This is a genomic window from Salmonella sp. 32120201201600049SM, from assembly GCF_017572835.1.
Classification (GTDB): domain Bacteria; phylum Pseudomonadota; class Gammaproteobacteria; order Enterobacterales; family Enterobacteriaceae; genus Salmonella; species Salmonella enterica.
On record NZ_JAGESA010000003.1, the window covers coordinates 1 to 57,671 of the forward strand.

52 protein-coding genes and 2 rRNA genes (1 of these 54 running past the window's edge) are annotated in these 57,671 nt (G+C 53.0%); 34 read left to right on the plus strand and 20 right to left on the minus strand.

Annotated elements, in window-relative coordinates:
* From J4650_RS08480 to J4650_RS08495, 4 genes are all read left to right on the plus strand, one after another.
* Positions 1 to 234: ribosomal RNA gene (locus J4650_RS08480) — 23S ribosomal RNA — on the plus strand; the annotation flags it as partial.
* Positions 235 to 430: 196 nt separating this feature from the next.
* Positions 431 to 546 (plus strand): 5S ribosomal RNA (rrf, locus tag J4650_RS08485).
* A 208-nt stretch (positions 547 to 754) separates the two neighbouring features.
* A complete protein-coding gene (locus J4650_RS08490) occupies positions 755 to 1,210 on the plus strand; it encodes a DUF4385 domain-containing protein (RefSeq protein WP_000985653.1) in 456 nt (151 codons plus the stop codon).
* Positions 1,211 to 1,313: 103 nt separating this feature from the next.
* Positions 1,314 to 2,615 carry an MFS transporter gene (locus J4650_RS08495; protein ID WP_000807818.1) on the plus strand — a complete coding sequence of 434 codons (1,302 nt, stop codon included), beginning with the start codon at positions 1,314 to 1,316 and terminating at the stop codon, positions 2,613 to 2,615.
* On the opposite strand, the gene J4650_RS08500 is transcribed toward J4650_RS08495, so the two are convergent.
* From J4650_RS08500 to trxC, 5 genes are all read right to left on the minus strand, one after another.
* Complete coding sequence (locus tag J4650_RS08500; protein ID WP_001264473.1) at positions 2,612 to 2,935, minus strand: YfiM family lipoprotein; 324 nt, start codon at positions 2,933 to 2,935, stop codon at positions 2,612 to 2,614. The two genes, J4650_RS08495 and J4650_RS08500, sit on opposite strands and share 4 nt — an antisense overlap.
* A gap of 44 nt (positions 2,936 to 2,979) precedes the next feature.
* Positions 2,980 to 4,335, minus strand: a complete 1,356-nt coding sequence (gene pssA / locus J4650_RS08505) for a CDP-diacylglycerol--serine O-phosphatidyltransferase (protein WP_000949286.1) — start codon at positions 4,333 to 4,335, stop codon at positions 2,980 to 2,982.
* A 114-nt stretch (positions 4,336 to 4,449) separates the two neighbouring features.
* The gene (pat, locus tag J4650_RS08510) at positions 4,450 to 7,110 is read right to left on the minus strand and encodes a protein lysine acetyltransferase (protein WP_000082637.1); all 2,661 of its coding nucleotides are present in this window, start codon (positions 7,108 to 7,110) and stop codon (positions 4,450 to 4,452) included.
* 53 nt (positions 7,111 to 7,163) lie between these two features.
* Positions 7,164 to 7,844, minus strand: a complete 681-nt coding sequence (tapT, locus tag J4650_RS08515; RefSeq protein ID WP_000183642.1) for a tRNA-uridine aminocarboxypropyltransferase — start codon at positions 7,842 to 7,844, stop codon at positions 7,164 to 7,166.
* Positions 7,845 to 7,916: 72 nt separating this feature from the next.
* Positions 7,917 to 8,336: a thioredoxin TrxC gene (gene trxC, locus J4650_RS08520; RefSeq protein ID WP_001098732.1), complete on the minus strand. Its 420-nt coding sequence runs from the start codon at positions 8,334 to 8,336 to the stop codon at positions 7,917 to 7,919.
* A 203-nt stretch (positions 8,337 to 8,539) separates the two neighbouring features.
* Between trxC and J4650_RS08525 the strand changes: the two genes are divergently transcribed.
* Positions 8,540 to 9,577, plus strand: a complete 1,038-nt coding sequence (locus J4650_RS08525) for a tRNA/rRNA methyltransferase (RefSeq protein WP_023237211.1) — start codon at positions 8,540 to 8,542, stop codon at positions 9,575 to 9,577.
* Positions 9,578 to 9,692: 115 nt separating this feature from the next.
* Here the strand turns inward: J4650_RS08525 and ung are convergent, their stop codons facing one another.
* Positions 9,693 to 10,382 carry a uracil-DNA glycosylase gene (ung, locus tag J4650_RS08530; RefSeq protein WP_000179978.1) on the minus strand — a complete coding sequence of 230 codons (690 nt, stop codon included), beginning with the start codon at positions 10,380 to 10,382 and terminating at the stop codon, positions 9,693 to 9,695.
* A 318-nt stretch (positions 10,383 to 10,700) separates the two neighbouring features.
* Here ung and grcA point away from each other — a divergent pair, with 318 nt between their 5' ends.
* A complete protein-coding gene (grcA, locus tag J4650_RS08535) occupies positions 10,701 to 11,084 on the plus strand; it encodes an autonomous glycyl radical cofactor GrcA (protein WP_000627811.1) in 384 nt (127 codons plus the stop codon).
* Between the two features lie 61 nt (positions 11,085 to 11,145).
* Here the strand turns inward: grcA and eamB are convergent, their stop codons facing one another.
* On the minus strand, positions 11,146 to 11,733 hold the full coding sequence (eamB, locus tag J4650_RS08540) for a cysteine/O-acetylserine transporter (protein WP_000188414.1): 588 nt from the start codon (positions 11,731 to 11,733) through the stop codon (positions 11,146 to 11,148).
* 102 nt (positions 11,734 to 11,835) lie between these two features.
* Between eamB and J4650_RS08545 the strand changes: the two genes are divergently transcribed.
* Positions 11,836 to 12,735: a LysR family transcriptional regulator gene (locus tag J4650_RS08545; protein ID WP_001728952.1), complete on the plus strand. Its 900-nt coding sequence runs from the start codon at positions 11,836 to 11,838 to the stop codon at positions 12,733 to 12,735.
* A 17-nt stretch (positions 12,736 to 12,752) separates the two neighbouring features.
* On the opposite strand, the gene srmB is transcribed toward J4650_RS08545, so the two are convergent.
* A complete protein-coding gene (gene srmB / locus J4650_RS08550) occupies positions 12,753 to 14,087 on the minus strand; it encodes an ATP-dependent RNA helicase SrmB (RefSeq protein ID WP_000219174.1) in 1,335 nt (444 codons plus the stop codon).
* 130 nt (positions 14,088 to 14,217) lie between these two features.
* Here srmB and trmN point away from each other — a divergent pair, with 130 nt between their 5' ends.
* The gene (trmN, locus tag J4650_RS08555) at positions 14,218 to 14,955 is read left to right on the plus strand and encodes a tRNA(1)(Val) (adenine(37)-N(6))-methyltransferase TrmN (RefSeq protein WP_023993582.1); all 738 of its coding nucleotides are present in this window, start codon (positions 14,218 to 14,220) and stop codon (positions 14,953 to 14,955) included.
* On the opposite strand, the gene nadB is transcribed toward trmN, so the two are convergent.
* Complete coding sequence (nadB, locus tag J4650_RS08560) at positions 14,940 to 16,562, minus strand: L-aspartate oxidase (RefSeq protein ID WP_023993583.1); 1,623 nt, start codon at positions 16,560 to 16,562, stop codon at positions 14,940 to 14,942. The two genes, trmN and nadB, sit on opposite strands and share 16 nt — an antisense overlap.
* Positions 16,563 to 16,825: 263 nt before the next feature.
* Here nadB and rseD point away from each other — a divergent pair, with 263 nt between their 5' ends.
* The 12 genes from rseD to acpS all read left to right on the plus strand — a co-directional run bounded on the left by rseD (position 16,826) and on the right by acpS (position 26,437).
* The gene (gene rseD / locus J4650_RS08565; RefSeq protein WP_014344135.1) at positions 16,826 to 16,990 is read left to right on the plus strand and encodes a rpoE leader peptide RseD; all 165 of its coding nucleotides are present in this window, start codon (positions 16,826 to 16,828) and stop codon (positions 16,988 to 16,990) included.
* Positions 16,987 to 17,562 (plus strand): RNA polymerase sigma factor RpoE, encoded by a 576-nt coding sequence (gene rpoE, locus J4650_RS08570; protein WP_000003307.1) that lies wholly within the window; start codon positions 16,987 to 16,989, stop codon positions 17,560 to 17,562. Before rseD ends, rpoE begins: the two co-directional genes overlap by 4 nt.
* A 31-nt stretch (positions 17,563 to 17,593) precedes the next feature.
* Entirely contained in the window at positions 17,594 to 18,244 is a 651-nt protein-coding gene (gene rseA, locus J4650_RS08575; protein ID WP_001168374.1) for an anti-sigma-E factor RseA, read from the plus strand.
* Positions 18,244 to 19,200, plus strand: a complete 957-nt coding sequence (gene rseB / locus J4650_RS08580; RefSeq protein ID WP_000812017.1) for a sigma-E factor regulatory protein RseB — start codon at positions 18,244 to 18,246, stop codon at positions 19,198 to 19,200. Before rseA ends, rseB begins: the two co-directional genes overlap by 1 nt.
* Positions 19,197 to 19,676, plus strand: a complete 480-nt coding sequence (gene rseC, locus J4650_RS08585) for a SoxR-reducing system protein RseC (protein WP_000589049.1) — start codon at positions 19,197 to 19,199, stop codon at positions 19,674 to 19,676. Before rseB ends, rseC begins: the two co-directional genes overlap by 4 nt.
* 251 nt (positions 19,677 to 19,927) lie before the next feature.
* Positions 19,928 to 21,727: a translation elongation factor 4 gene (gene lepA, locus J4650_RS08590; protein ID WP_023993584.1), complete on the plus strand. Its 1,800-nt coding sequence runs from the start codon at positions 19,928 to 19,930 to the stop codon at positions 21,725 to 21,727.
* Between the two features lie 16 nt (positions 21,728 to 21,743).
* Complete coding sequence (lepB, locus tag J4650_RS08595; protein WP_000002559.1) at positions 21,744 to 22,718, plus strand: signal peptidase I; 975 nt, start codon at positions 21,744 to 21,746, stop codon at positions 22,716 to 22,718.
* Positions 22,719 to 22,991: 273 nt separating this feature from the next.
* Positions 22,992 to 23,672: a ribonuclease III gene (gene rnc / locus J4650_RS08600; RefSeq protein WP_001068341.1), complete on the plus strand. Its 681-nt coding sequence runs from the start codon at positions 22,992 to 22,994 to the stop codon at positions 23,670 to 23,672.
* On the plus strand, positions 23,669 to 24,574 hold the full coding sequence (gene era / locus J4650_RS08605) for a GTPase Era (protein WP_000102230.1): 906 nt from the start codon (positions 23,669 to 23,671) through the stop codon (positions 24,572 to 24,574). The genes rnc and era overlap by 4 nt, the downstream gene beginning before the upstream one ends.
* Positions 24,575 to 24,585: 11 nt before the next feature.
* The gene (recO, locus tag J4650_RS08610) at positions 24,586 to 25,314 is read left to right on the plus strand and encodes a DNA repair protein RecO (protein ID WP_000399380.1); all 729 of its coding nucleotides are present in this window, start codon (positions 24,586 to 24,588) and stop codon (positions 25,312 to 25,314) included.
* 11 nt (positions 25,315 to 25,325) lie between these two features.
* Positions 25,326 to 26,057, plus strand: a complete 732-nt coding sequence (gene pdxJ, locus J4650_RS08615; RefSeq protein WP_000818964.1) for a pyridoxine 5'-phosphate synthase — start codon at positions 25,326 to 25,328, stop codon at positions 26,055 to 26,057.
* The gene (acpS, locus tag J4650_RS08620) at positions 26,057 to 26,437 is read left to right on the plus strand and encodes a holo-ACP synthase (protein WP_000986042.1); all 381 of its coding nucleotides are present in this window, start codon (positions 26,057 to 26,059) and stop codon (positions 26,435 to 26,437) included. Before pdxJ ends, acpS begins: the two co-directional genes overlap by 1 nt.
* A 111-nt stretch (positions 26,438 to 26,548) precedes the next feature.
* Here acpS and J4650_RS08625 read toward each other — a convergent pair whose 3' ends face one another.
* Together J4650_RS08625 and J4650_RS08630 are read right to left on the minus strand one after the other, a co-directional pair.
* A complete protein-coding gene (locus J4650_RS08625; protein ID WP_001196291.1) occupies positions 26,549 to 26,809 on the minus strand; it encodes a YfhL family 4Fe-4S dicluster ferredoxin in 261 nt (86 codons plus the stop codon).
* A 37-nt stretch (positions 26,810 to 26,846) separates the two neighbouring features.
* Positions 26,847 to 27,773 (minus strand): LysR family transcriptional regulator, encoded by a 927-nt coding sequence (locus tag J4650_RS08630; protein WP_001022463.1) that lies wholly within the window; start codon positions 27,771 to 27,773, stop codon positions 26,847 to 26,849.
* 115 nt (positions 27,774 to 27,888) lie between these two features.
* Here J4650_RS08630 and J4650_RS08635 point away from each other — a divergent pair, with 115 nt between their 5' ends.
* Both J4650_RS08635 and J4650_RS08640 read left to right on the plus strand, forming a co-directional pair.
* Positions 27,889 to 29,085: an OFA family MFS transporter gene (locus J4650_RS08635; RefSeq protein WP_001276364.1), complete on the plus strand. Its 1,197-nt coding sequence runs from the start codon at positions 27,889 to 27,891 to the stop codon at positions 29,083 to 29,085.
* Positions 29,086 to 29,106: 21 nt separating this feature from the next.
* Positions 29,107 to 30,024, plus strand: coding sequence for an oxidoreductase (locus tag J4650_RS08640; RefSeq protein ID WP_000684035.1), 918 nt, complete (start codon positions 29,107 to 29,109; stop codon positions 30,022 to 30,024).
* 38 nt (positions 30,025 to 30,062) lie between these two features.
* Here the strand turns inward: J4650_RS08640 and J4650_RS08645 are convergent, their stop codons facing one another.
* Positions 30,063 to 30,911 (minus strand): MurR/RpiR family transcriptional regulator, encoded by an 849-nt coding sequence (locus J4650_RS08645; RefSeq protein ID WP_000995703.1) that lies wholly within the window; start codon positions 30,909 to 30,911, stop codon positions 30,063 to 30,065.
* Between the two features lie 115 nt (positions 30,912 to 31,026).
* On the opposite strand from J4650_RS08645, the gene murQ reads away from it, so the two are divergent.
* The 4 genes from murQ to tadA are packed head-to-tail and all read left to right on the plus strand — an operon-like array spanning position 31,027 to position 34,507.
* Positions 31,027 to 31,920 carry an N-acetylmuramic acid 6-phosphate etherase gene (gene murQ, locus J4650_RS08650; RefSeq protein WP_001048535.1) on the plus strand — a complete coding sequence of 298 codons (894 nt, stop codon included), beginning with the start codon at positions 31,027 to 31,029 and terminating at the stop codon, positions 31,918 to 31,920.
* A 10-nt stretch (positions 31,921 to 31,930) separates the two neighbouring features.
* Positions 31,931 to 33,292, plus strand: a complete 1,362-nt coding sequence (locus tag J4650_RS08655) for a PTS transporter subunit EIIC (RefSeq protein ID WP_000361660.1) — start codon at positions 31,931 to 31,933, stop codon at positions 33,290 to 33,292.
* A 3-nt stretch (positions 33,293 to 33,295) separates the two neighbouring features.
* Positions 33,296 to 33,931 carry a phosphatidylglycerophosphatase C gene (gene yfhb / locus J4650_RS08660; RefSeq protein ID WP_000253558.1) on the plus strand — a complete coding sequence of 212 codons (636 nt, stop codon included), beginning with the start codon at positions 33,296 to 33,298 and terminating at the stop codon, positions 33,929 to 33,931.
* 24 nt (positions 33,932 to 33,955) lie between these two features.
* Positions 33,956 to 34,507 (plus strand): tRNA adenosine(34) deaminase TadA, encoded by a 552-nt coding sequence (gene tadA / locus J4650_RS08665; RefSeq protein WP_001134566.1) that lies wholly within the window; start codon positions 33,956 to 33,958, stop codon positions 34,505 to 34,507.
* 50 nt (positions 34,508 to 34,557) lie between these two features.
* On the opposite strand, the gene mltF is transcribed toward tadA, so the two are convergent.
* Positions 34,558 to 36,102 carry a membrane-bound lytic murein transglycosylase MltF gene (mltF, locus tag J4650_RS08670; RefSeq protein WP_000734241.1) on the minus strand — a complete coding sequence of 515 codons (1,545 nt, stop codon included), beginning with the start codon at positions 36,100 to 36,102 and terminating at the stop codon, positions 34,558 to 34,560.
* Positions 36,103 to 36,333: a hypothetical protein gene (locus tag J4650_RS08675; RefSeq protein WP_001667158.1), complete on the minus strand. Its 231-nt coding sequence runs from the start codon at positions 36,331 to 36,333 to the stop codon at positions 36,103 to 36,105.
* 24 nt (positions 36,334 to 36,357) lie between these two features.
* On the opposite strand from J4650_RS08675, the gene purL reads away from it, so the two are divergent.
* The 5 genes from purL (at position 36,358) to glnB (ending at position 44,695) form a co-directional block, all read left to right on the plus strand.
* Entirely contained in the window at positions 36,358 to 40,245 is a 3,888-nt protein-coding gene (gene purL / locus J4650_RS08680) for a phosphoribosylformylglycinamidine synthase (RefSeq protein ID WP_000970048.1), read from the plus strand.
* A gap of 504 nt (positions 40,246 to 40,749) precedes the next feature.
* On the plus strand, positions 40,750 to 42,180 hold the full coding sequence (gene qseE / locus J4650_RS08685; protein ID WP_001670672.1) for a two component system sensor histidine kinase QseE/GlrK: 1,431 nt from the start codon (positions 40,750 to 40,752) through the stop codon (positions 42,178 to 42,180).
* Position 42,181: 1 nt separating this feature from the next.
* A complete protein-coding gene (gene qseG, locus J4650_RS08690) occupies positions 42,182 to 42,946 on the plus strand; it encodes a two-component system QseEF-associated lipoprotein QseG (RefSeq protein WP_001054239.1) in 765 nt (254 codons plus the stop codon).
* Positions 42,946 to 44,280, plus strand: coding sequence for a two-component system response regulator GlrR (gene glrR, locus J4650_RS08695; RefSeq protein WP_024131115.1), 1,335 nt, complete (start codon positions 42,946 to 42,948; stop codon positions 44,278 to 44,280). Before qseG ends, glrR begins: the two co-directional genes overlap by 1 nt.
* 76 nt (positions 44,281 to 44,356) lie before the next feature.
* Positions 44,357 to 44,695 (plus strand): nitrogen regulatory protein P-II, encoded by a 339-nt coding sequence (glnB, locus tag J4650_RS08700; RefSeq protein WP_000717694.1) that lies wholly within the window; start codon positions 44,357 to 44,359, stop codon positions 44,693 to 44,695.
* Positions 44,696 to 44,743: 48 nt separating this feature from the next.
* Here glnB and dtpD read toward each other — a convergent pair whose 3' ends face one another.
* The 5 genes from dtpD to hmpA all read right to left on the minus strand — a co-directional run bounded on the left by dtpD (position 44,744) and on the right by hmpA (position 53,095).
* Positions 44,744 to 46,204 carry a dipeptide permease DtpD gene (gene dtpD / locus J4650_RS08705; RefSeq protein WP_000856793.1) on the minus strand — a complete coding sequence of 487 codons (1,461 nt, stop codon included), beginning with the start codon at positions 46,202 to 46,204 and terminating at the stop codon, positions 44,744 to 44,746.
* 55 nt (positions 46,205 to 46,259) lie between these two features.
* Positions 46,260 to 48,404 carry a lysine decarboxylase CadA gene (gene cadA, locus J4650_RS08710; protein ID WP_001100652.1) on the minus strand — a complete coding sequence of 715 codons (2,145 nt, stop codon included), beginning with the start codon at positions 48,402 to 48,404 and terminating at the stop codon, positions 46,260 to 46,262.
* An 82-nt stretch (positions 48,405 to 48,486) separates the two neighbouring features.
* Positions 48,487 to 49,818 (minus strand): cadaverine/lysine antiporter, encoded by a 1,332-nt coding sequence (gene cadB / locus J4650_RS08715; RefSeq protein ID WP_000100008.1) that lies wholly within the window; start codon positions 49,816 to 49,818, stop codon positions 48,487 to 48,489.
* Between the two features lie 360 nt (positions 49,819 to 50,178).
* Positions 50,179 to 51,723: a lysine decarboxylation/transport transcriptional activator CadC gene (gene cadC, locus J4650_RS08720; protein ID WP_001187144.1), complete on the minus strand. Its 1,545-nt coding sequence runs from the start codon at positions 51,721 to 51,723 to the stop codon at positions 50,179 to 50,181.
* 181 nt (positions 51,724 to 51,904) lie between these two features.
* A complete protein-coding gene (hmpA, locus tag J4650_RS08725; protein WP_000883091.1) occupies positions 51,905 to 53,095 on the minus strand; it encodes an NO-inducible flavohemoprotein in 1,191 nt (396 codons plus the stop codon).
* Positions 53,096 to 53,419: 324 nt separating this feature from the next.
* Here hmpA and glyA point away from each other — a divergent pair, with 324 nt between their 5' ends.
* On the plus strand, positions 53,420 to 54,673 hold the full coding sequence (glyA, locus tag J4650_RS08730) for a serine hydroxymethyltransferase (protein WP_000919178.1): 1,254 nt from the start codon (positions 53,420 to 53,422) through the stop codon (positions 54,671 to 54,673).
* A 195-nt stretch (positions 54,674 to 54,868) separates the two neighbouring features.
* On the plus strand, positions 54,869 to 56,008 hold the full coding sequence (locus J4650_RS08735) for a 3-phenylpropionate MFS transporter (RefSeq protein ID WP_001173729.1): 1,140 nt from the start codon (positions 54,869 to 54,871) through the stop codon (positions 56,006 to 56,008).
* Here J4650_RS08735 and csiE read toward each other — a convergent pair.
* The gene (gene csiE, locus J4650_RS08740) at positions 56,003 to 57,280 is read right to left on the minus strand and encodes a stationary phase inducible protein CsiE (protein WP_000982963.1); all 1,278 of its coding nucleotides are present in this window, start codon (positions 57,278 to 57,280) and stop codon (positions 56,003 to 56,005) included. The genes J4650_RS08735 and csiE overlap by 6 nt on opposite strands.
* Positions 57,281 to 57,405: 125 nt before the next feature.
* On the opposite strand from csiE, the gene J4650_RS08745 reads away from it, so the two are divergent.
* Positions 57,406 to 57,671: the 5' end (the start) of a DUF1007 family protein gene (locus tag J4650_RS08745; protein WP_023993586.1), read on the plus strand. 373 nt of this gene lie beyond the right edge of the window; only the first 266 of its 639 coding nucleotides appear in the window; it begins with the start codon at positions 57,406 to 57,408; its stop codon lies beyond the right edge, outside the window.

The following is a 57,671-nucleotide window of genomic DNA, read 5'->3' on the forward strand; positions in this document are numbered from 1 at the left end:
GTGGACGCATCACTGGTGTTCGGGTTGTCATGCCAATGGCACTGCCCGGTAGCTAAATGCGGAAGAGATAAGTGCTGAAAGCATCTAAGCACGAAACTTGCCCCGAGATGAGTTCTCCCTGAGACTTTAAGTCTCCTGAAGGAACGTTGAAGACGACGACGTTGATAGGCCGGGTGTGTAAGCGCAGCGATGCGTTGAGCTAACCGGTACTAATGAACCGTGAGGCTTAACCTTACAACGCCGAAGATGTTTTGGCGGTTGAGAGACGATTTTCAGCACTGATTCCGGATTTTCGGGAACGAAAGATTTTACGCTGAGGCAAGGCGGCAAATGAAGGAAAGGAAGGAGCATACAGAAGTATGTGACTGACTTTGCGAATGCAGCCAACGCAGCATCGGTGTAAAAGATTCGTTTCCGGTAACAGAATTTGCCTGGCGGCAGTAGCGCGGTGGTCCCACCTGACCCCATGCCGAACTCAGAAGTGAAACGCCGTAGCGCCGATGGTAGTGTGGGGTCTCCCCATGCGAGAGTAGGGAACTGCCAGGCATCAAATTAAGCAAAAGGCTCAGTCGAAAGACTGGGCCTTTTGTTTTTGTCTGTTTCTGCCGGATGGCGGCTCCGCCTTATCCGGCCTACAGGAATTATCCCGCCTACGAAGCTGGTGTTCTTGTAGAACCGACAAGAGCACAACCCACCCAATCGTTAACGATGAACTATCCTTTACACGTGCTTATATAAGCAGTGAGGATTTTCATTGGCTATCAAACCTTTTAACTACCAGCAGGACTTTTCCAGCATCGATTTCCGCCAGCAGCCTGAATTGTATCAGGTTGGACGAGGCGAGCAGGGGGTGCTACTGGTTGAACCCTACAAAAGCGAAATTCTTCCTTTCTGGCGCTATAAAGATGAAGCATCGGCGATGAAATCCGCAGAGCAAATCTACCAGTTGTTCGAAGCTTACCGGCAGCAGGATGATTTCGTTGGTATGGACATGGCGCGTAAATTTATTCAGATGGGATACACCCGCGCCAGGCGATACGCTAACTATAAAGGCGGTAAAAAGTATGCCGAAGACGGCAGCCTGAATACACGGGGTAATGATCCTATTAAGGCCGCGGCGGCAACGGTTTTCAAAGGTTGGTGGGATAAAATTCGTCAGGACGAAGACTATCTGAAACGGAAACGCCAGCATCAGGCACGGTGGGGATAAAAATTAGCAAACAAATAATTAACACTTTATTTACTTTTTGGTCTCGCGTAATCTGAATCTCCAAAATAAAAGGCCGATTAAGCCTGGCAACAAGGAGAACAGTATGGCAGAAATTATTCAGCGTATAGATAAAAACAACGCTGAGGCTCCGGAGATGCGGCGACGCATATGGGCTATCGTGGGGGCCTCTTCCGGAAACTTAGTGGAATGGTTTGATTTCTACGTCTACTCTTTCTGCTCGCTCTATTTTGCACATATCTTCTTTCCTTCTGGTAATACCACTACTCAGCTTTTGCAAACGGCAGGCGTCTTTGCCGCCGGTTTTTTAATGCGGCCTATCGGTGGTTGGCTGTTTGGACGCATTGCCGATCGACGCGGGCGCAAAGCCTCAATGTTGATTTCGGTGTGCATGATGTGCATGGGGTCGCTGGTGATTGCCTGCTTACCTGGTTACGATACCATCGGCACCTGGGCGCCGGCGCTGCTCCTTATTGCAAGGTTATTTCAGGGGCTCTCGGTAGGGGGAGAGTATGGGACCAGCGCGACATATATGAGTGAAGTTGCGCTTGAAGGTCGTAAGGGATTTTTCGCCTCGTTTCAGTACGTTACGCTTATCGGTGGCCAACTACTGGCATTGCTGGTCGTTGTGATTTTGCAGCAGGTTCTGGAAGATGCTGAACTTCGTGCCTGGGGATGGCGTATTCCCTTTGCGCTGGGCGCCGTGCTGGCGGTTGTGGCGTTATGGCTACGTCGCCAGCTGGATGAAACCTCGAAGCATGAGACTCGCGCGTTAAAAGAAGCCGGTTCGTTGAAAGGTTTGTGGCGTAATCGCAAAGCCTTTTTGATGGTGCTTGGTTTCACCGCGGCAGGCTCGCTGTGCTTTTATACCTTCACCACCTATATGCAGAAATATCTGGTAAATACAGCAGGTATGCATGCCAATGTCGCCAGCGGCATTATGACGGTCGCGCTGTGTGTTTTCATGTTGGTGCAGCCGTTATTCGGCGCGTTATCCGATAAGATTGGCAGGCGCACTTCTATGCTATGTTTTGGCGCGCTTGCGACGCTTTTCACCGTTCCAATTCTCTCCGCGTTGCAGAATGTGACGTCGCCTTATGCCGCATTTGCTTTAGTGATGTGCGCGCTATTGATTGTGAGTTTCTATACCTCGATTAGCGGGATCCTGAAAGCGGAGATGTTTCCGGCGCAGGTTCGCGCCCTGGGCGTCGGTTTATCTTACGCGGTAGCAAATGCGTTATTTGGCGGCTCTGCGGAATATGTCGCGCTGTCGCTAAAATCTGTCGGTATGGAGAGTTCATTCTTCTGGTATGTTACCGCGATGGCCGTTCTGGCTTTCCTGGTTTCGCTGATGTTGCACCGTAAAGGAAAGGGCTTACGCCTTTAGTATCGCGCCATTTGCCAGATAGCGTAACCGGTTGTCGCGCCAGCGACATCCCAGACAAAATCTTTCCAGCTCCAGCCGCTGCCTTCCGGGCGGCTGTCCCAGAGTTCTTTTGAGGCTCCGAGACTCAAAGAAAACATCAGCCCTATCGCTGCGCTGCGGTCAGGGCTTACTCCCTGGTGACGCGCATACTCATTACCGGCTGCCGATAGCATCGCTGATGCCATAAAATGTTGGGCTTTATCCTGACCGCTCCAGTGGTCGTTAGCCAGATGGCTGCACCCGGAGAGAAACAACACCGTAAAAGGAATCAACACGCGCACCAGTTCACTCCTAAGAGAAAACCCCGTACAGGACGGGGCTTCGATTACAGGATACGGCTAATTAATCTGTCGATGCGGATCCGGCGCAGACGGCGAATCAATTTACGCACTTTTATCGGATAGTCGGCAATGCTCTGCAGGTCACGATAATGTTTTACGATGGTTGTGTGCGTTCGGATAAGTTCCAGCTCTTTTTCCCGCTGAGGGGCAAGCTCCTGCTTAGGATCGTGGATCAAAATGGCGTTTTCCAGATCCAGACGCCAGGCGCGGGGATTCAGGTTGTTGCCGGTGAGTAGCATCCATTTATCATCTACCCACATCCCTTTCAGATGATAGGTATTGTCGTCATCTTTCCACAGACGCACCACAAGCTGATCGGTATTGACGTAATACTGTAAACGGCTCAGGAAGCGGCGCAGGTTAATCTCATAGAGATAGGGCAGCGCGCCAATGATCTTGAACGGTTCATCTTCCGGAATGTAAAAATCATTCGCGGTTTTATCGCCAACAATGATTTCGACTTTCTTTCCGTCGCGCAGTAGCTGAATAATATTCCGCACCAGTACCGCTGGTAGATTGAAGTAAGGGGTACAAATGGTGAGCTTATGCTCCGCACAGGGCATGAGATGGAAAATGGTTTTGTTCAGCAGACTGGATTTTCCAAGCCCGACCAGCGGCGTAACGGAGAGCTGCTCGTCATTAGCGTCACCCTGAAAATGATATGACGCATCACGCAGCTCCTGACGGTATAAGCGGATATCGTTTTTAATCTCCGGGCTTTTCGGCCGCTGGGTATTATCCAGACGATTCACACCACGGCCATTCATCAGATTTTGCGTCACCCAGTCAAACATGATGTCTGCCATTTGCCGATTGCGAATCAGCTGGTAGCGATCGTAGCGATATTTGTCATGCTGATGGAGATAGACATCGTTCAGGCTGGCGCCGCTGTACAGGACGCTATCATCAATGATAAAGCCTTTAAAATGCAGTACGCCAAGCGCTTCCCGCGTATTAATCGGTACGCCGTAAACCGGGACATCAATGCCGGGGTTTTCCTGCGCCAGTCGGCAATACCAGTCTGCATTGGTATTCGAGGCCGCTGCGCCAATGCGCCCGCGTTGCGCGCGATGCCAGTCGACCAGCACCCTCACGTCCAGTTCAGGACGCTGCCGTTTAGCCGCATAGAGCGCGTCGAGTATACCTTTACCCCCATCGTCCTGTTCCAGATACAGGGCAACGATACAAATACGCTGCGTCGCGCTGGCGATTTTCTCCAGCAGTGTCTCCCGAAAAGTAGCAGGAGTATAAAAGAAATCTACATCATCAACTGACTGAGAAATCTTAGGGAGTTGGGCAAGGTGTTGTTGATGTTTATTACGCTTAAATTTTGACAACATCACAGTGCATTTCTTCTCTGTTCATTGAAGGGTCCTCTGTGCTATGCAGACGACATAAGCGAGCAATAATAACATCAGTACCCGTTAAAGTGGTCAACATTTCCAGTACATTACTCACGATTCATCACATTTGGCCAGATTCAGCGTCAATCCCACGATGCCCTCGTCGAGCTGAATATCGACCTGAAATCCCAGTTTTCTGGCCAGCGCGACCATGCCGCGATTGTTCGGCATCGTAATACCGTTCAGCCGCTTCAATCCGTGATCGCGAGTATAGGCAATCAATTTCTCCATTAAACGGCGTCCTAAACCCAACCCTTTGAGATCTGAACGCACCAATACGGCAAATTCGGCATCTACGTTGTCAGGATCGGAGATCGCGCGCGTTACGCCGAGGATCTCTTCAGCATTGTCCATCCGCCTCACGGCCACAAAGGCCATTTCTCGATCGTAGTCGATCTGCGTCATATTGGCTAAATCTTCATGGGTGAATTCGTTGATCTCGCTGAAATAACGGTAGTAAAGATCCTCTTTGGTGACCTGTGCGATGAATTGTCGCAGTTGGGGCTCATCTTCCGGCAGGATAGGACGGAACAGGCAGCGATCGCCATTTTTCATCTCCACCCACTCTTCAAGCTGGTGGGGATAGGGGCGTACCGCAAGTCGACTTTCGTTATCGCCATCAAACGGGGCAATATCCAGCGTCACATCCAGCGCGGTAAACTCACTGGCGGAAGCCAGCAGCGGATGGATATCCAGACGCTGAATTTCCGGGCAGTCGACAATCAGGTTTGAAACCTGGACCAGCAATTGGCTTAAACCGACAATATCCAGCGGACGCAGCGCGCTACGGGCGCGAATTTTCCGCTGTTTAATGCCCTGAATCACCAGATAGCGCGCCAGATTCATGTTGAGCGGCGGCAGCGCGACGACCGCCTGCTCTTCCGGACGCCACTCTACGCCGCCTTCACCCAACATAATCAAAGGACCAAACACCGGATCGTGCTCGACCACCACACGAAGCTCCTGCGCGCCGGCGCGGTTAGCCATGCTTTGTACCAGCAAACCGTGAATCCGCGCCTGCGGCCAGGCCATCTTTACACGATCGAAAATGGCGTTCGCGGCCTGTTGTACCTCGCTTGCGGTCCGCAGGTAAAGCATGACCCCCTGAACTTCAGATTTATGCGGAATGTCGGGCGAGCGCAGCTTGAGAGCTACCGGATAGCCTATCTGTTCGGCGATATGCACCGCTTCAGCGCTGTCGCTGGCAATCCAGGTTGGGAGCGTGTGCAGCCCATAGGCGTGTAAAATCGGCTGTACTTCATGGGTATCCAGTGAGGTGGCACCTTCCGCAATCGCCCGCTGTAACAGATTATGCGCCTCAGCGGTATTGGACGTCAGGTTACTCGGCAACGCTGGCGTTTCTCGCAGTTGCTTCTGGTTACGCCGGTATTCCACCATATGCATAAACGCGGTAATCGTGCCTTCCGGCGTGCGGTAGGTTGGTAACCCGGCTTCGCTGAATAGCCGTCTTGCTTCCTGAGACGAGAACTCGCCGCACCAGTTTGTCAGCAGCGTAACAAACTTGCCTCTGGGGTGGCGCTTAATCGTCTCGATCAGAGCATGGGCGCTTTCCGTACCCGGCGCGGCAGCGCTGGGAGAGTGGATAACCATAAGCGCGTCAAAATCCTGACTGGCGAGCAGGATATCCAGCGTTTTGATGTAATGTTCGCTGCTGGCGTCATCACACAGATCCAGCGGATTGGCAATATCTATGTGCGCGGGAAGCGCCTGCCGTAGTTGCAGGCAGGTCTCTTCGCTCAACGTCGCCAGCTTGCCGTTACGCGACCACAACTCATCTAACGCCAGCGCGGCAGGCGCGGCGCCATTGCTGATGATCATCAGTCTGTCGCCGCGTAGAGGACGCATATGGCTAAGTGTTTCGACGGCGGAAAAAAGCTCGTGCGTATCCTGGACTCGCAGCAGGCCTGCGCGCTGGATGGCTGCATCCCACGCAGGGTCCATTCCCGCGCTGGTATTAAGTAAACGCTGGGCTGCCGGGCTTCGGCCGCTTTTAATCACCAGAATCGGTTTGTTACGTGAAGCGCTACGGGCGGCGGAAACAAAACGGCGGGCGTCGCTTAACTGTTCCAGATAGAGCAAAATCGCGCTGGTCTTGCTATCGCGCGCCAGATAGTCCAGTAGTTCATCGACATCAATATCCAGGCTATCGCCCAGCGCGATAAAGTAGGAAAAGCCCATTTCACGCTGTTGCGCCCAGTCAAGAATAGTATTGGAAACTGCGGCAGACTGGGAAATAAAAGCGAGCTTGCCCTGTTTAATCGGGACGGGAGAAAAGCTGGCATTCAGCCCTTGCCACGGCGCGAGGAGCCCAAGACTGTTTGGACCCAGCAGACGCATTTTATAATGCCGGGCACAGGCAAGAAGTTCTTCATGTTGCGACGTGGGAGCAGAAAGGATAATGCACGTTTTACACCCTTTCGCGCCAAGCGCGTCCAGTAACGCCAGGTTACGGCTGGCGTTAGTGCATAAAATAGCCAGATCGGGGGTGAAAGGGAGACTGGCGATATCCGGCCAGGCCATGACGCCTAAAACGGCTTTCCAGGCGGGCGTCACGGGAAGGACGGGGCCATTGAATCCGCCCGCCAACAAGTTACGCATCATCAGGTAACCCGCGCGGTGGGGCTTCATTGATGCGCCAATCACCGCGATCGATTTTGGCCGCAGTAGCGCTTCCAGTCCTTGCTGGCTCATACCGGTTTCCCTTACACAGAAGTGACCGGATAATTTTAAACGCTTTCGCTATTTTATGCTGTGACGTTTCCCGGATGTTGCGTTTTTCCTGCCAGATAGCGCGTTTTAAAACGGGTGAAATGTTCACCTAAACTGGTTGCCGCCTCGGTATCTCCCGCCAGATCTAACAACGCTATGGCGACTTCGGCGGTACAATATTGCCCTTCGGCATGGATTTCACGCAGACGATAAGCTGAAAGACGCGATAAATCGACGGAAATGACCGGCAGATGATCCAGATAAGGGCTTTTACGAAACATTTTACGTGCTTCGGGCCAGGTGCCGTCCAGCATGATAAACAGCGGCGGTTTCCCGGCGGGCGGGGTGGAAATGACCTCGCGCGCTTCGCCGGCGTAGGACGCAGGAAAGACCACTATCGGCTGATAATCCGGATGCTGTACCAGCTCCAGCAACGCCTGCGGCGGCTCGGTACGCGACCACTGAAACGCCGCGGTATCCGGCAAAATATCGGCTATCAGCCGGCCGGTATTGCTGGGTTTCATCGGTTCAGTGTCAAACATGACCAGACAAAAACGGCTTTTCGCCTGAGAAGGCGTTAACGTATCACACAGGCAAGATTTTAGCGGCAGCAGGCAGCGTTGACAGCGGCGAACCCGATTGCCTCTGGCAAGAAAAGGGCGAGTAGCGCGCGCAAGCCGTTCGGCGCGTAACTGAAGGACAGCGTTATTGGTCATAGAAAGCGTTTGCGGAGAAAAACGCTATTGTGGCAGAGGTGAAAACGGGGCACAAGATGCGCCCCGTGGCGTTTACAGCGCTTCGTTCAGCCAGCTGTCGAAAGGCGCTTTAGGCACTGCGCCATTAAGCATATCGACCACTTGTCCATGTTTAAAAATCATAATCGTCGGGATGCTGCGGATACCGAAACGGGCGCTGAGTTCCCGTTCCGCCTCGGTATTCACTTTGACGAAACGGACTTTACCGCTGCGCTCTTCTGCGACATCCTCGAAGATTGGCGCAAAGTTACGGCAAGGGCCGCACCAGGGGGCCCAGAAGTCGATCACCACTGGAAGATCGTCCTTCAACAGTTTGTCCAGCGTTTCGCCGGTCGCATTAATGACTTCTCCGTCAAACAACTCATGACCGCAGCGTCCACATTTTGCCGCGTCCTGAAGCCGATCGTCGGGGATGCGGTTAATGGCCTGACAATGGGTACAAACGGTGTTCATAGCTAACCTCTGAATACGTCGGAAGACGTCCCGCTACGCGCGGGATGTTTCTATAATGTTACATATTATCGAGGAGTCTGTGCTAAACAACAATGTGTTTTATTCAATGAGTACAATAGTCGCAAGCTTTTAAACGAAATCATGGCTAACCGGATGCACATCGGGTAATCTTCGCGCTTCGCGCAGCGCTGGTGGAGAAAAGCATGAACGATGAATTAAAAAACAAAAGCGGCAAAGTCAAAGTGATGTATGTCCGTAGTGATGATGACTCTGATAAACGCACCCATAACCCGCGTACCGGGAAAGGGGGAGGCCGCCCAGCAAAGTCTCGCACTGACGGTGGACGTCGCCCCGCCCGTGATGAGCGAAATAATCAGAGCCGTGACCGTAAACATGAAACTTCGCCGTGGCGCACCGTGTCCCGCGCGCCAGGCGATGAAACGCCTGAGAAAGTCGATCATGGTGGTATTAGCGGTAAAAGTTTTATCGACCCTGAAGTTTTGCGTCGCCAGCGTGCGGAAGAGACGCGCGTCTACGGCGAAAATGCCTGTCAGGCGTTATTTCAGAGCCGCCCGGATGCTATCGTTCGCGCCTGGTTTATCCAAAGCGTGACCCCGCGCTTTAAAGAAGCACTGCGCTGGATGGCGGCGAATCGTAAAGCCTACCATGTGGTGGATGAAGCCGAACTGGCAAAAGCTTCCGGGACTGAGCACCACGGTGGCGTGTGTTTCCTGATTAAAAAGCGTAACGGTACGACCGTTAAGCAATGGGTAAAGCAGGCGTCGGATCAAGACTGCGTGCTGGCGTTGGAAGATGTCGCTAACCCGCATAATCTGGGCGGCATGATGCGTAGCTGCGCGCACTTCGGCGTGAAAGGCGTGGTGGTACAGGATGCGGCGTTGCTGGAGTCCGGCGCGGCGATTCGTACCGCGGAAGGCGGGGCGGAGCATGTCCAGCCAATCACTGGTGAAAGCATTGTTGACGTACTGGATGATTTTCGTCAGGCGGGGTACACCGTGGTGACGACGTCCAGCGATCGCGGTCAGGCGCTCTTTAGTACGACCCTGCCGGAAAAGATGGTGCTGGTCTTAGGCCGTGAATATGACTACCTGCCGGAAGCGGCGCGCGAACCCGACGATCTGTGCGTGAAAATTAACGGCACCGGGAACGTGGAAAGCCTGAATGTGTCGGTTGCGACAGGCGTGCTGCTCGCCGAGTGGTGGCGACAGAATAAAGCGTAAGGGCTGCAGCCCGGTGACGCAACGCGCGCCGGGCCAATGATGTACTTCCTGCCGCCCGGTCAGACAAGGCGCTTTCGCGCCGTTATCCGGGCGATAAAACGGCGAGCCGCCAACGTTATTCACTCTCAGCCGGTAATACTGGCGTCCAGTCGATAGTTTTCTCGCCGTGTTGTTCCAGCCATTGGTTCGTTAGCGCAAAATGGTTACAGCCAAAAAATCCACGGTGCGCAGAGAGTGGCGAGGGATGCGGGGCTTTCAGAATATGGTGGCGCTGTGGATCAATAATCGCGCCTTTCTTCTGGGCGTGCGAGCCCCACAGCAGGAAGACGACCCCTTCGCGGTGTTGGTTAATCAGGCTTATCACTTTATCCGTAAAGGTTTCCCACCCCAGGCTGGCATGAGAGTGCGCCTGGCCTGCCCGTACCGTGAGCACCGTATTCAGTAACAGTACGCCCTGGCGCGCCCAGCTTTCCAGATAACCGTGCGCGGGGCGAACAAAGCCGGGAATGGAGGCTTCCAGCTCTTTGTACATATTCACTAATGACGGCGGGGGAGCGATCCCAGGACGCACGGAAAACGCCAGACCATGTGCCTGGCCGGGGCCGTGGTAAGGATCTTGTCCCAGGATCACCACCTTAACGTCGCCCAGTTCCGTAAAGCGAAAGGCGTTAAACACATCTTTTTGCGGCGGGTAGACCGTGATACCCGACTGACGCTCGCCAGCAACAGTGTGAAGCGTATTGATAAAGTAAGGTTGCTGTTTCTCATCAGCCAGCACATCGTGCCAGGTTAACTCAGTCGCCATCTCGCTCTCCTGCGAATTTCCAGTTCCCTTAGCTTAACTGCTTCTTTCTGCAGTGCAAAATCCTGCGTGCTACAAAAACGGTTACCTACAAAAGATAGTTGAAAATTTATGTAAAAAGTTTATAGGTCTGAATGGTGTAAGTTGATGTAAAACAATAAATCCCCTTCATCACCCTTTTTGTGGTGTGGTTTTTATTGATTTAAATCAAAGAATGAAGGGTGATCGAAGGGTATATATACACTCAAGCAACAATGGTTTTACCAATTGGCCGGGATTAGGCCGACCGAAATCAAATAATTTTGCCTGGGGAGGCATCACATGATTACAGGTATCCAGATTACTAAAGCCGCTAACGACGACCTGCTGAATTCCTTCTGGCTGCTGGACAGCGAAAAAGGCGAAGCGCGCTGCATCGTTGCAAAATCCGGCTTTGCTGAAGATGAAGTTGTGGCTGTCAGCAAACTGGGCGAGATTGAATACCGTGAAATTCCGATGGAAGTTAAACCGGAAGTACGCGTTGAAGGCGGTCAGCATCTGAACGTTAACGTTCTGCGTCGTGAAACACTGGAAGATGCGGTTAAGCATCCGGAAAAATACCCGCAGCTGACTATTCGTGTTTCTGGTTATGCGGTGCGTTTTAACTCCCTGACGCCGGAACAGCAGCGCGACGTTATCGCTCGTACCTTTACCGAAAGCCTGTAAGGCTTATCCGGTAATAACAAGCGGAAGAGGCCGGGCCTTTTCCGCTTTTGTTTTATTTGGGTCAGTAAAAAATCCGCACCGCGCAGTACACCAGCAGTAACGCCAGAATGATATTTAACTGGCGACCATAATGGCGAAACGCCCGCTGAAACAGATGTCCCGCCAGCGCCCAACACACATTACCGAACGTGCCGATCAATGCCAGCAATATACTGACGCCGATGACCCAGTTCAGCGCCTGCGTTTGCGGTAAAACAAATGTAGACAGAGCGGTAATGCCGTAAAGAATAATTTTGACGTTCACAAACTGCAGGCCAAAGCTTACCCAAAAGCCAACCGGTTTTGGTCTGGCGTTCTCATCCGCCGCTGGACTGGTGGCAATTTTCCACGCCAGCCACAGGATATACGCAGCCCCCACCCAACTGAGTAAATGAATGATTGCCGGATCGATAACCGCAAGGGAAAACGCGATCCCGGCGCACAGCAGCATAACGACCAAAAATCCCAGACTCATACCTGCCAGTACACGAATACTCTGCCGAAAACCATGTGCAGTTGCTGCGCTAAGCGCGAGAATATTGTTAGGGCCGGGGGTAAGGGCGGTGATTAATGTATAAGTCCAGAAAGCGCTTAAAAGCATCGGTGTCACTTGTCATCTCCTCTGTTTTAGCAGACAGTACCCGATATGAAATATTTAAAAAAATGAATGTTTTTTAATTCTGAATTCGAGATTTTCGATAGGTTGGTGGTTATGGATCTGCGTCGGTTTATTACGCTGAAAACGGTAGTGGAAGAGGGCTCGTTTCTGCGGGCTTCGCAAAAGCTGTGCTGTACTCAGTCGACGGTAACTTTTCATATTCAACAGCTTGAACGTGAGTTTTCCCTGCAACTGTTCGAGAAAATAGGGCGCCGAATGTGCCTGACCAATGAGGGGAAAAAGCTGATGCCGCATATCCATGAACTGACGCGTGTGATGGAGTTGATTCGTGAAGCCGCAAGGCAGGATGCGGAACCCGGCGGAGAGCTGCGCGTGGCGACAGGTGAAACCTTACTGGCGTACAAAATGCCGCAGGTTTTACAACGTTTTAAGCTGCGAGCGCCGAATGTCAAATTGTCGCTACAGTCGCTGAATTGCTATGTGATACGTGATGCGTTGCTGAATGACGAGGTCGATTTGGGCGTTTTTTATCGCGTAGGTAATGATGACGCGCTCACGATGCAGCAACTGGGGGAGCAGTCGCTGGCGCTGGTGGCCTCTCCACTGCTACAGGATGCTGATTTTACGCAGCCAGATCAGCATATCCCCTGCAGCTTCATCATCAATGAACCGCAATGTGTCTTCCGCCAGCTATTTGAAAGTACGCTACGGCAGAGGCGGATTACGCTGGAAAACACCATTGAACTGTGGAGTATTGAAAGCATTAAACAGTGTGTGGCTGCTAACCTGGGCATCAGCTTTTTACCGCGATTTGCCGTTGAACGAGAACTTAGCACCGGTCAGTTGAAAGAGCTGCCGTTTGGCGCGCCGTCGCTATCGATCATGGCGCTGTGCGCCCATCATGCCGGGAAAGCGGTCAGCCCGGCAATGCAGATATTTATGCAGTGTATGGAGGCGTGTTTTACCGTGGAAGATAAAAAAATGCCGGGTTAACGAACCCGGCATTATCATCACTCTTCGCTGGATTGCTCCTGCATTTTCGTACCGCTTGGCTTGCGGCGCTTACCGATATTTTTTGTATCGCGGTGACGTTTCTTCACGCGCGGCTTCTCTTTTTCTTTCTCTTTTTTCTTCTCGGCGCGTTTCGCCAGCACTTTTTTCGACGGTTTGCCGGTCAGCTTTTCGCTGGGCGCACGCGTGGTCGGGCGAAGCTCATCAATGACGCGCGCTTTTAGCGGCTCTTCGATGTAGCGACCGATTTTCAGCAGCAACAGATGGTCGTGGGCTTCTACCAGCGAGATTGCAGTGCCTTTGCGGCCAGCACGGCCTGTACGACCAATGCGATGCAGATAGGTATCGCCACTGCGCGGCATGTCGAAGTTAATGACGTGGCTGACGTCAGGAATATCAATCCCGCGTGCCGCGACGTCGGTCGCGACCAGCACGTTAACGCGACCGTCGGTGAGACGCTTAATACCTTCGTTACGTTTGATCTGCGCCATCTCGCCTTCAAGATAGCAATTGTTGATCCCTGCCAGACGCAGCGTTTCAGCCAGTTCATGGACGCGTTCACGTTTACGTACAAACACGATAGAACGGGTTGCATCGTCTTGTTTTAGCAGGTGCTTCAACAGCGCAACTTTATGTTCGAAATTGTCGGCACGGTAGTACCACTGGTGAATTTTCTTGCGCTCGCGGGTTGACGGATTGGCGGAAACCTCAACCGGGTCTTCCAGCAGGCGCTCGGCAAAATCTTTAATCGCATCGCCTTCCAGCGTGGCGGAGAACAGCATCGTCTGTTTACGCCAGCGGGTCTCACCAGCGATATGTTCAATGTCCTGAGCGAAGCCCATGTCGAGCATCCGGTCAGCTTCGTCAAGGATCAGTGTTTCAACCGCCCGGCAGTCAAAGTTCTCTTCTTTTATATATTGCAGCAGACGGCCCGTCGTGGCGACCACGATATCCTGGTTTTCGCTAAACACTTCAGCATGGTTCATATAGGCCACGCCGCCGGTAATCGTGGCGATATCCAGATGAGTATGCTTAGCCAGTTCACGAGCGTGATCGGCAACCTGCATTGCCAGTTCGCGGGTTGGCGTCAGGATCAGAATGCGCGGCGGCCCCGATTTTTTACGCGGAAAGTCGAGCAGGTGCTGCAACGCCGGCAGCAGATATGCCGCCGTTTTACCGGTGCCTGTCGGCGCAGAACCGAGTACATCACGGCCATCGAGCGCAGGCGGAATGGCGGCAGCCTGAATGGCGGTCGGGCGAGTGAAACCTTTATCCTGGAGGGCATCCAGCAGGCTTTCGTCGAGTTCAAGTTCGGAAAAAGTCGTTACAGTCATGTTCTACCTCTGTGTGGGGCGCTGATTATAGACGTTACGGCCGCAATCTTCATCTGTTTGTATGGATATCCCTTCTCAGGTATTGTTTTCACCCGGCGCTGTCGCCGTTTTTTTGCAAGGTTGTTTTTACATGTCTCAGTCTGGCTCCGTTCTTCGTCGTAACGGATTTACGTTTAAACAGTTTTTTGTCGCACACGATCGGTGTGCGATGAAAGTGGGAACTGACGGTATTTTACTCGGGGCGTGGGCGCCGGTCGCGGATGTAAAGCGAATTCTGGATATCGGTACTGGAAGCGGTCTGCTGGCGTTAATGCTGGCGCAGCGGACGGATGACAATGTGCCTATTGACGCCGTGGAACTGGATGCCGGGGCTGCCATGCAAGCGCAGGAAAACGTGGCTCACTCTCCCTGGCCGCATCGAATAACGGTGCATACTGACGATATTCAGAGTTGGGCGCCTCGCCAGACGGTACGCTTTGATCTTATTATCAGCAACCCGCCTTATTACGAACCCGGTGTGGAATGCGCCACGCCGCAGCGGGAGCAGGCGCGTTACACCGCTACGCTGGATCACCAGACGTTATTGGCTATTGCGGCGGATTGTATTACCGAAGATGGCTTTTTTTGCGTAGTCTTGCCGGAACAAATAGGTAACGCTTTTACGCAGCAAGCGCTCAACATGGGATGGCATTTGCGGCTACGTACTGACGTTGCGGAAAACGAAGCGCGCTTGCCGCACCGGATTTTGCTCGCATTCTCCCCACAAGCCGGGGAGTGCTTTAGCGACAGATTAGTAATTCGCGGGTCAGACCAGCATTATTCTGAAAGTTATACGGCGCTGACCCAGGCATTTTATCTGTTTATGTGAGGCGTTAACGGCGAAAGGATCGATGGGCCTGATTCAGCCAGTTGTTGCGGATAATCCAGCGTAAAGTGCAGCCCCCGGCTCTCTTTACGCATCATCGCGCAACGCACAATCAGTTCGGCCACTTGCACCAGATTGCGCAGCTCCAGTAAATTATTCGAGACGCGAAAGTTGGCGTAATATTCGTCAATCTCTTGTTGCAACATGGTAATACGCCGTAGGGCGCGCTCCAGCCGTTTCGTCGTGCGCACAATGCCCACATAGTCCCACATCAGCAGGCGCAGTTCGTGCCAGTTATGCTGAATCACCACCCGCTCATCGGCGTTCTCCACGCGGCTTTCATCCCAGGCGGGAAGGGCGTCAACGCTGTGGACAGAAGGCATTCGCCTGTCGATATCCATTGCTGCGGACCAGCCGTACACTAAGCATTCCAGCAACGAGTTGGACGCCATACGGTTAGCGCCGTGCAGGCCGGTGTAACTGACTTCGCCAATGGCATATAAGCCGTCTACATCGGTACGACCATAATCATCGACGACCACGCCGCCGCAGGTATAGTGCGCGGCAGGAACAACGGGAATCGGTTCTTTGGTTAAATCCATCCCCAAATCGAGCAGTTTCGCATAGATCATCGGGAAGTGCTGGCGGACAAAATCGTCAGGCTTGTGGCTGATATCGAGAAACATACAGTCTGCGCCGAGTCGTTTCATCTCATGGTCAATAGCGCGGGCGACAATATCGCGCGGCGCCAGTTCCCCGCGTTCGTCAACGTCCGGCATAAACCGTGAACCGTCCGGACGTTTAAGGTATGCGCCTTCGCCGCGCAGCGCTTCGGTAAGGAGAAAATTACGCGCCTGCGGGTGATAAAGGGCGGTGGGATGAAACTGGTTAAATTCCAGATTAGCGACCCGACAGCCTGCGCGCCAGGCCATCGCGATACCGTCGCCGGAGGAAATATCCGGGTTAGTGGTATATTGATAAACCTTTGAGGCGCCGCCGGTCGCCAGCACCACCGACTTCGCATGACAGGTTTCAACCCATTCTTTATTGCGATTCCAGATCCAGGCGCCGACGACCCGGCGAGGCCCCGGCAGACCCATTTTATCGGAGATAATTAAATCAACGGCGTTGCTGCGCTCCAGCACCTGAATATTAGGATGATTTTGCGCCCGACTGACCAATGTGGTTTCGACTTCCTTTCCGGTAGCGTCGGCGGCATGAAGGATACGGCGATGACTATGGCCGCCTTCACGCGTGAGATGATAGCTCTCCTTGCCGTTTGGCTGGACATGCGTATCAAACAGCACGCCCTGATCGATAAGCCACTGCACGCAGATACGGGCGTTGCTGGCGACAAACTCCACCGCGTGGCGATCACAAATTCCGGCGCCGGCAATCAGCGTATCTTCGACATGCGACGCAATACTGTCGGTTTCATCAAACACGGCGGCAATACCGCCCTGCGCATAAAACGTGGAGCCCTCGCTCACCGGCCCTTTACTCAGGACGATAACCTTATGTTTTTCAGCCAGACGCAGCGCCAGCGAGAGTCCGGCCGCGCCGCTGCCGATAATTAACACATCACAGGACAGTTCAGGAGTTGTCATCATGGTTCTTGTTTAATTTACTAAACATGGTTGCGGCAGATTAGCACTATATGGCGCTAAAAAGCACGTAATGATTTCGCTGGTGTTGTGCTTATTAAACATAAAATAAAAATACGGCGAGAGATAAACGGCAAAAAATATTTTATAGGGCAGGGTGTTAGCGTCGGATTTTGTAGTGAAATAAAGATGCTGTTAGGTTACTCTGCAAACGACGAAATGGGCATTTCTGTACAGATAGTGCGTTGTTCAGCATCTGTAGACTTATAATGGAAGATAAGACCTGTCTACAACATGACAAACAAAAACAAATGCGTAACGGAACTTTACGAAACATAGACACTCTAACCTGTTGCTTGCTCATAGTGCGGCTTATGGAGTGGCGTTTCGAAAGCGCGTGGAAATTTGGTTTGGGGAGACATTACCTCGGATGAGCGAGCAGTTAACGGACCAGGTCCTGGTTGAACGGGTCCAGAAGGGAGATCAGAAAGCCTTTAACTTACTGGTAGTGCGCTACCAGCATAAAGTGGCGAGTCTGGTTTCCCGCTATGTGCCATCGGGCGACGTTCCCGATGTCGTACAGGAATCATTTATTAAGGCCTATCGCGCGCTGGATTCTTTCCGGGGGGATAGTGCTTTTTATACCTGGTTGTATCGTATTGCGGTCAATACCGCGAAGAACTACCTGGTTGCGCAGGGGCGTCGTCCGCCTTCCAGTGATGTAGACGCGATTGAAGCAGAAAACTTTGAAAGCGGCGGCGCGCTGAAAGAAATTTCGAACCCTGAGAACTTAATGTTGTCAGAAGAACTGAGACAGATAGTTTTCCGAACTATTGAGTCCCTCCCGGAAGATTTACGTATGGCAATCACCTTACGGGAGCTGGATGGCCTGAGCTATGAAGAGATAGCGGCTATCATGGATTGTCCGGTGGGGACGGTGCGTTCACGTATCTTCCGGGCGCGGGAAGCTATTGATAATAAAGTTCAACCGCTTATCAGGCGTTGACGATAGCGGGATACTGGAAAAGGTATTAGGCATGCAGAAAGAAAAACTTTCCGCTTTGATGGATGGCGAAACGTTGGATAGTGAGCTGCTCAAAGCGCTTACGCACGACCCGGAAATGCAGAAAACCTGGGAGAGTTATCACCTGATCCGCGATTCAATGCGGGGGGATACGCCTGACGTTCTCCATTTCGATATATCCGCTCGCGTGATGGCCGCTATTGAAAACGAGCCAGTACGTCAGGTGTCGCCATTAATCCCTGAGGCCCAACCCGCTCCGCAGCAATGGCAGAAAATGCCGTTCTGGAAAAAAGTGCGTCCGTGGGCGGCGCAGCTTACCCAAATGGGCGTGGCGGCGTGCGTTTCACTTGCAGTTATCGTCGGTGTCCAGCACTATAATGGGCAATCTGAAACATCCCAACAACCTGAAACGCCGGTTTTCAATACCCTGCCTATGATGGGGAAAGCCAGCCCGGTAAGTCTGGGAGTGCCTTCTGAAGCAGCGCCTGTCGGCAGTCAGCAACAGCAGGTACAGGAGCAGCGTCGTCGCATTAATGCCATGTTGCAGGACTATGAACTGCAGCGCCGACTGCACTCCGAACAGCTTCAGTTTGAGCAGGCGCAAACCCAGCAAGCCGCGGTACAGGTGCCAGGAATCCAAACTTTAGGAACGCAATCGCAGTAATGAAGCAACTTTGGTTTGCCATGTCCCTTGTGGCGGCTAGCCTGTTCTTCTCAGCAAACGCCTCGGCCGACCCTGCGTCCGGGGCGTTATTGCAGCAGATGAACATCGCCAGTCAGTCACTGAATTACGAGCTGTCATTCGTCAGCATCACGAAACAAGGCGTTGAATCTCTACGTTATCGACACGCACGCCTGGATGGTCGCCCGCTTGCGCAATTGCTACAGTTGGACGGTCCCCGCCGGGAGGTCGTACAGCGTGGTAATGAAATCAGTTATTTTGAACCGGGCCTTGAGCCGTTCACCCTGAACGGTGATTATATTGTCGATTCTCTGCCTTCCCTGATTTACACCGACTTTAAGCGCCTGGCGCCTTACTACGACTTTATTTCTGTCGGACGCACCCGTATCGCAGACAGATTGTGCGAAGTTATCCGCGTTGTGGCGCGCGATGGTACGCGTTACAGCTATATCGTCTGGATGGACATGGACACCAAACTGCCGATGCGTGTTGATCTGCTGGATCGCGATGGCGAGACGCTGGAGCAGTTCCGCGTTATTGCGTTCACGGTGAGTCAGGATATCGGCAGCAACATGCAGGCGCTGGCGAAGGCGAATCTGCCGCCGCTGCTTTCTGTTCCCGGTGGCGAAAAAACGAAATTTAACTGGAGTCCATCCTGGGTGCCGCAAGGCTTTAGCGAAGTTTCCAGCAGCCGTCGTCCGTTGCCGACGATGGATAACCTGCCTATCGAATCGCGGCTTTATTCTGACGGTCTGTTTAGCTTTTCCGTCAATGTGAACCGGGCGACGCAAAACAGCAGCGATCAGATGCTGCGCACCGGGCGCCGAACGGTTTATAGCAGCGTTCGCGACAACGCGGAAATCACCATTGTCGGCGAGCTTCCGCCGCAAACGGCGAAGCGCATTGCCGACAGTATCAAATTCAGGGCAGTACAATGATTAAAGAGTGGGCAACCGTTATCTCCTGGCAGAATGGTCAGGCGGTGGTGAGCTGCGACGTTAAAGCGTCATGCAGCAGCTGCGCCTCCCGTGCGGGATGCGGCAGTCGCGTGCTGAATAAATTAGGGCCGCAAACCACCCATACCATTGTTGTGCCAAGCGCGGAGCCGCTGGCGCCGGGGCAGAAAGTCGAGTTGGGCATCGCCGAAAAAAGCCTTTTAGGTTCGGCGTTGCTGGTCTATATGTCGCCTTTAGCGGGGCTATTTCTTTGTGCGGCGCTTTTTCAGATGCTGTTTGGATCTGACCTTGCCGCATTAAGCGGGGCCGTGCTGGGCGGCGTGGGCGGTTTTCTGGTTGCCCGCGGCTATTCCCGAAAACTGGCGGAGCGCGACGCCTGGCAGCCGGTGATTTTAAACGTTGCCCTCCCGCCGGACCTTGTTCGCGTCGAAACTACCTCAATCGAAACGCGCCAGTAAACGTTTTGCCCAACGGTACACCTGCCGCGTTGGGTTGTTGTCCCGATAAGCATGCGCTTTTCCTGCGTTGCGGTGTTTTACAGGAAAAAAGCGAGGCGTTTTCCAGTTCCCGCTCTCCTTACACTATGAACATTTCCTCGCCTTAGCGTTGTAGTGTAGAATGCGGCGTTTCAGTTAAAACAGACGTTAAGCTCAGAACAGCGACCTCTAAAGTCTGGTCAACCAGGCGTAAGGCATAATAATTTATCTCTATGAAGAACATACGTAACTTTTCGATCATTGCTCACATTGACCACGGTAAATCGACGCTGTCTGACCGTATTATCCAAATCTGCGGGGGCCTGTCTGACCGTGAAATGGAAGCTCAGGTACTTGATTCGATGGATCTTGAGCGTGAGCGCGGTATTACTATTAAAGCCCAGAGTGTGACGCTGGATTTTAAAGCGTCTGATGGTGAAACTTATCAACTGAACTTTATCGACACGCCGGGACACGTTGACTTTTCCTATGAAGTTTCCCGTTCGTTAGCCGCCTGCGAGGGCGCGCTGCTGGTGGTGGATGCCGGCCAGGGCGTAGAAGCGCAAACGTTGGCGAACTGCTACACCGCGATGGAAATGAATCTTGAAGTGGTGCCGGTGCTTAACAAGATTGACCTGCCGGCCGCCGATCCGGAGCGTGTGGCGGAAGAAATCGAAGACATTGTCGGTATCGATGCGACGGACGCGGTACGCTGCTCCGCCAAAACGGGTGTCGGCGTGACGGATGTTCTGGAACGCCTGGTGCGCGATATCCCGCCGCCGCAAGGCGATCCGGACGGCCCGCTGCAGGCGCTGATTATTGACTCCTGGTTCGATAACTACCTGGGCGTGGTATCGCTGGTGCGTATTAAAAACGGCACCATGCGTAAAGGCGACAAAATTAAAGTGATGAGCACCGGGCAGACCTACAACGCTGACCGCCTGGGGATTTTCACGCCGAAACAGGTTGATCGTACCGAGCTGAAGTGCGGCGAAGTAGGCTGGCTGGTCTGCGCCATTAAAGATATCCTCGGCGCGCCGGTTGGCGATACCTTAACCTCAGCGCGTAACCCAGCGGAAAAAGCGTTGCCGGGCTTTAAGAAGGTGAAACCGCAGGTCTATGCAGGTCTGTTTCCGGTCAGCTCCGACGATTATGAAAGTTTCCGCGACGCGCTCGGCAAGCTGAGCCTGAACGATGCCTCACTGTTTTATGAACCGGAAAGCTCCTCGGCGCTGGGCTTTGGTTTCCGCTGCGGCTTCCTCGGCCTGTTGCACATGGAGATCATTCAGGAGCGTCTGGAACGCGAATACGATCTGGATCTGATCACCACTGCGCCGACCGTGGTTTATGAAGTAGAAACAACGGCGAAAGAGACTATCTATGTTGATAGCCCCTCCAAGCTGCCGCCGTTGAATAACATTTATGAACTGCGCGAGCCTATCGCCGAATGTCATATGCTGTTACCACAAGCCTATTTAGGTAACGTTATTACGCTGTGTATTGAGAAACGCGGCGTACAAACTAACATGGTGTATCACGGTAACCAGGTCGCGTTGACCTATGAAATCCCGATGGCGGAAGTGGTGCTCGACTTCTTTGACCGTCTGAAATCAACGTCGCGCGGCTATGCGTCTCTGGATTATAACTTCAAGCGCTTCCAGGCTTCCGATATGGTGCGTGTTGATGTGTTAATCAACAACGAACGTGTCGATGCGCTGGCGCTGATCACGCACCGTGATAACTCGCAAAGCCGTGGTCGCGAGCTGGTGGAGAAGATGAAAGATTTGATTCCACGCCAGCAGTTTGATATCGCGATTCAGGCGGCGATTGGTACGCATATTATTGCCCGTTCGACGGTAAAACAGTTACGTAAAAACGTGCTGGCGAAGTGCTACGGCGGCGATATCAGTCGTAAGAAAAAACTGCTGCAGAAACAGAAAGAAGGTAAGAAACGCATGAAGCAGATCGGTAACGTCGAGCTGCCTCAGGAGGCGTTCCTCGCCATTCTGCATGTCGGTAAAGACAATAAATAATCCCTAAGGAGTTGGCATGGCGAACATGTTTGCCCTGATTCTGGTGATAGCCACACTGGTGACGGGCATTTTATGGTGCGTTGATAAGTTTGTTTTCGCGCCAAAACGTCGGGCGCGCCAGGCTGCCGCGCAAACGGCGTCGGGAGATGCGCTGGATAACGCTACGCTCAATAAAGTGGCGCCTAAGCCGGGCTGGCTGGAGACCGGGGCGTCGGTTTTCCCGGTTCTTGCGATCGTTCTGATCGTTCGTTCATTTCTTTATGAACCCTTTCAGATCCCGTCAGGCTCAATGATGCCGACACTGCTTATCGGCGATTTTATTCTGGTGGAAAAATTTGCCTACGGCATTAAAGATCCGATCTACCAGAAAACCCTGATTGAAACCGGTCATCCAAAGCGCGGGGATATTGTGGTATTTAAATATCCGGAAGATCCTAAGTTAGATTACATCAAACGCGCCGTCGGTTTGCCGGGCGATAAAATCACTTATGATCCGGTTGCGAAAGAGGTGACGATTCAGCCTGGCTGTAGCTCCGGTCAGGCGTGCGAAAATGCGCTGCCGGTTACCTACTCTAACGTTGAGCCGAGCGATTTTGTACAGACTTTTGCCCGCCGTAACGGCGGAGAAGCGACCAGCGGTTTCTTTGAGGTTCCGCTAAACGAGACGAAAGAAAACGGCATTCGCCTGACCGAACGTAAAGAGACGTTAGGCGATGTGACCCACCGCATCCTGATGGTGCCGATAGCTCAGGATCAGTTGGGCATGTATTACCAACAGCCAGGACAACCGCTGGCGACCTGGGTTGTACCGCCGGGGCAATATTTCATGATGGGCGACAACCGCGATAACAGCGCGGATAGCCGTTACTGGGGATTTGTTCCGGAAGCGAATCTGGTCGGTAAAGCGGTCGCTATCTGGATGAGCTTTGACAAGCAGGAAGGGGAGTGGCCGACAGGCGTACGCCTGAGTCGTATCGGCGGTATTCACTAACTGTGACGAAATGATCGTTCACGCTGCCGTCTTTTTAGCGGCAGCGTGAATTATTTCCTGGATAAATTCCCTCAGACTAACGACATCCCCTGTCGTTGTGTATAGAATATTCCCCCGAAGTTTTAGGTTGGCGCCGTTTGGTCGCCACGGCACACGAAACAGCGTTGGTTATAGACAACCTTCTTTCCGCTGCAGCGATGCGGCAGGACAGATGACGTGTATCAGGTCTGTTTCGTGTGCTGGATTGTTGACGCATTCATTTATTGGTATCGCATGAACCCCATCGTAATTAATCGGCTTCAACGGAAGCTGGGCTACACTTTTAATCATCAGGAGCTGTTGCAGCAGGCATTAACTCACCGCAGCGCCAGCAGTAAACATAACGAACGCCTGGAGTTTTTAGGCGATTCAATCCTGAGCTTCGTTATCGCTAACGCGCTTTATCACCGTTTCCCACGGGTGGATGAGGGAGATATGAGCCGTATGCGCGCCACGTTGGTACGTGGTAATACGCTGGCGGAATTAGCCCGTGAGTTTGATTTAGGCGAGTGCCTGCGTTTAGGGCCGGGCGAATTAAAAAGCGGCGGATTCCGTCGGGAGTCCATTTTGGCGGACACCGTTGAAGCGTTAATCGGCGGAGTATTTCTCGATAGCAATATCCAGACCGTCGAGCAGTTGATCCTTAACTGGTATAAAACCCGTCTGGATGAGATAAGTCCGGGCGATAAACAAAAAGATCCTAAAACGCGCTTGCAGGAGTATTTGCAGGGTCGCCATCTGCCGCTGCCATCTTACCTGGTTGTGCAGGTGCGCGGCGAGGCGCACGATCAGGAATTTACTATCCACTGCCAGGTCAGCGGCCTGAGCGAACCGGTGGTTGGCACGGGTTCCAGCCGTCGTAAGGCGGAGCAGGCTGCCGCCGAACAGGCGCTGAAAAAACTGGAGTTGGAATGAGCACTGACAAAACTTACTGCGGATTTATTGCCATCGTCGGACGTCCGAACGTTGGCAAATCCACCTTGCTGAACAAACTGCTTGGGCAGAAGATTTCGATCACTTCCCGTAAAGCGCAGACCACGCGCCACCGCATTGTCGGTATTCATACCGAAGGCCCGTATCAGGCAATTTATGTCGATACCCCGGGACTGCATATGGAAGAAAAGCGCGCCATTAACCGTTTGATGAATAAGGCGGCGAGCAGTTCGATTGGCGACGTTGAGCTGGTGATTTTCGTTGTGGAAGGCACCCGTTGGACGCCGGACGACGAAATGGTCCTGAACAAACTGCGCGATGGCAAAGCGCCGGTTATTCTCGCCGTTAACAAAGTGGATAATGTGCAAGAAAAAGCCGATTTGCTGCCGCACCTCCAGTTCCTGGCAAGCCAGATGAACTTTCTTGATATCGTACCCATCTCTGCTGAAACGGGTATGAACGTCGATACCATTGCCGGTATCGTGCGTAAACATTTACCGGAAGCTATTCACCACTTCCCGGAAGATTACATCACCGATCGCTCTCAGCGCTTTATGGCGTCTGAAATCATCCGTGAAAAGCTGATGCGTTTTCTCGGCGCCGAGCTGCCGTATTCCGTTACCGTTGAGATTGAACGTTTTGTTACCAACGAACGCGGCGGCTATGATATCAACGGGCTGATCCTCGTCGAGCGCGAAGGGCAGAAGAAGATGGTGATTGGCAACAAAGGCGCCAAAATCAAAACCATTGGTATTGAAGCGCGTAAAGACATGCAGGAGATGTTCGAAGCGCCGGTACACCTGGAACTGTGGGTGAAAGTGAAATCCGGCTGGGCCGATGACGAACGCGCTCTGCGCAGTCTCGGTTACGTAGACGATCTGTGAGTTAACACAGCGTGGAAGGGTGGCAGCGCGCATTTGTCCTGCACAGTCGCCCCTGGAGCGAAACCAGCCTGATGCTGGACGTCTTCACGGAAGAATCGGGGCGCGTGCGCCTTGTCGCCAAAGGCGCGCGATCTAAACGTTCCAATCTGAAAGGCGCGTTGCAGCCTTTTACGCCGTTATTGCTACGCTACAGCGGACGCGGCGAGGTGAAAACCCTGCGCAGCGCCGAGGCAGTTTCTTTGGCGCTGCCGTTAAGCGGTATTACGCTCTATAGCGGCCTGTACATCAACGAACTCCTCTCTCGCGTACTGGAATATGAAACGCGCTTCTCCGAACTCTTTTTTGATTATCTGAACTGTATTCAGGCGCTGGCGGGAACCACCGGCTCGCCTGAACCGGCGTTGCGACGTTTCGAACTGGCGTTGCTGGGTCATCTGGGGTATGGCGTCAATTTCACCCACTGTGCAGGCAGCGGCGAACGGGTGGATGACACCATGACCTACCGTTACCGCGAAGAAAAAGGCTTTTTCGCCAGCGTCGTCATCGATAACAACACCTTTACCGGACGGCACCTGAAAGCGCTGGAGGCGCGGGAATTTCCGGATGTAGATACCCTGCGTGCCGCTAAACGCTTTACCCGTATGGCATTAAAGCCGTATCTTGGGGGAAAACCGTTAAAAAGCCGGGAGCTGTTCCGGCAATTTATGCCCAAACGCACAGTAAAAACGAAGAAAGATTAACGAGGATTGTCATGGCTGAATTACTGTTAGGCGTCAATATTGACCACATTGCCACGTTACGTAATGCGCGCGGCACCGACTATCCGGATCCGGTACAGGCGGCGTTTATTGCTGAACAGGCAGGCGCGGACGGCATTACCGTACACCTGCGCGAAGATCGTCGCCACATTACCGATCGCGATGTGCGCATTCTGCGTCAGACGCTGCATACGCGTATGAATCTGGAGATGGCGGTGACCGAAGAGATGCTGGCGATCGCCGTAGAAACCAGGCCGCATTTCTGTTGTCTGGTGCCGGAAAAACGCCAGGAAGTCACCACCGAAGGCGGCCTGGATGTGGCCGGACAGCGCGATAAAATGCGTGATGCCTGTGCGCGCCTGGCGGCGGCTGGCATCCAGGTTTCGCTCTTTATCGATGCCGATGAAGCGCAAATCAACGCGGCGGCGGAAGTCGGCGCGCCGTTTATCGAAATCCATACCGGCTGCTACGCCAACGCAGAAACCGATGCGGAACAGGCAAAAGAGCTGGCGCGTATTGCCAGCGCCGCGACCCTGGCGGCCCGTCTGGGGCTAAAAGTAAATGCGGGTCATGGCCTGACCTACCATAACGTCAAAGCTATTGCCGCACTGCCGGAAATGCACGAGCTCAATATCGGTCATGCCATTATTGGTCGGGCAGTGATGACGGGGCTGAAAGAGGCGGTGGCTGAAATGAAACGTTTGATGCTGGAAGCGCGCGGCTAATGGCGATTCTCGGCCTGGGAACGGATATTGTAGAGATTGCCCGCATTGAGGCAGTGATCTCCCGTTCCGGCGAACGTCTGGCAAGGCGTGTGCTCAGTGACAACGAGTGGGCTATCTGGGAGACGCATCAGCAGCCGGTGCGTTTTCTCGCCAAGCGTTTTGCGGTCAAAGAGGCGGCAGCGAAAGCTTTTGGCACCGGCATCCGCAACGGTCTGGCGTTCAATCAGTTCGAAGTGTTTAACGATGAGCTGGGAAAACCACGTTTGCGGCTGTGGGGCGAGGCGTTAATTCTGGCGGAAAAACTCGGTGTGGCGCACATGCATGTCACGTTGGCCGATGAACGCCATTACGCCTGCGCTACGGTCATTCTGGAAAGTTAGATTTGCCGGATGGAGGCGTAAACACGTTATCTGACCTACAGGCCGATATATTGTCGGCCTGATAAGCATAGCGCCATCAGGCATTGTTGCGTTGGAAGTGCGTTAACCCGCTTACAGTTTATCTGCGTGATGCATCAGAACAAACTTATCCCACAACTGTTCTTCGGTTTCGACATGGGCGGGATCCTGCAAAATCGTATTGGGGATCGGACAGACTTTCTGACAGGTCGGCGTTTCGTAATGACCTACACACTCGGTGCATTTGTCGCTGTTAATTTCATAAATGCTATCACCCATGGATATCGCCTCATTCGGGCACTCTGGCTCGCACATATCGCAGTTGATGCATTTTTTGGTGATTAACAGCGCCATCAGGAAATTCTCAGAAACAACACAAATCGGGCGGGCATTATACGCCTATTTTCTGCTCGGGCCAGCTCTTTTCTGGCGCTGATTTGTTATCTACCGTGTAAAAATTTTTGATCTGCTTGAGCAGGCAGATGGTTGCGTTATCCAGTGAAAGGTCATTACTGTGCACCAGCATGACAGGAATAAAGAATGCGGGGATGCCCAGTGAAACCAGGCGAACATTTTTGGGTGTCGATAAATGGGTTAGCGAGCGGGTAATAAATGCGATGCCAATCTGCGCTTCGGCATACTCAAGGCATGAGTAGTGGTTATCCAGTTCGCAGATGACGTTAGGAACGACTTTGCGGTTATTAAATTCTGTGGTGATGATCCCTCTTAATAGCAGAGAGTCATTAAGCACGATAATGGGCTGGTCGTTTAAATCTTTTAAATGCAGACGTTCGCGTGTCGCCAGAGGATGAGAAAGTGGGATTGCAGCGATAATTTCATCTTCAAACAGCATGGTCGAGCTTAGCTGGGCAGGGAGCGCTGTTCGATAAACAATGCCAATATCAACGGCGCTATCCGTCAGCTTTTTAATGGTTTGCTCAGTTGAGAACTCTTTAACATTTAAAGATATTTCCGGATGGTGCGCCATAAAGTTGCGAAAAGCGGGCAGGACCAGGTAGCTGCCTGACACCCCGATTGAAATAGTATCGCGCTGTTGATCCTGATAGGGAAGAAGTTCATTTTCTGCATTTTTTAAATCCAGCATTATTTTGTTAGCGTGTCGTTGCAAAATAATGCCTGCTTTTGTTAATTTAATTCCTCTACCTTTTCGCTTAAATAATATTGTTTTAAGTGATGACTCAAGTTGTTTGATTTGCTGACTTAATGATGGCTGAGTGATAAACAGGCGACTGGCTGCCCGACCATAATGTAATTCATCACACAATATCAGGAAGGAGTGTAGTTGTTTGATATTCATTAAAATTTAATGCCAATCGATTGGGTTTTGTTATAACGATTATAAAAAATACCAAATTGTTTGCCTATTTTGCTTTTTTTAAACTGTGATCAGTGCATTTTAAAAAGGGAAAATTATGTCGGCATCAATCAACCGCTGGGGAATGCTTGCCGCTCACGTGTGCATCAATTTTGTGCTCGGGGGCGTCTACGCATTTAGCTATTTCAAAACACCACTCATGGCGCAATATCACTGGGATCCGGCTACGCTGGCGTTAGCATTCTCTATCAATATGGGGATCATTCCTTTACCGATGATTTGGGGCGGGAGAATGATCGACAATGGTAAAGGAAAGCAGGCGATAGTTATCGGTGGTATCCTGTTTTCTTTAGGTTTTATCTTGTCCGGGTTTGTGGATAATTTGCCCATGCTGTTTTTAACCTACGGCGTCATTGCCGGGTTGGGATCGGGCCTGGCTTTTACGGGTAATCTTAATAATATTCTGAAATTTTTCCCTGACCGTCGCGGTCTTGCCAGCGGTATCGTACTGGCGGGTGTTGGCGTCGGGACGCTACTTTGCACCCGCCTGGCCGAATATTTTATGGCGCAAACTCACGATGTTAGTCGGGCGTTGTTATATCTGGGTATTGTTTATCTGGTGGTTATTTTTATCGTCCAGTTCTTTATTCGTAGCGCGCCAGCAAAAGATAGTGGAGGAATTAAAGCGTCGCCACTGGATAAAGACTATCGGCACATGCTGAAAGATCTGCGCTTCTGGCTGCTGTTTATGATTCTGGCGCTGGGCGTGTTCTCTGGGATGGTAATTAGCTCAAGCTCTGCGCAAATTGGTATGACGCAGTACGGTTTACTGTCCGGTGCATTAGTCGTTAGCCTGGTCTCGATATTTAACTCAATTGGTCGCCTGTTCTGGGGAGGGTTAACCGATAAATTAGGCGGCTATAATACACTGGTTATTGTTTACCTCTTTACTTGCTTGTGTATGCTGCTGTTATTTTTCTTCAATGGCAATACTTCGGTATTTTATTTCAGCGCTCTGGGCGTGGGCTTTGCTTATGCCGGTATATTAGTGATCTTCCCTGGCTTGACCAGTCAGAATTTTGGCATGCGCAACCAGGGACTAAACTACGGCTTTATGTATTTTGGTTTTGCCGTCGGTGCGGTTATTGCTCCTTACGTCACGTCCGCTATTGCAAAATATACCGGAAGCTACAATACAGTATTTATTTTGACAACGGTGCTATTGCTTATTGGAGTCGTGTTGACCCTGATAACGAAAAAATATGTCGCAACGGTTTTAGCCAAAATTCATTAATCAGATAATAAGGAAATAAAAATGAAAATTGCAATCGCAGGTGCAGGCGCTATGGGGTGTCGTTTTGGCTATATGCTGCTGGAGGCCGGGCACGACGTGACGCTTATCGATAGCTGGCAGGAGCATGTCGACGCTATTCGTAGCAAGGGGTTGTTTGTCGAAACGGAAACGACTCAGAAGTATTACCCCATCCCTGCTATGTTGGCTGATGAATCCCAGGGAGAGTTTGAGCTGGTTATTCTGTTTACCAAAGCCATGCAGCTGGATAGCATGTTACAGCGTATTAAGCCATTACTGCCAGCCGCGAAAGTCGTGATGATTTTATCTAACGGCCTGGGAAATATCGAAACGCTGGAGAAATATGTCGATCGGCAGAAAATCTATGCGGGTGTGACGTTATGGTCCAGCGAACTGGAGGGGGCTGGGCATATTATGGCCACCGGTACCGGAACGATTGAACTGCAGCCGATAGCCAGCCAGGATTCGGCTCAAGAGGCTAAGGTCATTGCCACCCTTAATAGTGCTGGATTGAATGCTGAAATAAGCCCTGACGTATTATTATCGATCTGGAAGAAAGCAGCCTTTAATAGCGTAATGAACACCTATTGCGCGTTACTGGATTGTAATGTCGGCGGATTTGGTCAGCGGCCTGGTGCTTTAGATTTAGCGCAAGCGGTAGTTGATGAGTTTGTGTTAGTTGCTGCCAGCCAGAATATTCCGTTGACTGAGCAAATGGTGATGAATACGGTGAAGAAAGTGTTCGATCCGCGTGAGAGCGGCCACCACTATCCTTCTATGCATCAGGATTTACATAAAGGCCGACTGACCGAAATCGACTATTTAAATGGTGCGATTGCGCGAATCGGCGCTCAGAACAATATTGCCGTACCGGTTAACAAACTCCTGACGCAATTGATTCACGCTAAAGAAGCGCAATAAACTTGATGGCTCTTCTGCATGAGGCGGAAGAGCCATTTTCAAACCAGTTTTTTTACCAGCGCCTCGCTATGGCGAATACGCTCCGGCGCCCGCTCTAAATCCTGTTGTACCAGCGCCATAAACAGTAAGTCGGTCAACATCATTTGCGCATGTGTCGAGGAGATAGCGGCGCTGCGCGTCGCCTGCTCTTCAGCAATCGTATACAGACAGCGGGTGGCGCGCTGCTGCAAGGCGTTGGGAGAAAAACCGGTAATGGCCAGGATCTTCGCGCCTGCGCGTAATGTTTCGTCCGCCGCCAGGTTCAGCTCGCGCCGTTCCCCGGAATAAGAGATCGCCAGCAGCAGATCCTCCGGCGCCAGCGCCTGCACCGTCGCCAGCAGGGCGTGCATATCGCGCTCAACCACCGCGTTAATGCCAATCTTCAGTAGCTTCCAGGCAAAATTTTGCGCCACCAGCCCAGAGGCGCCAATCCCGGTGATCACAATACGGCGGGCGTGGCGCAGCATCGTGACGCTTTCTAACAGCTTTTCTTCACTGTTAACGTCCAGCGTGGCGTGCATCGCCGCCACATTCTCTTTAATTAATTTTTCCCCGACCAGGCGCATCGGATCGTCGCCGCGAATCTGGTTATGAACGGGAACGGAATGCGGATTAGGATTGCTGGCCAACGCTTCGCTGAGAGCCAGTTTCAACGCCGGAAACCCTTTAAACCCCAGTTTTTGCGCGAACTTGACTACGCTGGATTGGCTGACGCCCGCTTCGGCCGCCAGTTGCTGCGAGCTCAGATGCCGCGCCGTATCCGGTTGCGCGAGCAGATAATCCGCCAGTTTCCTGTCGCTTTGCGCGAGATCCGGATAACGCTGGCGAATACGAATCAAACAGTTCATGGGCAGCTCCTGCGAAACGTGATGGCGACGACAAAACGAAATTTCACTCGCCTGGGGGAATATTCTATTCCATCATGGACGCTTATTATGAATTAAAAATTCCAGAGGGACAAAAATGAATCTTGGTACCTTAGTGTCTGAAACCCGTAACCCGCAAACGATGGATTTGGATGCGTTGCCTACTCCTGAATTAGTTAAGCGTTTTAATGAACAGGATACGCGGGTAGCGGAAGCGGTAAAAGCCACTCTGCCTGACGTTGCGCGTGCGGTGGATGCCGCTGCGGCGGCGCTGAAGTCTGGCGGACGTATCATCTATATGGGCGCGGGCACCAGTGGTCGGCTTGGCGTACTGGATGCCTCAGAATGCCCCCCGACGTTTGGCGTTCCGCACGGTCTGGTCGTCGGGCTGATTGCCGGTGGGCCGGGCGCGTTGCTGAAGGCGGTCGAAGGCGCGGAAGACAGCCAACAGGCAGGCGAAGACGATCTTGTCGCGCTAAATCTGCAAGAACAGGATCTGGTCGTGGGGCTCGCGGCGTCGGGTCGTACACCCTATGTGATTGGTGGCCTGCGCTATGCGCGACAGTCCGGTTGTACCACTGTTGCCGTCTCCTGTAATCCAGATTCGCCTATTGCGCGGGAGGCTAATATCGCTATTTCGCCCGTTGTCGGGCCGGAAGCGCTTACCGGCTCCACGCGGCTGAAATCCGGCACCGCGCAGAAAATGGTGCTCAATATGATTTCTACCGGCGCGATGGTGAAGTTCGGCAAGGTCTATCAAAACCTGATGGTGGATATGAAAGCCACCAACGTCAAACTGGTCGATCGCGCGTGTCGGATGGTCGTTGAAGCGACCGGGATAGGTCGTGAAGAGGCGGAAACGTTGCTGAAACAGACCGATTTTGAGGTTAAGCCCGCCATTTTGATGGCGCTTACGGGGCTGGATGCTGCAGCCGCCAGGGAAAAACTCGCTGCTCATCAGGGCTTTTTAAGGGCGGCGTTAGAACACTAAAGAGGTGTGTATGGATAAGACGGCAGCGCTCGCCAGCGACATTTTACGTGGTATCGGCGGAGAGCAAAATATTCTGCGCCTGGAAAACTGTATGACGCGAGTCAGAGTGGAGGTACAGGACGACAGCCAACTGGATATTCCGCGCTTAAAAGCGTTGCCTGGCGTTAGTGGATACGTAAAGCAAGGGGAGCAACATCAGCTGATCGTTGGGCCGGGGAAGGCTGCGCAGGTGGTTGATGCGATGCGCGTGCAGATTGCCGCAGGTGGTGTAAAGCCGGACGACGCTATGGCGCGTACCAAATCCGAGGCGAAAGCGAAGTATAAAGCGCCGATGAGCGATGCTTTGCGTAAGCTGGCGAATGTTTTTATTCCGCTTATCCCCGCCTTTATCGCATCCGGCTTGATTACCGGCATTATCAACATTCTTAAACGTCCGGATATCGTTGGCGATGTTGCCGTCCACTATCCTAACCTGCTGGGCCTGATGGGGATATTTGGTAGCGCGGTGTTCGCTATCATGAACATTCTGGTTGGCGTCAATACCGCGAAAGTCTTTGGCGGATCGCAGGCGTTAGGCGGCGTGATGGCAGGGATCCTTTCCAGCCCGCAACTGGCGCAGATTACGCTCTTTGGCGAGGCGCTTCAGCCGGGACGGGGCGGCGTCATCGCCGTCCTGCTGGTGGTAGCGTTAATGTGCTGGATTGAGCGCCAGTTCCGTAAGCTGCTGCCGGGGTCGCTAGAGTTAATTCTTAACCCTTTATTGACGACTGTTATCACCGGCGCGGTAGCGATTGTCGCTCTGCAACCGCTTGGCGGCTGGATTTCAGACGCTATCGCTCACGGCGCGTCCTGGGCTATCGATCGCGGCGGTTTTCTGGTGGGCGCGGTGTTAGCCGGAACCTTCCTGCCGTTGGTACTGACCGGGCTGCATCAGGGGCTGGTGCCTATTCATGTGGAGCTGGTGCAAGCGCACGGCTATAACGCGCTGTTTCCCATCCTGGCGATGGCGGGCGTTGGTCAGATAGGCGCGGCCATTGCCGTACTGATGAAAACCCGCAATGCGCGACTCAAAAAGGTGATTAAAGGCGCGCTTCCTGTCGGACTGCTGGGGATTGGCGAGCCGCTGATTTTTGGCGTCACGCTGCCATTGGGTAAGCCATTTATTGGCGCTTGCCTCGGCGGCGCGGTAGGCGGGGCGTTGATCAGCTACTGGAAAGTGGCGACGGTAATTACCTTTGGTATTTCCGGTTTGCCGCTGGCATTAACAATTGTTGCCGGAAAAGTCCTGTTCTATCTGTTAGGCTATTTAATAGCGGTAATTGCCGGGTTTATTTTTACCTGGCTGCTGGGGTTCAATGATCCAGAGGAGTAAGGTTTGGTCAGCCACGAGCGTCGTGTCGTCTTTTTTGATTTGGATGGAACGTTACATCAACAGGATATGTTCGGCAGTTTTCTGCGTTATTTGCTGCGCCGTCAGCCGCTAAATGCGCTGCTCGTACTGCCGTTGTTACCCATTATCGGTATCGGTTTACTGGTAAAAGGGCGTGCGGCCCGCTGGCCGATGAGTCTGTTGTTGTGGGGCTGTACTTTTGGCCATAGCGAAACGCGTTTGCAGGCGCATCAGGCGGATTTTGTCCGTTGGTTTCGCGCTAACGTCACGGCGTTTCCGGTCGTACAGGAGCGTCTGACCACCTATCTATTGAGCTCTGACGCGGATATCTGGCTTATTACCGGTTCTCCGCAATCATTGGTAGAGCAAGTCTATTTTGATACGCCGTGGTTGCCGCGTGTTAACCTCATCGCCAGCCAGATGGCGCGACGGTATGGCGGCTGGGTATTAACCGTGCGCTGTCTGGGCCATGAAAAAGTCGCGCAACTGGAACGTAAAATCGGTACGCCGTTGCGTCTTTATAGCGGCTACAGCGACAGCAAACAGGATAACCCGCTGCTTTATTTTTGCCAGCATCGCTGGCGGGTGACGCCGCACGGCGAGTTGCAGCAGCTCGAATAGTGAAACGCATAGCGTCTGTGTATAATGCCGCCCGCTTTCATTACCGGAGTTACCTCTTTGTCTGATGTCGAATTAGATCACGAATACTGGATGCGCCACGCGCTGACGCTGGCGAAACGCGCCTGGGACGAACGCGAGGTTCCGGTTGGCGCGGTATTGGTGCATAACCATCGCGTCATTGGCGAAGGCTGGAATCGACCCATTGGCCGCCACGATCCTACTGCGCATGCTGAAATAATGGCGCTGCGTCAGGGCGGTCTGGTATTGCAGAATTATCGGTTACTGGATACCACGCTGTATGTCACGCTGGAACCCTGTGTGATGTGCGCAGGCGCTATGGTGCATAGCCGCATTGGACGCGTTGTCTTTGGCGCGCGCGATGCAAAAACTGGCGCGGCCGGATCGCTAATTGACGTGCTGCACCATCCGGGAATGAATCACCGGGTCGAGATTATTGAAGGGGTGTTGCGCGATGAATGTGCGACGCTGCTCAGTGATTTTTTCCGTATGCGTCGTCAGGAAATTAAAGCTCTGAAGAAAGCCGACCGTGCGGAAGGCGCGGGGCCGGCAGTATAGCGCAATGCCGGATAAGACGTTGCGCGTCGCCATCCGATAAGACCATCGCGCTATTTTTCTTCTTTCTTCTGCGGCGTAAACAGTAAAGACGGCGAATGCGTCAGGTAGCCTGATGACTGCGATAAAAACGACAGGAAGGGGAAGGGGGCTTTATTCAGCTCCTCCGGCGACACCGCCGGGTAATCCTGCGCCAGTTTCATAGCTTCCGCTTCCTGCTTTTCTTTTTCCTGCAAATACCCCACCAAACTTATCTGGTATTTACGGATATTTTCCACATAAGCATAAGCCTCATGTCCACGCGCGTAACCGTAGGTTAGCTTACTGTAATACGGTTTTTGGCTTAACAGAGGCAAACGCTGCTTCACATCGGTCCAGCTATCCGGATTGCCTTTGGTTTTTACCGTCAGCGATCTGGCATCGAGCATGTGCGCATAACCCATATTGTAGGCGGCTAAGGCAAACCAGATACGCTCGTCTTCCGGAACGGTTTCGGGAACTTTAGCCATCATATCTTCAAGATAGCGAGCGCCGCCGCTGATGCTTTGCTCCGCATCGGTACGGTCGGTCAGCCCCAGACTTTGGGCGGTATTTTTAGTCAGCATCATCAGGCCGCGCACGCCGGTTGGCGAGGTCGCCAGCGGGTCCCAGTGTGATTCCTGATAAGAAATCGCCGCCAGCAGGCGCCAGTCTATCTCTTTGGCATATTTTTTAAATAACGGTTCCAGCTCCGGCAGGACGTTATCTACCGCTCGCAGGAAAGAGCGGGTATCAACGTAGTCGAAATCATCGCCATGTCCCAGATATTTCTCTTCGATCCGCGCCAACGACCCGTCTTCATTGATCGAATTGAAAAAATCGAGCAGCGCGGCGGAGAGCGTATTATCGTCGTCCAGTCGGCTAAACCAGGTCACGGGCTGTTCATCCGTGACATCCAGCGCCACGGCCAGCTCGGGATGAACGCGCTGAAACAGACTGATCGCCACTGAATCGGCAATGGTGTAATCCAGTTTGCCGCTGATGACCTCTTCCAGCAGCGTCGTCGAGCCTTTTTTATCATCCACTTTCCAGCTCAGGTCGGGAAACTTTGTCTCTTTTAAACGTTGTAAATCATTGACCACGACGTGCCCTGGCGCAATGGTAAGCTGATTCTCGTTAACGGTCGCCAGCGAACGTGGGCGATATTGTCCGACCCGGTAGACGAGCTGTTGCGAAACCGAATAATACATGGGGCCGGGCTGATAGTTTTTAACGCGCGCGCTGTCGTAGACCAGCCCAGCCGCGAGCAGGTCGGCATTGCCGTTATCCAGATCGTCAAACAACTGGCTGATATTCTGGCGCACCGTCACTTTCAGCTTCACGCCGAGATAGTTGGCGAACTGCTGCGCCAGTTCATAGTCCAGACCATATTTTTTACCGTTGATAACGGAATAGGTTAATGGCGAGTCGATCGTACTGACGCGCAGTATCCCCCGGGCTTGAATCGCGGCGATATGGTTTTCGGTTTTACCGAACCAGGGGATTGAGGGCCAAAGGGCTGCTGCCAGCAGCAGCGTCAATATGCCGATGAACAGATAATTAATCTTTAATTTTTTCAATTAGTTAATTCTCTGGATCGTGCGTTGCCTCGGGCTGAAAAAGATGTTTTGCTGCAATAGATAAGTCATTAATGAGCGGCATTTTGCGTAACAATGCGCCAGTTGGCAACTTATTCGCAACGATAGCCGCACCGTATGACAAGAAAAAGCGGTGATTTTATTTCTACGCAAACGGTTTCGTCGGCGCGTCAGATTCTTTATAATGACGGCCGTTTCCCCCCTTGCGCACACCGAAGCTTAGAAGACGAGAGACTTATGATGGAAATTCTGCGTGGTTCGCCTGCACTGTCTGCATTCCGTATCAATAAACTGCTGGCGCGCTTTCAGGCTGCCAACCTCCAGGTCCACAATATATACGCTGAGTATGTCCATTTTGCTGACCTGAACGCCCCGTTAAATGATAGCGAGCAGGCGCAGCTTACCCGTCTGTTGCAATACGGCCCGGCGCTTAGCAGCCATACGCCGGCGGGTAAACTCCTGTTGGTCACACCGCGTCCTGGTACCATCTCCCCCTGGTCTTCAAAAGCAACGGATATCGCCCACAACTGCGGCCTGCAACAGGTTGATCGGCTGGAGCGCGGCGTAGCGTACTATATTGAGGCTTCGACGTTGACGGCGGAACAGTGGCGACAAGTGGCCGCAGAGCTGCACGACCGTATGATGGAGACGGTGTTCTCTTCTTTAACCGATGCGGAAAAACTGTTTATCCACCATCAGCCTGCGCCGGTTTCCAGTGTCGATCTGCTGGGAGAAGGCCGTCAGGCGTTAATTGACGCCAACCTGCGTCTTGGTCTGGCGCTGGCGGAAGATGAAATCGACTATTTGCAGGAGGCGTTTACCAAACTGGGGCGCAACCCGAACGATATCGAATTGTACATGTTCGCCCAGGCGAACTCCGAGCACTGCCGCCACAAGATTTTTAACGCCGACTGGATTATCGACGGTAAACCGCAGCCGAAGTCGCTGTTTAAAATGATTAAAAACACCTTCGAAACCACGCCGGACTATGTGCTCTCTGCCTATAAAGACAATGCCGCGGTGATGGAAGGATCTGCGGTGGGGCGCTACTTCGCCGACCACAATACTGGCCGTTACGATTTTCATCAGGAGCCCGCGCACATTCTGATGAAGGTCGAAACGCATAACCACCCAACCGCCATCTCTCCGTGGCCGGGGGCGGCGACCGGTTCCGGCGGCGAAATTCGTGATGAAGGCGCCACCGGGCGTGGCGCGAAACCAAAAGCCGGGCTGGTGGGCTTCTCCGTTTCCAACCTGCGTATTCCGGGCTTTGAACAGCCGTGGGAAGAGGATTTTGGCAAGCCGGAACGTATTGTCACCGCGCTGGATATCATGACCGAAGGCCCGCTGGGCGGCGCGGCGTTTAACAACGAATTTGGTCGCCCGGCGCTGACCGGTTACTTCCGTACTTATGAAGAGAAAGTGAACAGCCACAATGGCGAAGAGCTGCGCGGCTATCACAAGCCGATCATGCTGGCGGGCGGGATCGGTAATATCCGCGCCGATCACGTGCAGAAAGGCGAGATCGTCGTGGGCGCGAAGCTGATCGTCCTTGGCGGCCCGGCGATGAATATCGGCCTCGGCGGCGGCGCGGCATCGTCAATGGCTTCCGGCCAGTCTGATGCGGATCTCGATTTTGCCTCTGTTCAGCGCGACAACCCGGAAATGGAACGCCGCTGCCAGGAAGTGATCGACCGCTGCTGGCAGTTGGGCGACGCTAACCCAATCTTGTTTATCCATGATGTGGGCGCGGGCGGTCTCTCCAACGCCATGCCGGAGCTGGTGAGCGACGGCGGGCGCGGCGGGAAATTCGAACTGCGCGACATTCTTAGCGACGAGCCGGGCATGAGCCCGCTGGAAATCTGGTGTAACGAATCCCAGGAGCGCTATGTGCTGGCGGTCGCGGCTGACCAGTTGCCTCTGTTCGACGAACTGTGTAAGCGCGAACGCGCGCCGTATGCGGTCATTGGCGACGCTACCGAAGAACAGCATCTCTCGTTGCATGATAACCATTTCGACAATCAGCCGATCGACCTGCCGCTGGATGTCCTGCTGGGCAAAACGCCGAAAATGACCCGCGATGTGCAAACATTGAAGGCGAAAGGCGATGCGCTGAACCGCGCGGATATCACGATTGCCGACGCGGTAAATCGTGTTCTGCATCTGCCGACCGTGGCGGAAAAAACTTTCCTTGTCACTATTGGCGACCGTACCGTCACCGGTATGGTGGCGCGTGACCAGATGGTTGGCCCGTGGCAGGTCCCGGTGGCTGACTGCGCGGTCACTACCGCCAGCCTCGACAGCTACTACGGCGAAGCGATGTCGATTGGCGAGCGCGCGCCGGTGGCGCTGCTGGACTTTGCCGCCTCCGCCCGTCTGGCCGTCGGTGAGGCGTTGACTAACATTGCCGCGACGCAGATTGGCGATATCAAGCGCATTAAGCTTTCCGCTAACTGGATGGCGGCAGCCGGTCATCCTGGCGAAGATGCCGGTTTGTATGACGCGGTTAAAGCGGTGGGAGAGGAACTCTGTCCGCAGCTTGGTCTGACCATTCCGGTGGGTAAAGATTCGATGTCGATGAAAACCCGCTGGCAGGAAGGCAACGAACAGCGCGAAATGACCTCGCCGCTGTCGCTGGTGATTTCCGCGTTTGCCCGCGTGGAAGACGTGCGTCACACCCTTACGCCGCAGCTGTCAACGGAAGATAACGCCTTGCTGCTGATCGATCTTGGTAAGGGCCACAACGCGCTGGGCGCAACGGCGTTGGCGCAGGTCTATCGTCAGCTTGGCGACAAACCCGCGGACGTGCGTGACGTCGCGCAACTGAAAGGCTTCTATGACGCCATGCAGGCGCTGGTCGCTGCGCGTAAATTACTGGCCTGGCACGACCGTTCCGACGGCGGTCTGCTGGTGACTCTGGCCGAGATGGCCTTTGCCGGCCACTGCGGCGTGCAGGTCGATATTGCCGCGCTGGGCGATGACCATCTGGCCGCACTGTTCAACGAGGAGCTGGGCGGCGTGATTCAGGTACGCGCTGAAGACAGAGACGCGGTCGAAGCGCTGTTGGCGCAGTACGGCCTTGCTGACTGCGTCCACTACCTTGGTCAGGCCCTGGCTGGCGATCGCTTTGTGATTACCGCTAATGACCAGACGGTATTCAGCGAAAGCCGCACTACGCTGCGTGTCTGGTGGGCGGAAACCACCTGGCAGATGCAGCGTCTGCGCGACAATCCGCAATGTGCTGATCAGGAACATGAGGCGAAAGCGAATGATGCCGATCCGGGCCTCAACGTGAAGCTGTCGTTTGATATTAATGAAGATATCGCCGCGCCGTACATTGCGACAGGCGCACGACCGAAAGTCGCTGTACTGCGCGAGCAGGGGGTGAACTCTCACGTGGAGATGGCGGCGGCGTTCCATCGTGCGGGCTTTGACGCGATTGACGTCCATATGAGCGACCTGCTGGGCGGTCGTATCGGTCTGGGCAATTTCCATGCGCTGGTGGCTTGCGGCGGCTTTTCCTACGGCGACGTGCTGGGGGCGGGCGAAGGTTGGGCGAAATCCATTCTGTTTAACCCTCGGGTGCGCGACGAATTCGAAACCTTTTTCCATCGTCCGCAGACGCTGGCGCTTGGGGTGTGCAACGGTTGCCAGATGATGTCGAATCTGCGCGAGCTGATCCCGGGCAGCGAACTGTGGCCGCGTTTTGTACGTAACCATTCTGACCGCTTCGAAGCCCGCTTCAGCCTGGTAGAAGTGACGCAAAGCCCATCGCTGCTGCTGCAAGGAATGGTAGGCTCACAGATGCCGATTGCGGTTTCCCATGGGGAAGGGCGCGTTGAGGTGCGGGACGATGCGCATCTTGCCGCGCTTGAGAGCAAAGGCCTGGTCGCCCTGCGCTACGTTGATAACTTTGGTAAGGTGACCGAAACCTATCCGGCTAACCCGAACGGTTCGCCGAACGGCATCACGGCGGTGACGACCGAAAATGGTCGGGTGACGATTATGATGCCGCATCCGGAACGCGTATTCCGCACCGTCGCCAACTCCTGGCACCCGGAAAACTGGGGCGAGGATAGCCCGTGGATGCGTATCTTCCGTAATGCGCGTAAGCAGCTAGGGTAGTTCCATTCGTCGCCGTCCCGTATTTGGGTGGTGTCGCGAAATGCCGACATCACCCTAAATACAGTGTCGCTAAAAGGTGACACTTAACTCATTGTTTTTCGATTAATATTAAGGTGATGGTGTTTAGTGTTGCCTTTTGGCGACATATTGCTTAAGTTTTGCTCGTTAGCGCCAGAGTGAGGTTAAGTTATAAAATATATTAAAATCATCATGTTAATTAATTGTTTTGCAACCTGGCACAATTACTGCATAATGATAACCAGTGGCTCATTCACCTTCTTATGTCAGCCCCTTAGGGACGCGCTACATAAACTTCGAATGACGCACAACAAGGTGCCTGCCGTCCAACTTCTGATAACAGCGTAGCTTTATCAACCTCCGGGCGAAACGTCGAGTTAGGCACCGCCTTATTCCATAACAAAGCCGGGTTTAGCCCGGCTTTGTTGTATCTGGCGCTTCCCTCGGTTAGCATCTTTTTTATTCTTCTTTTATGTGAGCGACACGTTGAAGCGCTGGTCTGTTTTCCCCCGTTCTTTACGACAATTGGTCATGCTGGCCTTTTTGCTGATCCTGCTGCCGTTGCTGGTTCTGGCCTGGCAGGCGTGGCAAAGCCTTAACGCGTTAAGCGATCAGGCTGCGGTGACTAACCGCAGCACGCTTATTGACGCCCGGCGCAGCGAGGCGATGACCAACGTCGCGCTGGAGATGGAGCGAAGCTACCGACAGTATTGCGTGCTTGACGATCCGACGCTGGCAAAAGTGTATCAAAGCCAGCGTAAGCGCTATAGCGATATGCTGGACGCCCATGCCGGCGTCTTGCCGGATGATAAGTTGTATCAGGCGTTACGCCAGGATTTAAACGCGCTGGCGCAATTGCAGTGTAAAGATAGCGGCCCGGAAGCGGCAGCGGCCGCGCGCCTGGAGGCCTTTGCCAACGCGAATACGGAAATGGTGCAGGCGACGCGTACCGTGGTTTACTCGCGCGGGCAGCAGTTACAACAAGAAATCGCCGAGCGCGGACAATTTTTCGGCTGGCAGGCGCTGGTGCTATTTCTGGTGAGCCTGGCGATGGTGCTACTTTTTACCCGCATGATTATCGGGCCGGTGAAAGGAATTGAACGGATGATTAATCGCCTGGGCGAAGGCCGTTCTTTGGGGAATACCGTCACCTTTACCGGTCCGCGTGAATTACGATCGGTGGGGCAGCGCATTATCTGGCTGAGTGAGCGTCTGGCGTGGCTGGAATCCCAGCGCCATCAGTTTCTACGTCACCTGTCCCATGAGCTGAAAACCCCGCTGGCCAGTATGCGCGAGGGGACTGAGCTGCTGGCCGATCAGGTGGTTGGGCCGCTGACGCCGGAGCAAAAAGAGGTGGTCGATATTCTGGATGACAGCAGTCGTAATTTACAAAAATTGATTGAGCAATTGCTTGATTACAACCGGAAACTGGTAGACAGTGCCACAGAGCTGGAAGCGGTCGATATCGCGCCGCTTGTGGATATGGTGGTTTCCGCCCACAGTTTGCCTGCCCGCGCTAAAATGATGCATACCGATGTCGACCTGGAGGCCGAACGCTGCATAGCAGAGCCCATGTTGCTGATGAGCGTGCTGGATAATCTCTATTCCAACGCGGTGCACTATGGCGCTGAATCCGGTAACATTTGTATCCGTAGTCGCTCTCAGGGCTCCACGGTTTATATCGATGTGGTTAATAGCGGCGAACCGATTCCGCAAACCGAAAGAGAAATGATTTTTGAGCCTTTTTTCCAGGGAAGCCACCAGCGAAAAGGGGCGGTAAAAGGCAGTGGGTTAGGGCTGAGTATCGCCAGAGATTGTATTCGTCGAATGCAGGGAGAGATCCAACTGGTGGATGACAACGCGCAGGAAGTTTGTTTTCGCATCTCGCTGCCATTGCCTGCATCTGACAAACACTAATATGAATTTAAGCCTGGTGCGTATGTCACACGTTTTCGTCCAAACTATTAAACGATGCCTTTTGCGGTGGGGAATACCGGTGGGTATATCGTGTCTGGCGCTGACCGCATGTGTTCCCCATGCTTCACAGCAACTGCCCGGTAGCGCAGCGCAGGACACACTCCCCCATTATCAACTGGCGGATTATCTCCCGACGGCGTGCGCGGATATCTGGTCGCTACGCGGGCAGGCGGTGGAGACGAATCCGCTGTACTGGCTACGCACGATTGACTGCGCCGATCGTCTTATGCCGGTTCAGTCGCGCGCAGAGGCGCGCGCGTTGACGGATGATAACTGGCAAAATGCCTTCAGGCGCGGGATTTTACTGGCGGATGCAAAAATTACGCCGCCGGAGCGGCGCGCCATAGTGACCCGTCTGGAGGCGTTAAGCGCGCAAATACCGGCTCAGGTACGGCCCGTCTACCAAATCTGGCATGACGGTCAGGCGCTGCAATTAGCACTTTCTGCCGAACGTCAGCGTTATAGCAAACTCCAGCAAACGTCAGATAGTGAGCTGGATGCGCTGCGCCAGCAGCAACAGGCCTTGCAAACGCAGCTCGATCTTACCACCCGTAAGCTGGAGAGTTTAACCGATATTGAGCGCCAGCTTTCGACACGAAAACCGGCAGGGAATTACAACGCCGATACGCCGCATACGAATGACAAACCCGCGACGTCTGAAGATGGCGCGGCGCCGTCGCCGTCACAAGATGAGGTAACGCCATGATAAGCCGTAAACCGGCGCACCTGCTGCTGGTCGATGACGATCCCGGATTACTGAAATTGCTCGGTATGCGCCTGACCAGTGAAGGATACAGCGTCGTGACCGCAGAGAGCGGCCAGGAAGGACTGCGGGTACTGCATCGGGAAAAAGTGGATCTGGTAATAAGCGACCTGCGCATGGACGAAATGGATGGTATGCAACTGTTCACAGAAATTCAGAAAGTACAGCCGGGAATGCCGGTTATCATTCTGACGGCGCATGGTTCCATTCCGGATGCGGTGGCCGCTACCCAGAAAGGCGTATTCAGCTTTTTGACGAAGCCGATCGACAGAGACGCGTTATATAAAGCGATAGATGAAGCGCTGGAACAGTCCGCTCCCGCGACGGACGATAGCTGGCGCAACGCTATCGTTACCCGTAGCCCGCTGATGCTGCGACTGCTTGAACAGGCGCGCATGGTCGCGCAGTCGGATGTCAGCGTATTGATTAACGGACAAAGCGGCACCGGAAAAGAGATTTTCGCACAGGCGATTCATAATGCCAGCCCGCGCAGTAACAAGCCGTTTGTCGCCATCAACTGCGGCGCGTTGCCGGAACAGTTGCTGGAGTCCGAATTATTCGGCCATGCGCGCGGCGCCTTTACCGGCGCAGTAAGCAATCGTGAAGGGTTGTTCCAGGCGGCGGAAGGCGGCACGCTGTTTCTGGATGAAATTGGCGATATGCCCGCGCCGTTACAGGTGAAGCTGCTGCGGGTGTTACAGGAGCGCAAAGTCAGGCCGCTGGGCAGCAATCGCGATATTGATATCGACGTGCGAATTATTTCCGCGACGCACCGCGATCTGCCGAAGGCGATGGCGCGGGGCGAATTTCGTGAAGATTTGTACTACCGGCTGAATGTCGTGAGCCTGAAAATTCCGGCGCTGGCGGAGCGTACCGAGGATATTCCGCTGCTGGCTAATCATCTGCTCAGACAGTCGGCACAGCGGCATAAACCGTTTGTTCGCGCCTTTTCTACTGATGCAATGAAACGGCTGATGACGGCAAGCTGGCCGGGCAACGTGCGCCAACTGGTCAACGTCATTGAACAATGCGTGGCGTTAACTTCTTCGCCGGTGATCAGCGATGCGTTGGTCGAACAGGCGCTGGAAGGCGAAAACACCGCGCTGCCCACCTTTGCCGAAGCGCGAAACCAATTTGAACTGAACTATCTGCGCAAGTTACTGCAAATTACCAAAGGTAACGTGACGCACGCGGCAAGGATGGCGGGGCGCAACCGCACGGAATTCTATAAGCTACTCTCCCGTCACGAACTGGATGCGAATGATTTCAAAGAGTAGTTTTCATGCCGTAAAGTAGCGCGAAATATGTTACGTTTAACCGATCAAAACACAGGCGACCTTTTCAAGGAATAGCATGAAAAAGATTGATGCGATTATTAAACCCTTCAAGCTGGACGATGTCCGTGAAGCGCTGGCCGAGGTAGGTATTACCGGCATGACGGTCACCGAAGTCAAAGGCTTTGGCCGTCAAAAAGGCCACACCGAGCTGTATCGCGGCGCGGAATATATGGTGGATTTTCTGCCGAAGGTAAAAATTGAAATCGTTGTGCCTGACGACATCGTGGATACCTGTGTTGACACCATCATTCGTACCGCGCAGACGGGGAAAATCGGCGACGGTAAGATCTTTGTCTTTGATGTCGCCCGCGTTATTCGTATCCGTACTGGCGAAGAAGACGACGCGGCTATCTGATGTGCCGATTCGCTGCCCGTCCCCTCCTTGTGGGCAGCGAACCACCGTTTAATCGCCCTGCGGTAGCGCCGATGTAGTCCGGGTGCAAACCCATCTCAGGCCGACAATGGCGACGATCAGCGCCACGCAACTTAGCGTCCACTCGCCCATTTGCGAGAAAAAGTGTCCGTAGGCGGCTACCGCCGTATCACTAATTTGCGATTCCGTGGTTTGTTGCGCGACGACGCCAGCCAGCCAGTTAGCGACCGCGCCGGTCGCCAGCATATAAATACCGGTTAGTACGCCCGTGACGCCAGGCAGGTTGAGGCGGGTAATTTGCGCCATCGCGACCGGATCAATAAACAGCTCCGCAAAGCCCATCAGCGCCAGCCCTGCGATCATCATTCCCATTGATGCCTGCCCGTCTAACCGGGCCTGATGCGCGTTTAGCGCCAACAGCATAAAACCGCCGCCCATTAATACCAGCCCCACGGCAAATTTAAGCCAGACGCGCAGCACCGAGCGGGCGCTCTCTTTCGGGCTGCTCAGCCACGCCAGCACCACGCCCGCCGCCATCACCGCAATCGCATTGACCGACTGGAACAATGCGGTGGGAACGGTCATATTCAGCCAGTGGCGGTTGACAAAACGATCGATGAATAAACTGATCGAACTTCCGCCCTGCTGCGCCAGAACCCAGAAGAGAGTGCCGGTGATCATTAACAGAACGATTTGCCACAAGGCGCGACGGTGTTCGGGAAATTTAACCATAATACGGGCGATAAGTTGCGCCGCGAAGACGCAGACAATGGCCAGCACATAGCCAGACCAGTTATTTTCCAGCAGGAGGGTGAAGAATACCGGTGCGATACACAGCATTAATACCAGCCAACCCCAGGTTGGAAGGGCGAATTTAACCGCCCGCAGCGCGGGGCGATTAACACCGCGCGTCTGCTGAAAGTGGCGATGACCGCTTAAAAAGATGAGCAGGCCGATGAACATTCCCACGCCCGCCAGCGCAAAGCCGACATGCCAGCCATACCACTGCGCCGCCAGACCACAGGCGATCGGCGCGGCTATCGATCCAATATTCCCGGCGGCGTAGAGCAGCGAGAATCCCCCGTCGCGGCGGTTGTCATCAGGGGCGTAAAGTTCGCCCAGCAGACAGCTAATATTGGATTTAAACAAGCCGTAGCCGCAGATAATAATGGCCAGCGCCGCATATAAACTCAGCGTTGAATCAGATTCTAAGCCCAATACCACATGACCCAGCGTCATCAATAAGGCGCCGGTGATAACCGCCACGCGGTTGCCAAGCAGGCGGTCGGCAAGCCAGCCGCCAAGAATAGGGGTAACGTAAACTAAAGAGGCGTAGGCGCTGAAGAGGTTGATCGCGTGGCTGTCATTAAAACCAAGCTGGTGGGTAAGATAAAGGATGAGTAAGGCACGCATGCCGTAAAAGCTGAAGTATTCCCAAATTTGAATCGCCACGATGTAAAAAATCGCGCGCGGTTGTGAGGGTGTTTTCATAAAGTCTCCTTGCTGCGTGAAAAAAGGGAAGTGGCAAGCCACTTCCCTTTGGTACTTATTTCGTATTTTCTTTCAGCACCTTAACGGTGTAACGTCCGTCTGCCTGACGATAGGCGCCGTGGATATCGGTTTCGAAGCCCGGATAGTGGGCGCCGATTTCGCACAGCATTTGCAGGAATTCCAGTACCGGACGGCTTTCCTCGGTGATCATTTCACCAGGCATTACCAGCGGCACTCCCGGAGGGTAAGGAAGGATCATATTGGCGTTGACGCGTCCAACCATCTCTTCAAGATACACCTCTTCCGTTTCGCCATGCAGCTCTTTCTGGAACGCGGTATACGGCGTCATCACCATTTTCGGCAGCACTTCAAACGCACGGTACATTAAGTCCGGCAGATTATGGTGTTCGACCAGTTTATGAATATTCTGCGCCAGTTCCTGGATGCGCATATTTTCATAAAACTCAGGCGCTTCGCGGTACAGTGCCGGCAGGATGTTTTTGACGCGCAGGTTCAGGTCAAAGGCGCGTTTAAATTCAGTGAGCGCGCGCAGCAGGCTCAGAGCTTTGGTTTTGTCGATACCAATGCTGAACAGGAACAGCAGGTTGTATGGACCGGTTTTTTCTACGATGATGCCGCGTTCATCGAGATATTTGGCGACCAGACTTGCCGGAATACCGAACTCATCCATCGTACCGTCTTTCTTCATCCCCGGCGTCAGGATAGTGACTTTGATCGGGTCGAGGTACATGTGTTCGTTATCGATATTTTTGAAGCCATGCCATGCGCTATCTGAACGCAGCGGCCAGCACTCAGCCCCATCGATATGTTCCGGCTGCCATACGTCAAAGAACCAGCCGTCGGATTCGCTTTTCAGGCGTTTAATTTCTTTACGGAATTTAATCGCACGTTCAATAGAGCCGTTAATCAGGCGTTTACCCGCATTACCTTTCATCATCGCCGCTGCGGTTTCAGTAGACGCTACGATACCGTAGTGCGGAGAAGTGGTGGTATGCATCATGTAGGCTTCGTTAAAGGTTTCTTCGTTAATGTCGCCTTTAACATGAATCATGGATGCCTGTGAAAACGCCGCCAGCAGTTTATGCGTGGACTGGGTTTCATAAATGATTTTGCCTTCTACACGGTCGCCGCTCATACCGCATTTACCCTGATAAATAGGGGAGAAATTGGTATAAGGCACCCAGGCGGAGTCAAAATGAATGGACTTCACATCCAGAGTTTTCTTGATGTAGTCAGTGTTATACAACAGACCGTCATAGGTTGAGTTAGTAATAACAGCATGGACCGGCCAGGTCGCGTTAGGCGTCTCTTTTACCCGTTTAGCGATAGTGGCGTGCTGGAACTCGCTTTGCGGAATACCGCCAAGAATACCGTAGGCGTTACGGGTTGGGCGGAAATAAATCGGCGTAATGTCGCTCATCATCATCAGATGGGTCAGCGATTTATGGCAGTTACGGTCAATCAGTACCGTGCTGCCTGCCGGCGCGGAGTACATACCGACGATTTTGTTCGCCGTAGAGGTGCCGTTCGTCACCATGTAGCTACGTTCGGCGTTAAAGACGCGGGCGATATACTCTTCCGCTTCTTTATGCGGGCCGGAGTGGTCCAGCAGCGAACCCAGTTCAGAAACGGAAATCGAAATATCGGATTTCATCGTGTTCGGGCCGAAGAAATCATAAAAGATGCTGCCGACGGGGCTTTTCTGGAAAGCGGTCCCGCCCATGTGGCCAGGCGTACAGAAAGTATATTTCCCTTCGCGCACATATTTGAACAGTGCTTTTGTCAGCGGCGGCAGAATATTGTCGATGTATTCATCGGTATTCTGGCGAATTTTCGCCGCGATATCGGCTGCGGCGCCTAAAGCATATTCAAAGAAGCGAACCTGCATTCTCAGATCGTTGAGGCTGACGTCCAGCGTAGAGTAGCTGTTGGCGAAGGCGTACAGCGGCATATACTCGTTCAGCTTGCTAATCTCTTCGCAAAGCTCAAGGTTATATTTATCCCAGTCGAAAATGACGCCGCAAAGGCGGGAGTTATTTTCAATCAGCTTCAGCAGGTCTTCTCGGTCGTTTGGATAGACGATACGGAAATTTAAACCTTCCAGTGCACGATGCAGTTCACGAATAGGCTCTTCTTTAAAGTAGACGCCCATGTGGTTCATGATAGCAATAACGTTCATAGTCTTGTTCCTGGTAAAGTGGGCCCCTCCCGCTACGCTATAGCAGGTGACGAAAGGGGCTTTGAGAAAAAGGAGTTAGCGGTTAAAGCGCTTCAGCCGTATTGTTGTCGCTGTCGTTGTTCTGGCGCTGGTGCATTTTGCGACCGTAGAACATCAGGATGATCAGACTGACGATAAAGGTGCCGGAGAGTTCGAAGGAGCTGGCGCCCATCAGTGCGATGAAGCAAAATGCGCAGCCCAGTACAGAACAAATCAGGCTTACCGAGTTACGGATGTTGAACCCTTCGAAGCGAATCAGGTCAACACAGGAGTAGAAGTACGGCAGCATGGTAAGCAGTACGGCAATCCCGGTCAGTTCGCCGAACAGGTCGGACGCTTTACCGCCGCTGGAGTTCATGATGGTGATCAGAATCATCAGCGCCGTCATTTTCACCGCAGCCAACAGCAGACCTTTTTTCGGAATACCGTTTTTATCCATTTCACCGTAAATTTTCGGGAAGTTGCCGTCGTTGGCGGCGCGAACCCCAGCCTGGCCGACCAGCATCATCCAGGAGCCCAGAGACGTCAGGCAGGCGAAAGCGGTAAAGGCGGAAACCAGCGGCGCAGCCCAGCCACCCAGAATCGTGGAGGTACTGATAGCGAACGGCGCGCCGGAAGAGGCCATAACGGAAGCTGGGAACATCCCGGCGATAACCTGAGTCGCGGCGATATAGATGATGCCTGCCAGCGCGGTACCCAGCATGGTTGCCAGCGGTACGGTGCGTTTCGGGTTTTTCACCATGCCGGTGCTGACGGCGGCAGACTCAACGCCAACGAACGCCCACAGGCAGAGCAGAATACTTTTAACAATGGCGTGAGAGTCGGTCGTCGTGGACGTGTTCCAGTTCGCGTGATAGGTCGCGATATCGAACCAATGCCAGCCGGCGACTGCGGTCAAGACTACCGGGATCAGTACCAGGAATAGGCCAATCGTTGTCAAGCGGCTGACCCAGGCCCCACCCAGCATATTAATAAAGGTGAACAGCCAGACGATAGCAATACAGGCAATACCTGCCGGTATTGGATTATTTAATGCCGGGAAGAACGTAGAAAGATAAGAAACAGCGGTAATACCGATGGCTAAGTTACCAATCCAGTTTGCGTGATAATAAAGAACGCCGGTCTGGAAACCAAACGCCGGAGATATTTCCCCAGCATAAGCGATAGGGCCACCCTGTTGAGGGTTTTTGGTTGCCAGCCTCGCATAAACATAAGCCAGCGACATTGCCCCAATAATAGAAATTACCCAGCCCCAGATGGCAATGCCACCAATACTGGCAAGGTTGGCGGGTAATAATGCAATCCCGCTCCCCATCATATTACCGGCAACGACGCCAGTACAGGCAAATAGCCCGATCTTTTTGACAGAACTCATGTTCATTTCTCCTGAGCTGTATTTTTAAGAACCGGGCTTATGCTTCATATATGCTGCGTGCCCGTTCAACTGTCGACAAGATTAACGAATGGGTTGAGATAAGTCCTAAAGAAAAAATGAAATAAACACAAACATGAAAAAACTGATAGATTGATTTTTTTGAATTAACATATAAATATCATGGAAAATATCATGAAAGGATAAACATCGTTTAATTACAAAGAGTTATATTTACATATCTTTGCAATGAATATGTTGCCAAAATTAACATAAGCTATTTTTGGCAACATGTTTTTCACAAAATAAAAGCGAAAAATTTAATATCTTTTCGCTTTTATTTGTCATGGTTCAGCGTTAAATTTAATCTTCTGCCAGAAAACTATTCAGGTAAGGGACAATTTTCTGAACGGATGTCTGAAATACGCCGTTCTCGATCCAGTACAGCGTGTTTTCACCTGGACGTAAATTAAAGGCGGTCAGATAGGCATCAGCGGCCAGACGATTCTCACCTTTCATTTCGTAAACTTTCCCCAACAGGACATAGTTAAACCACGACATTTCAAGCTCGATGCTTTTATTGATTTCCTCATACGCTGCATCGATATCACCTTTGCCCAAAAGATCAACGGTCTTGATTTTATAATAAACAGACGTTTTCTCAACGCCCGGAATTTGATCTATTTTTTTAAACTCTTCGTTCAGTGCGGCCACTTGTTCTTTATCAAACGGCTGCTGTGATTGCCGTAATACATCTACCAGCACTTTATATTCATAGGCATAGTTGAAATCAGGCGTTTCCTTAATAATGCCATTCAGAATATCGCTGGCTTTACCTAGCGCCTGCGCATCGCCGCTCAGAATAAGCTGGCGCGCCTCATAAAAACGCATCAGTGCGGTATTTTGCGGCGTTCTGAACAGGGCCAGTTGTTCTCGCATACGATTAGGCCAGGGCTGTGTTAAAACGAAAGACAGGCTATTAAACAGATCATCCTGGATGGACAACTGGTTAGTATTGGTGACGAAATAACGCTTATCCAGCATGGTTGAACCATCGGCGTTATCAATGAGCACCACAGACATAAAGCACTGCTGCGCCCGATAGTGGCGCTGATTGACAAACTGAATGGTTAACGTCTTACCGGAGCTGCTTGGCTCATTAACCCGGTAATTGGTTTTATCGTGCACCATAAAGGTCGAGTAGGTGTTCAGCAGGTCGGTGATTAAGCCGCCCAGACCGATGGCGTAGGACTCCTGCGAGACCCAGTTATTACAGGAATTGCCGCCTTCAAAACGAACATCTATATCTCGTGGGTTAAGTAATAACCGCGTTTTTGTTACCGCGGCATTATGATCTACCACCGACATCACGATAAACACCACCAGCGTCGCCAGCGAGAGCAGGAACATTACCCACGTCCAGAAAGCGGCGATACGCGGCTTTTTCGCCTTTTTAGTCGGCGTTTGCAAAGAAGCGGGCGGCACAGGCGTAGCGGCAGTAGCCCCCTCTGTCGGTTCTGCATTCGTTGCTGCGATCGGCGGCGGAGGCGACGTTGATGAATTATCGATCTCATCGCTATTTTCTTCGCACCAGATAACCGGCGCCGTCAGCTTATAGCCGCGTTTAGGTACGGTAACGATGTATTCAGCATTGCTGTCTCCGCCATCTCTTAATGATTTGCGTAGTTCAGAAATGCTTTGGGTGACAACATGGTTGGTCACGATGGTGCGCATCCAGACATGATCAATAATGTTATCCCGGCTTAACACTTCATCCGGATGATGCGCAAAATACATCAGAAGATCGATCAGCCGTGGTTCAAGAGTAATCTGGCGTCCCTGACGACTGATCTGATTAACAGAAGGTGTAACCAGCCACTCTCCAATGCGTACAACAGGTTGCTGCATAAAAAGATGCCCTAACGAGCTAAGTCAAACGTTAATAATAACACGATTTGCACAGACTTTTTTTATTCCCCTTTTTTGTAAAAGAAAGGCATAAAAAGCAGCGCAATAAGCAGGGGAACGGGGAGGAAAACGGGCGTTCGCCTTAACGATAACGCCCGTTTTTTCAGAGGATTTCTTGCAATTACAGCACCTTATGCGGGCCGAAGCATTCGTAATGAATGTTTTCGTTATTCACGCCAAGGGAAACCAGTTGTTTTGCGGCAAACTGCATAAAGCCTACCGGGCCGCAAAGATAGAACTGCATTGCCGGATCGCTGATTGCGGCTTCCAGTTTGCTTAAATCCATCAGCCCTTCGCTGTCAAAGACGCGTTGGGCGCGATCGGCCTCGGTCGGTTCGCGGTACCAGGTATGGGCAGTGAAACGCGGCAGTGTACGGCCCAGCTCGCTCACTTCGTCGGCAAACGCATGGACGTCGCCGTTCTCCGCCGCGTGGAACCAGTTCACCTGCGCGGTATGCTGTTCTTTCGCCAGCGTATCGAGCATCGCTAACATCGGCGTCTGGCCGACGCCAGCGGAAATCAGCGAAACGGGGGTATCAGCGGCGACATTCATAAAGAAGTCACCTGCCGGCGCAGCCAGATGCACCACATCGCCTACGCTGGCGTGATGGTGTAACCAGTTTGATACCTGGCCGCCGTCTTCACGCTTCACGGCAATACGGTACCCTTTGCCATCGGGTTTACGGGTCAGTGAATATTGGCGGATCTCCTGATGCGCAAAACCTTCCGGCTTCAGCCAGACGCCCAGATACTGCCCGGGACGGTATTCCGCCACCGTACCGCCGTCGACCGGTTCAAACTCAAAGCTGGTGATCAGTGCGCTACGCGGGGTTTTCGCAACGATGCGGAAGGGGCGCGTGCCTTCCCAGCCGCCGTCTTTGCTGGCGTTCTCGTGATAAATCTCGGCTTCCCGATGAATAAAGACGTTAGCCAGTACGCCATAGGCTTTGCCCCACGCGTCCAGCACTTCCTGGCCCGGGTTGAACATTTCGTCCAGCGTCGCCAGCAGATGTGTCCCGACGATGTTGTACTGCTCCGGCTTAATCTGGAAGCTGGTGTGCTTCTGCGCGATTTTTTCTACCGCCGGCAGCAACGCCGGTAAATTTTCGATATTGCTGGCGTAGGCCGCGATAGCATTAAACAGGGCTTCACGCTGGGAGGCGTTACGCTGGTTGCTCATATTGAAGATTTCTTTGAGCTCCGGGTTATGCGTAAACATACGGTCGTAGAAGTGGGCGGTCAGTTTCGGTCCTGTTTCAACTAGTAGGGGAATGGTGGCCTTTACTGTAGCGATGGTTTGTGCGTCAAGCATACGTGCTTCCTTTATGTGAAAATCTAATGATGTATATCAAATGCATCTTATAAAAATACCCTTGCATTGTAAATGGATCTTCTCTGCTTTACGTTATGGAGGTAACAACGTGAAAAATCTGCATCACAAAGCTGAAAAGAAATCCGTTGAAATTCGTCAGGCTCTCGTTCAGGAAACCCTTATCTGACGCATAGGTAATCGTTTGCGTAAAAACCTTTGTCAAGACCTGTTATCGAAGAATGATTCGGTTATACTGTTGGCCGAAGTCCCACGGACTGCCTTTTCAGGCACAAATTTTATTGTTAGCTGAGTCAGGAGATGCGGATGTTAAAGCGTGAAATGAACATTGCCGATTATGATGCCGAGTTGTGGCAGGCTATGGAGCAGGAAAAAGTACGTCAGGAAGAGCACATCGAACTGATCGCCTCCGAAAACTACACCAGCCCGCGCGTGATGCAGGCGCAGGGGTCTCAGCTGACCAACAAATACGCTGAAGGTTATCCGGGCAAGCGCTACTACGGCGGTTGCGAATACGTTGATGTCGTAGAGCAGCTGGCTATCGACCGCGCGAAAGAACTGTTCGGCGCCGACTACGCTAACGTGCAGCCGCACTCCGGTTCTCAGGCTAACTTCGCTGTTTACACCGCGCTGCTGCAACCGGGCGATACCGTTCTGGGTATGAACCTGGCGCAGGGCGGCCACCTGACTCACGGCTCCCCGGTTAACTTCTCCGGTAAACTGTACAACATCGTACCTTACGGTATCGATGAGTCCGGTAAAATTGACTATGACGAGATGGCGAAGCTGGCCAAAGAGCACAAGCCGAAGATGATTATCGGTGGCTTCTCTGCCTACTCCGGCGTGGTTGACTGGGCAAAAATGCGTGAAATCGCTGACAGCATCGGCGCATACCTGTTTGTCGACATGGCGCACGTGGCGGGCCTGATTGCCGCAGGCGTTTACCCGAACCCGGTTCCGCACGCTCACGTTGTCACCACCACCACCCACAAAACCCTGGCGGGTCCGCGCGGCGGCCTGATCCTGGCGAAGGGCGGCGATGAAGAGCTGTATAAAAAACTGAACTCCGCCGTCTTCCCAAGTGCGCAGGGCGGCCCGCTGATGCACGTGATCGCGGGTAAAGCGGTAGCGCTGAAAGAAGCGATGGAGCCGGAGTTCAAAGTTTACCAGCAGCAGGTGGCGAAAAACGCCAAAGCGATGGTGGAAGTGTTCCTGAACCGCGGCTACAAAGTGGTGTCTGGCGGCACTGAGAACCACCTGTTCCTGCTGGACCTGGTGGATAAAAACCTGACCGGTAAAGAAGCTGACGCCGCGCTGGGCCGTGCTAACATCACCGTGAACAAAAACAGCGTGCCGAACGATCCTAAGAGCCCGTTCGTGACCTCCGGTATCCGCATCGGTTCTCCAGCGGTCACTCGTCGCGGCTTCAAAGAAGCGGAAGTGAAAGAGCTGGCTGGCTGGATGTGTGACGTGCTGGACAACATCAATGATGAAGCCACCATTGAACGCGTGAAAGCGAAAGTGCTGGATATCTGCGCCCGCTTCCCGGTTTACGCGTAAGCGCTTGTGTTGTGAGAATGGCCCGATGGCGCTGCGTCTGTCGGGCATTACTTATGCGCCATAACGTGACGCCGCCGGAAGTCATTATTCGGCGGCGTTGCCGTTTGAACTTCTCCCTCCGCTTGTTAATCTTATGTTACCCTTGCCAGCGCAACCGTTTACCGCCAGACTATCGCCTCCAAACGGGAGGGAATCATGGCATTGCATTCCACGCGCTGGCTGGCGCTCAGTTATTTCACCTACTTCTTTAGTTACGGTATTTTTCTGCCCTTCTGGAGCGTCTGGCTCAAAGGTCTTGGGCTAACGCCGGAAACCATCGGTCTTCTGCTGGGCGTGGGTCTGGTCGCGCGTTTTCTCGGTAGTCTGCTCATTGCGCCTCGCGTAAGCGATCCTTCGCGGTTGATCTCCGCGCTGCGTGTACTGGCATTGCTGACGCTGGTATTTGCGCTGGCATTTTGGGCAGGAACGCATGTCGCGTGGCTAATGGTGGTAATGGTTGGGTTTAACCTCTTCTTTTCACCACTGGTGCCGCTGACCGATGCGCTGGCCAATACCTGGCAAAAGCAAATTACCCTGGACTATGGTCGGGTGCGGCTGTGGGGGTCCATCGCCTTCGTGATAGGGTCGGCGCTGACCGGTAAGCTGGTGAGTTTATACGATTACCAGGCGATTCTGGCGCTACTGACGCTCGGCGTCGCCTCGATGTTGCTGGGTATGTTGTTACGTCCCAGCGTGCCGCCGCAAGGGGAAAGTCGTCAGCAGGAGAGCGCAGGCTGGCCCGCCTGGCGTACGCTGGTGGCACAAAGTTGGCGTTTTCTCGCCTGCGTCTGTTTGCTGCAAGGGGCGCACGCCGCCTACTACGGTTTTAGCGCCATCTACTGGCAGGGGGCTGGCTATTCAGCATCGGCGGTCGGCTATTTATGGTCGTTGGGCGTGGTGGCGGAAGTGATCATTTTCGCACTGAGTAAAAAGCTATTCCGCCGGTTTAGCGCCCGCGACTTGCTGTTGCTTTCCGCTGTGTGCGGCGTGGTACGCTGGGGACTGATGGGCTGGAGTACGGCGTTGCCGTGGCTGATTGTGATACAAATCCTGCACTGTGGCACGTTTACCGTTTGCCATCTGGCCGCTATGCGCTATATCGCTGCGCGTCAGGGAAGCGAGGTGATTCGTTTGCAGGCCGTCTATTCCGCTGTGGCGATGGGCGGCAGCATCGCGATTATGACAGTATTTGCCGGTTTTCTGTATCAACATCTGGGCGGCGGCGTATTCTGGATTATGGCGCTGGTGGCATTGCCCGCTATCTTCCTTCGGCCCAAAGTGGTTGCCGCGTCATGATTCCAGGATCTTGCGGATCTGCTGCTGCTGGTGCTCTGTGAGGGTGCGATCCGCATGAATTAATGGCGGTGAGAAGAGCGGTAGCGGCGTGGCGTAAGGGGTAACAATCAGCGCTACGCCGCGCGGGCATCCCTCTTTTTGAAACGCCTGGAGCGATATCCGTCTGATATTCAGCGGCAACAGGGTCAGTTCACGCAGTTGCTGCTCAATATGCGTCTCCAGCGCATCATTTTTATCCGCTAACAATACGATCTGTCTCTCATGCAAATCGTTATCCTGCATCAGCCAGGCGCCGAAAATCACTGCCACCAGCCCCGTCTCTTCCTCGGAAAAGTGGATACCATATTCGGCTTCAAACCCGGCGAGCGCCTCACGTGTGGTGCGAACCAGACGCGGATAAAGACGGTTGAACTCTTCCGGAAGCGTATTATCGATGCCAATCGTGAATAAACTTCGGTTCAGCGCCTGGGCGAGATGGACATACAGCTGATCGTTAAGCCCTTGTTCGTCGCTGAAGCGTACGTTCCCTTTTTCTCGAAAGCGCAGCACCAGCCGCGCCACCTCCAGTCGCAGTTGCTGCGCCCGTTGATGCGTGTCGCGAATCGGGTCGGGGAGGCGAATCATTGAAAACAGTAACGCCATAAACAGCGCTTCATTGAGCGGTGCGGCCTGCATCACGTGGCGTTGCCAGTGACGACCAATTTCCTGGGCGAGTGGATATTCCGCGCACGACTGCGCCCAAATCTGCTGCACAGGGTTGAATTCCGGGGTGATGCCGGCATGGTGTTGTAGCAGACAATACTGTAAAAAGAGACGCAGGAACTGCACGTCGCGATGTTCAAATGGTTTTTGCAACCGGCGGGCGCACAGATTAATGAGCGCGTGCAGATTAATATCGTCATACAGCGGACGCGCGATACCGCGCTGCTTTAGCGCGTTTTTTAAGGCCGGGGTAAACTGTTGCGTGACGAAGGTCGGGCATAAACGCAGGCCGCGCCTGAGCCAGTGTAAAAGGCAAAGGCGCTGATCGAGTGCTGTACCTTCGATCCGATAGCAACCGTTCTGGCATGTTGTGATGGCAAGGCGATGATAGCGCTGGATCTCCAGGCTTGTCTCAGTGATATCCTCACGGGCAGTATCATCATCAACGCCATTAAGCGCGCTGAAGATTTCCACCGTGGCAATTGGCTCCGGCTGGAAAAGCGTCAGCAATACCTGACAGCGGCGCTGGGGAGCGGAAAGTACAGATGGTGGGGCAATTGTCGGCATCATCTGTCAGGTCTCCCGTTAGTTTGTCTGGTAAGGATAGCTAAAGTTTGCGTGTGAAAAATGTGATAAGCGTGCTTTTAGGCCAGGAATGCTGAGGAACGTCACAGAATTTTTATCGCGAGGAACAGATGAAGCCAGTGAAACGCAGCGCCTTAACACTATTTCTTACCGTTTTATCTTTCGTGGCGGCGGCGCATCCGCACAGCTTCATCCGTCTGCAAACGCAGGTGGTCAGTGAAAATGAGCAATTTGTGGCGTTAAAAATGCGCTGGACAATGGACGCGCTGACGTCCGCAGATCTGCTGTATGACGCCGGAAACGCGGCACCGGGGTCAGAAATATGGAAAAAGTTGGCGGCGGAAGTGATGGCTAACGTACTTGGGCAGCACTACTT

Coding starts and splice junctions, on each gene's coding strand:
- srmB (WP_000219174.1), bottom strand. CDS start 14,087: ATGACTGTAACGACTTTTTCCGAACTTGAACTCGACGAAAGCCTGCTG.
- purL (WP_000970048.1), top strand. CDS start 36,358: ATGATGGAAATTCTGCGTGGTTCGCCTGCACTGTCTGCATTCCGTATC.
- tadA (WP_001134566.1), top strand. CDS start 33,956: ATGCCGCCCGCTTTCATTACCGGAGTTACCTCTTTGTCTGATGTCGAA.
- pat (WP_000082637.1), bottom strand. CDS start 7,110: ATGAGCCAGCAAGGACTGGAAGCGCTACTGCGGCCAAAATCGATCGCG.
- dtpD (WP_000856793.1), bottom strand. CDS start 46,204: ATGAAAACACCCTCACAACCGCGCGCGATTTTTTACATCGTGGCGATT.
- J4650_RS08495 (WP_000807818.1), top strand. CDS start 1,314: ATGGCAGAAATTATTCAGCGTATAGATAAAAACAACGCTGAGGCTCCG.
- hmpA (WP_000883091.1), bottom strand. CDS start 53,095: ATGCTTGACGCACAAACCATCGCTACAGTAAAGGCCACCATTCCCCTA.
- trmN (WP_023993582.1), top strand. CDS start 14,218: ATGTCTCAGTCTGGCTCCGTTCTTCGTCGTAACGGATTTACGTTTAAA.
- tapT (WP_000183642.1), bottom strand. CDS start 7,844: ATGACCAATAACGCTGTCCTTCAGTTACGCGCCGAACGGCTTGCGCGC.
- cadB (WP_000100008.1), bottom strand. CDS start 49,818: ATGAGTTCTGTCAAAAAGATCGGGCTATTTGCCTGTACTGGCGTCGTT.
- glnB (WP_000717694.1), top strand. CDS start 44,357: ATGAAAAAGATTGATGCGATTATTAAACCCTTCAAGCTGGACGATGTC.
- J4650_RS08545 (WP_001728952.1), top strand. CDS start 11,836: ATGGATCTGCGTCGGTTTATTACGCTGAAAACGGTAGTGGAAGAGGGC.
- J4650_RS08640 (WP_000684035.1), top strand. CDS start 29,107: ATGAAAATTGCAATCGCAGGTGCAGGCGCTATGGGGTGTCGTTTTGGC.
- J4650_RS08625 (WP_001196291.1), bottom strand. CDS start 26,809: ATGGCGCTGTTAATCACCAAAAAATGCATCAACTGCGATATGTGCGAG.
- rnc (WP_001068341.1), top strand. CDS start 22,992: ATGAACCCCATCGTAATTAATCGGCTTCAACGGAAGCTGGGCTACACT.
- acpS (WP_000986042.1), top strand. CDS start 26,057: ATGGCGATTCTCGGCCTGGGAACGGATATTGTAGAGATTGCCCGCATT.
- glyA (WP_000919178.1), top strand. CDS start 53,420: ATGTTAAAGCGTGAAATGAACATTGCCGATTATGATGCCGAGTTGTGG.
- rpoE (WP_000003307.1), top strand. CDS start 16,987: ATGAGCGAGCAGTTAACGGACCAGGTCCTGGTTGAACGGGTCCAGAAG.
- J4650_RS08635 (WP_001276364.1), top strand. CDS start 27,889: ATGTCGGCATCAATCAACCGCTGGGGAATGCTTGCCGCTCACGTGTGC.
- J4650_RS08525 (WP_023237211.1), top strand. CDS start 8,540: ATGAACGATGAATTAAAAAACAAAAGCGGCAAAGTCAAAGTGATGTAT.
- qseG (WP_001054239.1), top strand. CDS start 42,182: ATGAATTTAAGCCTGGTGCGTATGTCACACGTTTTCGTCCAAACTATT.
- murQ (WP_001048535.1), top strand. CDS start 31,027: ATGAATCTTGGTACCTTAGTGTCTGAAACCCGTAACCCGCAAACGATG.
- J4650_RS08645 (WP_000995703.1), bottom strand. CDS start 30,911: ATGAACTGTTTGATTCGTATTCGCCAGCGTTATCCGGATCTCGCGCAA.
- rseC (WP_000589049.1), top strand. CDS start 19,197: ATGATTAAAGAGTGGGCAACCGTTATCTCCTGGCAGAATGGTCAGGCG.
- trxC (WP_001098732.1), bottom strand. CDS start 8,336: ATGAACACCGTTTGTACCCATTGTCAGGCCATTAACCGCATCCCCGAC.
- csiE (WP_000982963.1), bottom strand. CDS start 57,280: ATGATGCCGACAATTGCCCCACCATCTGTACTTTCCGCTCCCCAGCGC.
- pssA (WP_000949286.1), bottom strand. CDS start 4,335: ATGTTGTCAAAATTTAAGCGTAATAAACATCAACAACACCTTGCCCAA.
- rseB (WP_000812017.1), top strand. CDS start 18,244: ATGAAGCAACTTTGGTTTGCCATGTCCCTTGTGGCGGCTAGCCTGTTC.
- cadA (WP_001100652.1), bottom strand. CDS start 48,404: ATGAACGTTATTGCTATCATGAACCACATGGGCGTCTACTTTAAAGAA.
- J4650_RS08630 (WP_001022463.1), bottom strand. CDS start 27,773: ATGAATATCAAACAACTACACTCCTTCCTGATATTGTGTGATGAATTA.
- rseD (WP_014344135.1), top strand. CDS start 16,826: ATGGAAGATAAGACCTGTCTACAACATGACAAACAAAAACAAATGCGT.
- nadB (WP_023993583.1), bottom strand. CDS start 16,562: ATGATGACAACTCCTGAACTGTCCTGTGATGTGTTAATTATCGGCAGC.
- lepB (WP_000002559.1), top strand. CDS start 21,744: ATGGCGAACATGTTTGCCCTGATTCTGGTGATAGCCACACTGGTGACG.
- lepA (WP_023993584.1), top strand. CDS start 19,928: ATGAAGAACATACGTAACTTTTCGATCATTGCTCACATTGACCACGGT.
- J4650_RS08655 (WP_000361660.1), top strand. CDS start 31,931: ATGGATAAGACGGCAGCGCTCGCCAGCGACATTTTACGTGGTATCGGC.
- era (WP_000102230.1), top strand. CDS start 23,669: ATGAGCACTGACAAAACTTACTGCGGATTTATTGCCATCGTCGGACGT.
- grcA (WP_000627811.1), top strand. CDS start 10,701: ATGATTACAGGTATCCAGATTACTAAAGCCGCTAACGACGACCTGCTG.
- ung (WP_000179978.1), bottom strand. CDS start 10,382: ATGGCGACTGAGTTAACCTGGCACGATGTGCTGGCTGATGAGAAACAG.
- rseA (WP_001168374.1), top strand. CDS start 17,594: ATGCAGAAAGAAAAACTTTCCGCTTTGATGGATGGCGAAACGTTGGAT.
- J4650_RS08735 (WP_001173729.1), top strand. CDS start 54,869: ATGGCATTGCATTCCACGCGCTGGCTGGCGCTCAGTTATTTCACCTAC.
- pdxJ (WP_000818964.1), top strand. CDS start 25,326: ATGGCTGAATTACTGTTAGGCGTCAATATTGACCACATTGCCACGTTA.
- cadC (WP_001187144.1), bottom strand. CDS start 51,723: ATGCAGCAACCTGTTGTACGCATTGGAGAGTGGCTGGTTACACCTTCT.